The 57,671-nt window shown below is 65.3% G+C and carries 45 protein-coding genes; 18 read left to right on the top strand and 27 right to left on the bottom strand.

Features of this window, described 5'->3' with window-relative positions:
* Positions 1 to 23: 23 nt before the first annotated feature.
* The 6 genes from ACQR1E_RS22955 to ACQR1E_RS22930 form a co-directional block, all read right to left on the bottom strand.
* Positions 24 to 1,268 (bottom strand): acyl-CoA dehydrogenase, encoded by a 1,245-nt coding sequence (locus ACQR1E_RS22955; RefSeq protein ID WP_315825935.1) that lies wholly within the window; start codon positions 1,266 to 1,268, stop codon positions 24 to 26.
* 156 nt (positions 1,269 to 1,424) lie between these two features.
* Positions 1,425 to 2,552: an acyl-CoA dehydrogenase family protein gene (locus ACQR1E_RS22950; protein WP_315825934.1), complete on the bottom strand. Its 1,128-nt coding sequence runs from the start codon at positions 2,550 to 2,552 to the stop codon at positions 1,425 to 1,427.
* A gap of 135 nt (positions 2,553 to 2,687) precedes the next feature.
* Entirely contained in the window at positions 2,688 to 4,556 is a 1,869-nt protein-coding gene (locus ACQR1E_RS22945) for an AMP-binding protein (RefSeq protein WP_434897612.1), read from the bottom strand.
* Between the two features lie 41 nt (positions 4,557 to 4,597).
* Entirely contained in the window at positions 4,598 to 5,404 is an 807-nt protein-coding gene (locus tag ACQR1E_RS22940; RefSeq protein WP_316159348.1) for an enoyl-CoA hydratase/isomerase family protein, read from the bottom strand.
* 154 nt (positions 5,405 to 5,558) lie between these two features.
* Complete coding sequence (locus tag ACQR1E_RS22935) at positions 5,559 to 6,317, bottom strand: SDR family NAD(P)-dependent oxidoreductase (protein WP_315825931.1); 759 nt, start codon at positions 6,315 to 6,317, stop codon at positions 5,559 to 5,561.
* An 82-nt stretch (positions 6,318 to 6,399) separates the two neighbouring features.
* Positions 6,400 to 7,059, bottom strand: a complete 660-nt coding sequence (locus tag ACQR1E_RS22930) for a TetR family transcriptional regulator (RefSeq protein ID WP_315825930.1) — start codon at positions 7,057 to 7,059, stop codon at positions 6,400 to 6,402.
* A gap of 138 nt (positions 7,060 to 7,197) precedes the next feature.
* Between ACQR1E_RS22930 and ACQR1E_RS22925 the strand changes: the two genes are divergently transcribed.
* From ACQR1E_RS22925 to ACQR1E_RS22910, 4 genes are all read left to right on the top strand, one after another.
* Positions 7,198 to 8,370, top strand: a complete 1,173-nt coding sequence (locus ACQR1E_RS22925; RefSeq protein ID WP_434897611.1) for an acetyl-CoA C-acetyltransferase — start codon at positions 7,198 to 7,200, stop codon at positions 8,368 to 8,370.
* Between the two features lie 131 nt (positions 8,371 to 8,501).
* Positions 8,502 to 10,040 carry an acyl-CoA synthetase gene (locus tag ACQR1E_RS22920; protein WP_434897610.1) on the top strand — a complete coding sequence of 513 codons (1,539 nt, stop codon included), beginning with the start codon at positions 8,502 to 8,504 and terminating at the stop codon, positions 10,038 to 10,040.
* A 252-nt stretch (positions 10,041 to 10,292) separates the two neighbouring features.
* On the top strand, positions 10,293 to 11,363 hold the full coding sequence (locus ACQR1E_RS22915; RefSeq protein WP_315714359.1) for an alpha/beta fold hydrolase: 1,071 nt from the start codon (positions 10,293 to 10,295) through the stop codon (positions 11,361 to 11,363).
* 96 nt (positions 11,364 to 11,459) lie between these two features.
* Entirely contained in the window at positions 11,460 to 11,846 is a 387-nt protein-coding gene (locus tag ACQR1E_RS22910) for a hypothetical protein (RefSeq protein ID WP_315713731.1), read from the top strand.
* A 73-nt stretch (positions 11,847 to 11,919) separates the two neighbouring features.
* Here ACQR1E_RS22910 and ACQR1E_RS22905 read toward each other — a convergent pair whose 3' ends face one another.
* Entirely contained in the window at positions 11,920 to 12,642 is a 723-nt protein-coding gene (locus tag ACQR1E_RS22905) for a hypothetical protein (RefSeq protein WP_315713730.1), read from the bottom strand.
* A gap of 202 nt (positions 12,643 to 12,844) precedes the next feature.
* Between ACQR1E_RS22905 and mbfA the strand changes: the two genes are divergently transcribed.
* The 3 genes from mbfA to ACQR1E_RS22890 all read left to right on the top strand — a co-directional run bounded on the left by mbfA (position 12,845) and on the right by ACQR1E_RS22890 (position 15,973).
* Positions 12,845 to 13,816 (top strand): iron exporter MbfA, encoded by a 972-nt coding sequence (gene mbfA / locus ACQR1E_RS22900; protein ID WP_315713729.1) that lies wholly within the window; start codon positions 12,845 to 12,847, stop codon positions 13,814 to 13,816.
* 78 nt (positions 13,817 to 13,894) lie between these two features.
* Positions 13,895 to 14,425, top strand: coding sequence for a cytochrome b (locus ACQR1E_RS22895; protein WP_315825927.1), 531 nt, complete (start codon positions 13,895 to 13,897; stop codon positions 14,423 to 14,425).
* Between the two features lie 78 nt (positions 14,426 to 14,503).
* The gene (locus tag ACQR1E_RS22890) at positions 14,504 to 15,973 is read left to right on the top strand and encodes an amidase (RefSeq protein WP_315713728.1); all 1,470 of its coding nucleotides are present in this window, start codon (positions 14,504 to 14,506) and stop codon (positions 15,971 to 15,973) included.
* Positions 15,974 to 16,161: 188 nt separating this feature from the next.
* Here ACQR1E_RS22890 and ACQR1E_RS22885 read toward each other — a convergent pair whose 3' ends face one another.
* Both ACQR1E_RS22885 and ACQR1E_RS22880 read right to left on the bottom strand, forming a co-directional pair.
* Positions 16,162 to 17,250 (bottom strand): Zn-dependent alcohol dehydrogenase, encoded by a 1,089-nt coding sequence (locus ACQR1E_RS22885; protein ID WP_315713727.1) that lies wholly within the window; start codon positions 17,248 to 17,250, stop codon positions 16,162 to 16,164.
* Positions 17,251 to 17,291: 41 nt separating this feature from the next.
* A complete protein-coding gene (locus ACQR1E_RS22880) occupies positions 17,292 to 19,076 on the bottom strand; it encodes an acyl-CoA dehydrogenase family protein (protein WP_315713726.1) in 1,785 nt (594 codons plus the stop codon).
* 110 nt (positions 19,077 to 19,186) lie between these two features.
* Here ACQR1E_RS22880 and ACQR1E_RS22875 point away from each other — a divergent pair, with 110 nt between their 5' ends.
* Both ACQR1E_RS22875 and ACQR1E_RS22870 read left to right on the top strand, forming a co-directional pair.
* Complete coding sequence (locus tag ACQR1E_RS22875) at positions 19,187 to 20,206, top strand: glutathione S-transferase family protein (RefSeq protein WP_315825924.1); 1,020 nt, start codon at positions 19,187 to 19,189, stop codon at positions 20,204 to 20,206.
* 95 nt (positions 20,207 to 20,301) lie between these two features.
* The gene (locus ACQR1E_RS22870; protein ID WP_315713724.1) at positions 20,302 to 21,003 is read left to right on the top strand and encodes an SDR family NAD(P)-dependent oxidoreductase; all 702 of its coding nucleotides are present in this window, start codon (positions 20,302 to 20,304) and stop codon (positions 21,001 to 21,003) included.
* A 251-nt stretch (positions 21,004 to 21,254) separates the two neighbouring features.
* On the opposite strand, the gene ACQR1E_RS22865 is transcribed toward ACQR1E_RS22870, so the two are convergent.
* Positions 21,255 to 21,875, bottom strand: a complete 621-nt coding sequence (locus ACQR1E_RS22865) for a GNAT family N-acetyltransferase (RefSeq protein WP_315713723.1) — start codon at positions 21,873 to 21,875, stop codon at positions 21,255 to 21,257.
* Positions 21,876 to 21,952: 77 nt separating this feature from the next.
* The gene (locus tag ACQR1E_RS22860; RefSeq protein ID WP_315713722.1) at positions 21,953 to 22,156 is read right to left on the bottom strand and encodes a DUF1127 domain-containing protein; all 204 of its coding nucleotides are present in this window, start codon (positions 22,154 to 22,156) and stop codon (positions 21,953 to 21,955) included.
* Positions 22,157 to 22,270: 114 nt separating this feature from the next.
* Here ACQR1E_RS22860 and ACQR1E_RS22855 point away from each other — a divergent pair, with 114 nt between their 5' ends.
* The 3 genes from ACQR1E_RS22855 (at position 22,271) to ACQR1E_RS22845 (ending at position 25,214) form a co-directional block, all read left to right on the top strand.
* A complete protein-coding gene (locus ACQR1E_RS22855; protein ID WP_315713721.1) occupies positions 22,271 to 23,191 on the top strand; it encodes a transcriptional regulator GcvA in 921 nt (306 codons plus the stop codon).
* 120 nt (positions 23,192 to 23,311) lie between these two features.
* Positions 23,312 to 24,622 (top strand): MFS transporter, encoded by a 1,311-nt coding sequence (locus ACQR1E_RS22850; RefSeq protein WP_315713720.1) that lies wholly within the window; start codon positions 23,312 to 23,314, stop codon positions 24,620 to 24,622.
* 109 nt (positions 24,623 to 24,731) lie between these two features.
* On the top strand, positions 24,732 to 25,214 hold the full coding sequence (locus ACQR1E_RS22845; RefSeq protein ID WP_315713719.1) for a CinA family protein: 483 nt from the start codon (positions 24,732 to 24,734) through the stop codon (positions 25,212 to 25,214).
* Between the two features lie 214 nt (positions 25,215 to 25,428).
* Here ACQR1E_RS22845 and ACQR1E_RS22840 read toward each other — a convergent pair whose 3' ends face one another.
* From ACQR1E_RS22840 to ACQR1E_RS22795, 10 genes are all read right to left on the bottom strand, one after another.
* Entirely contained in the window at positions 25,429 to 26,769 is a 1,341-nt protein-coding gene (locus tag ACQR1E_RS22840; RefSeq protein WP_315713718.1) for an HlyD family type I secretion periplasmic adaptor subunit, read from the bottom strand.
* On the bottom strand, positions 26,766 to 28,508 hold the full coding sequence (locus ACQR1E_RS22835) for a type I secretion system permease/ATPase (RefSeq protein ID WP_315713717.1): 1,743 nt from the start codon (positions 28,506 to 28,508) through the stop codon (positions 26,766 to 26,768). The genes ACQR1E_RS22840 and ACQR1E_RS22835 overlap by 4 nt, the downstream gene beginning before the upstream one ends.
* A 194-nt stretch (positions 28,509 to 28,702) precedes the next feature.
* Positions 28,703 to 28,972 carry a GlsB/YeaQ/YmgE family stress response membrane protein gene (locus tag ACQR1E_RS22830; protein WP_315713716.1) on the bottom strand — a complete coding sequence of 90 codons (270 nt, stop codon included), beginning with the start codon at positions 28,970 to 28,972 and terminating at the stop codon, positions 28,703 to 28,705.
* 124 nt (positions 28,973 to 29,096) lie between these two features.
* Positions 29,097 to 30,080 (bottom strand): ABC transporter ATP-binding protein, encoded by a 984-nt coding sequence (locus ACQR1E_RS22825; RefSeq protein WP_315713715.1) that lies wholly within the window; start codon positions 30,078 to 30,080, stop codon positions 29,097 to 29,099.
* 254 nt (positions 30,081 to 30,334) lie between these two features.
* Positions 30,335 to 31,747, bottom strand: a complete 1,413-nt coding sequence (locus tag ACQR1E_RS22820; protein ID WP_315713714.1) for an amidase — start codon at positions 31,745 to 31,747, stop codon at positions 30,335 to 30,337.
* The gene (locus ACQR1E_RS22815; protein ID WP_009026147.1) at positions 31,744 to 31,941 is read right to left on the bottom strand and encodes a hypothetical protein; all 198 of its coding nucleotides are present in this window, start codon (positions 31,939 to 31,941) and stop codon (positions 31,744 to 31,746) included. Before ACQR1E_RS22815 ends, ACQR1E_RS22820 begins: the two co-directional genes overlap by 4 nt.
* 28 nt (positions 31,942 to 31,969) lie before the next feature.
* On the bottom strand, positions 31,970 to 33,019 hold the full coding sequence (locus tag ACQR1E_RS22810; RefSeq protein WP_315713713.1) for an ABC transporter ATP-binding protein: 1,050 nt from the start codon (positions 33,017 to 33,019) through the stop codon (positions 31,970 to 31,972).
* Positions 33,020 to 33,024: 5 nt separating this feature from the next.
* Positions 33,025 to 33,927, bottom strand: a complete 903-nt coding sequence (locus ACQR1E_RS22805; RefSeq protein WP_315713712.1) for an ABC transporter permease — start codon at positions 33,925 to 33,927, stop codon at positions 33,025 to 33,027.
* A gap of 2 nt (positions 33,928 to 33,929) precedes the next feature.
* Positions 33,930 to 34,883 carry an ABC transporter permease gene (locus tag ACQR1E_RS22800; protein WP_315713711.1) on the bottom strand — a complete coding sequence of 318 codons (954 nt, stop codon included), beginning with the start codon at positions 34,881 to 34,883 and terminating at the stop codon, positions 33,930 to 33,932.
* Between the two features lie 230 nt (positions 34,884 to 35,113).
* Positions 35,114 to 36,760, bottom strand: coding sequence for an ABC transporter substrate-binding protein (locus tag ACQR1E_RS22795; RefSeq protein WP_409977920.1), 1,647 nt, complete (start codon positions 36,758 to 36,760; stop codon positions 35,114 to 35,116).
* Between the two features lie 218 nt (positions 36,761 to 36,978).
* On the opposite strand from ACQR1E_RS22795, the gene ACQR1E_RS22790 reads away from it, so the two are divergent.
* A complete protein-coding gene (locus ACQR1E_RS22790; protein ID WP_315713710.1) occupies positions 36,979 to 38,574 on the top strand; it encodes an ABC transporter substrate-binding protein in 1,596 nt (531 codons plus the stop codon).
* Positions 38,575 to 38,659: 85 nt separating this feature from the next.
* Here the strand turns inward: ACQR1E_RS22790 and ACQR1E_RS22785 are convergent, their stop codons facing one another.
* From ACQR1E_RS22785 to ACQR1E_RS22775, 3 genes are all read right to left on the bottom strand, one after another.
* Positions 38,660 to 39,691, bottom strand: a complete 1,032-nt coding sequence (locus tag ACQR1E_RS22785; RefSeq protein ID WP_315713709.1) for a hypothetical protein — start codon at positions 39,689 to 39,691, stop codon at positions 38,660 to 38,662.
* A gap of 519 nt (positions 39,692 to 40,210) precedes the next feature.
* Positions 40,211 to 42,445: a CHASE2 domain-containing protein gene (locus ACQR1E_RS22780; RefSeq protein ID WP_434897609.1), complete on the bottom strand. Its 2,235-nt coding sequence runs from the start codon at positions 42,443 to 42,445 to the stop codon at positions 40,211 to 40,213.
* 108 nt (positions 42,446 to 42,553) lie between these two features.
* Entirely contained in the window at positions 42,554 to 48,850 is a 6,297-nt protein-coding gene (locus ACQR1E_RS22775) for an Npun_F0296 family exosortase-dependent surface protein (RefSeq protein ID WP_434897608.1), read from the bottom strand.
* 606 nt (positions 48,851 to 49,456) lie between these two features.
* Here ACQR1E_RS22775 and ACQR1E_RS22770 point away from each other — a divergent pair.
* The 3 genes from ACQR1E_RS22770 (at position 49,457) to ACQR1E_RS22760 (ending at position 52,687) form a co-directional block, all read left to right on the top strand.
* On the top strand, positions 49,457 to 50,218 hold the full coding sequence (locus ACQR1E_RS22770) for a transglutaminase-like cysteine peptidase (protein WP_315825911.1): 762 nt from the start codon (positions 49,457 to 49,459) through the stop codon (positions 50,216 to 50,218).
* A gap of 196 nt (positions 50,219 to 50,414) precedes the next feature.
* Positions 50,415 to 51,164 (top strand): ABC transporter ATP-binding protein, encoded by a 750-nt coding sequence (locus tag ACQR1E_RS22765; RefSeq protein ID WP_434897607.1) that lies wholly within the window; start codon positions 50,415 to 50,417, stop codon positions 51,162 to 51,164.
* Complete coding sequence (locus tag ACQR1E_RS22760; protein WP_434897606.1) at positions 51,161 to 52,687, top strand: permease; 1,527 nt, start codon at positions 51,161 to 51,163, stop codon at positions 52,685 to 52,687. The genes ACQR1E_RS22765 and ACQR1E_RS22760 overlap by 4 nt, the downstream gene beginning before the upstream one ends.
* Positions 52,688 to 52,692: 5 nt before the next feature.
* Here the strand turns inward: ACQR1E_RS22760 and ACQR1E_RS22755 are convergent, their stop codons facing one another.
* Positions 52,693 to 53,598, bottom strand: coding sequence for an alpha/beta fold hydrolase (locus tag ACQR1E_RS22755; protein ID WP_434897605.1), 906 nt, complete (start codon positions 53,596 to 53,598; stop codon positions 52,693 to 52,695).
* 110 nt (positions 53,599 to 53,708) lie between these two features.
* Here ACQR1E_RS22755 and ACQR1E_RS22750 point away from each other — a divergent pair, with 110 nt between their 5' ends.
* Positions 53,709 to 54,527, top strand: a complete 819-nt coding sequence (locus tag ACQR1E_RS22750; protein WP_434897604.1) for an MBL fold metallo-hydrolase — start codon at positions 53,709 to 53,711, stop codon at positions 54,525 to 54,527.
* On the opposite strand, the gene ACQR1E_RS22745 is transcribed toward ACQR1E_RS22750, so the two are convergent.
* On the bottom strand, positions 54,524 to 54,976 hold the full coding sequence (locus ACQR1E_RS22745) for a cupin domain-containing protein (protein ID WP_315754973.1): 453 nt from the start codon (positions 54,974 to 54,976) through the stop codon (positions 54,524 to 54,526). The two genes, ACQR1E_RS22750 and ACQR1E_RS22745, sit on opposite strands and share 4 nt — an antisense overlap.
* A 327-nt stretch (positions 54,977 to 55,303) precedes the next feature.
* Here ACQR1E_RS22745 and ACQR1E_RS22740 point away from each other — a divergent pair, with 327 nt between their 5' ends.
* Entirely contained in the window at positions 55,304 to 55,768 is a 465-nt protein-coding gene (locus ACQR1E_RS22740) for a DUF4399 domain-containing protein (RefSeq protein WP_315713700.1), read from the top strand.
* Positions 55,769 to 55,855: 87 nt separating this feature from the next.
* Here ACQR1E_RS22740 and ACQR1E_RS22735 read toward each other — a convergent pair whose 3' ends face one another.
* A complete protein-coding gene (locus tag ACQR1E_RS22735) occupies positions 55,856 to 57,112 on the bottom strand; it encodes an aminopeptidase (RefSeq protein ID WP_316201516.1) in 1,257 nt (418 codons plus the stop codon).
* Positions 57,113 to 57,671: the final 559 nt, after the last annotated feature.

The raw sequence follows: 57,671 nt of genomic DNA, 5'->3' as shown, positions 1-57,671 counted from the left end.
AACCCGCCCTACGACTGCACTTGTTAGCTTCGTCCCTTGGTCGGAACCTGGTTGAACGGCAGGTCCTTGTCGACGCGGATGTCGCCAGGAAGACCCAGCACGCGCTCCGCGATGATGTTGCGCATGATCTCGTCGGTGCCGCCTTCGACGCGGGTGCCGGGCGCGCGCAGCAGCATCGCCTGGAATTTTCCGGCGAGCTCGGCCTCGGGACCGCTGAGCACGCCGGCGGCGCCCTGCAGGTCGAGCGCGTAGGTCGCGACGTCCTGGATCATCGGTCCTGCGACCAGTTTACCGATCGAGTTCTCAGGTCCCGGCCGCTCGCCCTTCGACAGCGCCGAGATGGCGCGGATGCTGGTGTATTTCAGCCCGCTCGCCTTCACCGCCCAACTCGCGAGCTTCGAGCGCACGTTGCGGTCCTCGATCGCGGGACGATCGTCCAGCATCAGGTTGGAGCAGAAGTCGAACAGCTCCGGGAAGCCGGTGGCGACGCCGGCGCCGATCGACATGCGTTCGTTCATCAAGGTGGTGAGCGCGACGTTCCAGCCGTCATTGACCGCGCCGAGACGCTGCGAGTCCGGGATCACGACGTCAGTGAAATAGACCTCGTTGAAATCCGAGTGCCCGCTCGCCTGCTTGATCGGCCGGACCTCGACACCCGGGCTCTTCATGTCCAGGAAGAACATGGTGAGGCCCTTGTGCTTCGGCACCGTCGGATCGGTACGCGTCAGCAGGATGCCGTAGTCGGAATAATGCGCGCCCGAGGTCCAGATCTTCTGGCCGTTGATCACCCAGTCGTCGCCGCGCTTCTCGGCGCGGGTGCGCAGGCCGGCGACGTCGGAGCCACCGGCCGGCTCGGAGAACAGCTGGCACCACACCTTCTCGCCCGAGGCCAGCGGCGGCAGATACTCTCTCTTATGCTGCTCGGAGGCATAGGCCATCATCGTCGGGCCGCACATGCCGTGGCCGATGATGAACATGCCGGACAGCTTGCCGTAGGGCCCCTCCTCCTGCTGCCAGATCACGCGCTCGATGGGTGAGGACCCGCGACCGCCATATTCCTTTGGCCAGTGCAAGCAGGCCCAGCCGGCCTCGGCCTTCTTCTTCTGCCAGGCCTTGGCGACGTCGAGAATGCTGGCGTTCTTCAGCGCGGTGCGGCCAAGCGAGGACGCGCGCAGTTCGTCCTCGTACTGCTTCGGCGCATTGGCGGCGATCCACGCGCGCGCCTCGGCGCGAAACGCGGCCTCCTGCGGAGTGTCATCGAAGTTCATGAGAATTCCTTTCAGATCGTCATTCCGGACGACCCGCAACGCGGGTCGATCCGGAATCCAGAGGTGAGTCATCTCGAGATTCCGGGTTCGCTCACTCCGCGCAAAATGGCATGGTCATTTTGTCGCGCGCGAGCGCCCCGGAATGACGGGCTTGGGTCACGCCGCATTGCGCTTGCGCATGCGGTCGATCAGTTGGTCTTCCCAGTAAGAGAGGCTGCCGAGGCCGAGCGCGAGCGCGTTGGCGCGTCGGTAGTACATGTGACAGTCGAACTCCCAGGTGAAGCCCATGCCGCCATGGACCTGGATGTTGTTCTTGGCGCAGTGTTGAAAGGCTTGCGTCGCGCTGATGCGCGCTGAGGCCGCGGCCTCCGGCAATTCCGGCGCATTAGTCGAGAGCGCCCAGGCGCCATAATAGGAGTTGGAGCGCGCCAAGGTCGCCGAGACGTACATGTCGGCCAGCATGTGCTTGACCGCCTGGAACGAGCCGATCGGACGGCCAAAGGCGATCCGGTCGAGCGCGTAGTCGCGGCCCATCTCCAGCGCGCGGTCGGAGCCGCCAACCTGCTCGAACGCCGTCAGCACCGCGGCGCGATCGAGCACCTGGGTGATGATGCTCCAACCCTCGCCGGCGGCGCCGAGCGGCTCCGCCTTGCAGTTCTTGAAGGTGAGCTCGGCCTGGCCGCGCGTCGGATCGAGATTGGTCAGCGCCTTGGCTTCGACGCCGCCCGCCTTGGGGTCGACCAGGAACAGCGAGATGTCGCCGTCGCGGCCGGTCGAGCCGGTACGCGCGGCAACGATGATGAGATCGGCGATGGCGCCGTCGGCGACCGGCTTCTTGGTGCCGTTGAGCACGCCGTTGGCGGCCTCACACTTGATCGCTTTGGGCGACGGATTGCCGGTGCCCTCGAACAACGCCAAGGTGCCGATCGCCTCGCCATTGGCGATCTTCGGCAGCCAGGCCTGCTTCTGCGCATCGCTGCCGGCCAGCATCAGGGCCTCCGCGGCAAGATACACGGTCGACGAGAACGGCACCGGCGCCAGCGCGCGGCCGACCTCTTCGGCGATCACGCAGAGCTCGAGATGACCGGCGCCCGCGCCGCCGTACTCCTCAGGAATGGCGACGCCGAGGAAGCCCATCTCGGCGAAGCCTTTCCACAGCGCTCGGTCATACGGCTCCTTGCCATCGAGCACGACGCGCACCGCCTTGGGCGGACACTTCTCGGCGAGGAATTTCCGCGCCTGGTCCCGCAACTGCTTCTGGTCGTCGGAGAAATCGAAGTTCATGGCCTCACCTGCTTCCTGATCGTCATTCCGGGGCGATGCGCAGCATCGAACCCGGAATCTCGATCTGATTTATCTCTGGATTCCGGGTTCACTCGCTTCGCGAGTGCCCCGGAATGACGGTTTCAAAATGCGTCGTCACAGCACGATCACGTCGCTGTCGGGCTCGGCCGCGTAGAGCCGCTCGACCAGCGCGGCACGGCGTTCGAGACCGGCGCGCTGGTTGATGTAGCCCTTGTCGGTCAGCTCATGGCCGTCGATCGAGGGCGGCTCGACCATCAGCATGGCGCGGCCGATGCGCCGGCTGGTCGCGCCCTCGCACTCTTTATTATGGGCTTCGAGACCACGGCGGACGCGGTCGATGACGGCCGGATGCTTCACCACGTCCTCGAACGTCGCGTTGGGATCGCCGACCAACTGGCGGCAGGCGTGCAGATTGGGCCAGGCCAGGAGACCGACATATTCGCGGTCCTGCCCGGTCACCAGTGCATCGTGGATCGCCGGCGTTGCGGCTGCGATCGCATCGGTGCGAAGCGAGCCGACATGGACGAAGGTGCCTGTCGTGAGCTTGAAATCCTCGACCACGCGGCCGGCGAAGATGATGCCTTGCGCCGGGTCATTGGGATCGACGAACACGCCGGCATCGCCGATGCAGTAGAACCCTTCCTCGTCGAACGCCTTCTTCGTCAGCTCGGGCTGGCCGAAATAGCCGGGCATCACGTTGATGCCGCGCAGGCGCAGCTCGTATTTGTCGCCGGTCGGCACCATCTTCAGCTCGACGCCGGGGAACGGCAGGCCGATGAGCCCGACCCGCTCCGTGTTCCAATAGGTGCCGGTCGAGGTCGGCGCGGTCTCGGTCGAGCCCCATCCGGTGTAGAACACGATGCGCTCGCCGGTGGTCTTGACCGCCAGCGCCTGCATGCGCTCGTACAGATCGTCCGGCAGCCGCGCGCCGCCATAGGCCATGATGCCCAGATCCTTGAAGAAGGAGCGACACAGCGCATCATCCTTCTCCATCGCCGCCGCCAGCGCCGCATAGCCGGCGGGCACATTGGCGTAATAGGTCGGCGACACCTCGCGCAGGTTCCGGATGGTCTCGTCGAACATGCCGGGCATCGGCCGGCCGTCGTCGATGTAGAGCGTGCCGCCCTCGATCAAGAGCGGATTGAACAGCGCATTGCCGCCCATGGTGTGATTCCATGGCATCCAGTCGAGCACCGTCGAGATCGGCGCATCAGGCCCGCGCGGCCGCGTCTGCATCATCATCGCCGCATTGGCGCACATCATGCGCTGGGTGTTGATGACCGCCTTGGGCATGCCGGTCGAGCCGGAGGTGAACAGGAGCTTGCCGACCGTGTCCGGTGTGATCTGCGCAATCGACGCGTCGACCGCGCCGGTGACCGGCGTCGCGGCGAGATCAGCGAAGCTGATGCTCGCAATGCCCTCGCACGGACGCGCGACATGAACGACGGTGACGCCGTCGAGATCGAGCGCCTTGAGCGCCTTCTCGAAGGTCGGGCCGTCCTGCACCATGACCACGCCCGGCTTCACGAGGCCGAACAGATATTTGAGCTTGAGATGATCGTGGCTCATCAGGGAATAGGCCGGCGACACCGGAGCGGCCGGCGAACGGGCCTGCATCGCGGCCATGGTGATGAGCGCATGCTCGATCGAATTGCCGGAGAGGATCGCGACGGGGCGGCCGTCCAGCTTCAAATCGAGCAGGCCCTGCGTCAGCCCATCGACGGTGCGCTTGGCCTCGGCATAGGACAGCTTGCGCCATTGCCGCTCGGCTCCGCTGCGTTGCGCGAGCCAGGTCCGCGTCGGCGCCTCCTTGGCCCAGCGGGCGAGCGGCGCCGCCAAATACGGCTCATAGGCCTGCAGCGGAATGCGCGATTTGATGACGATGACGCCGTCACCGCGTCTCTCGATATCGATGTCGCGCGCCAGCCAGTTGACCTTGCGGAATGCCGGCTTCTCCAACACCTTCGCTGCCGTCCCGTCCATTTTGCGTCTCCCGAAATATCGTCCTTTGCGGATCTTGATATCTAGCGGTTGGTATAGACCGGCTTGCGCTTCTCGAGGAAGGCTTGAATGCCCTCCTTGAAATCCTCCGAGCGGCTGCACAGCACCTGGTTGCGATCTTCCATCGCGATGACGGCTTCGATCGACGGCGCATCGACGCTCATGTTGAGACATTCCTTTGAGAGTCGAAGTCCGACCGGCGAGGCCGTCATCATCGCATCGACGAAGGGCGCAGCCGCGCCCTCGAGCATATCGTCCTCGACGATTTCCGACACCAGCCCGACCATGAGCGCGCGCTCGGCTCCGATGAAGCGGCCGGTGAGGATCAGCTCCGATGCGACGGAGACGCCGACGAGGCGCGGCAGGAAATAGCTGGTGCCGATGTCGCAGCCCCCTAAGCCAAGCTTGATGAAGGCACAGTTCATCCGCGCCGAGCGGCTGGCGATGCGGATATCGGCCGCGAGCGCCAACGCAAAGCCGCCGCCGGCGGCTGCGCCCTGCACCAGCGCAATGATCGGCTGCGGGCAACGCCGCATCAACATCACGATGTCGGCGATGCGGCGCTGCGAGTCCAGCGACTCGGTCACGCTGGGCGGCTCATTGACGCCGCCGCGCCGCTGCATCGCGGCCTTCAGATCGAGCCCCGCGCAGAAGTTCTTGCCGGCACCCTTGAGCACGACGACTCGCGTGGTGCGATTGCGCTGCAGGCTTTCGAAATAAGCGTTGAGCGCGTCGATCAGCGCCGGGTCGAGCGCGTTCAGGCTCTCGGGGCGATTGAGCGTCACCCGGTCGACGCCATTGTCGTGTTCGATCAGCAGCGGTTGGGACATGGCGCGCGCTCCACCCTCAGTGTCATCCCGGCGAACGCCGGGATCCATAGCCACCGGCTTGATTGGTAAGAGTGCGGCGTCTGCCAGTCTGCCTATCACAGACGCCGCGGAGTATGGGTCCCCGCGTTCGCGGGGACGACGGCGGAGGTTGCCGTCAGCGCGGGGCCATGCGGATGGCGCCGTCGAGGCGGATGGTTTCGCCGTTCAGCATCGGGTTCTCGACGATGTGGACGGCGAGGTTACCGTACTCGGAGGCGTCGCCGAGCCGGGCCGGATGCGGCACCTGGGCGCCCAGGCTCTTGCGCGCTTCTTCGTTCAGTCCCATCAGCAGCGGTGTCAGGAACAGGCCGGGCGCGATGGTGTTGACGCGGATTTTCTGGCTGGCGAGATCGCGCGCAGCGGGCAGGGTCAGGCCGACGACGCCGCCCTTCGAGGCCGAATAGGCGATCTGGCCGATCTGGCCTTCATAGGCCGCGACGCTGGCGGTGTTGATGATGACGCCACGCTCCTCGCCGACCGGCTCGGCGGTGACGAGGCGCTCAGCAAACAGCCGCAGCACGTTGAAGGTGCCAATCAGGTTGACGTTGATGATGCGCGCGAACTTGGCGAGCGGATAGACGCCGTCCTTGCCGACGATGCGCTGCGAGCCGCCGATGCCGGCGCAGTTCACCAGCACGCGGGCGATGCCGTGGGCCGCCTCGGCCTTGGCGAGGCCGGCCTTGACCTGATCCTCATTGGTGACGTCGGCATGCAGCGCGACGCCCTTGATCTCGGCGGCGATCTTCTCGGCGTTTTCCAGGCTCTGATCGAGCACGGCCACCTTGGCCCCCTTGGCCGCCATGGCGCGCGCCGTAGCTGCGCCGAGACCCGAGCCACCGCCGGTGATGAGAACGGCAACGTTGTTCAACTGCATGTCAGGTTTCCTCCCTAGACGTTTTTGCTTGCGAATAGCGAATACGGAGTAGCGAATAGAGGCTTCCCCCATTCGCGACTCCCTATTCGCCACTCGCCCGTTTCAATATTCCACCGCAGATCAGCGCCTCCATATGGGCGATGTACTGACGGCAGACATCATCAGTGACCGGGCCGACGCCGATCGCGCGCGACATCGCGTGGCGGCCGAAGAACAGGTGATCGCAGGCGCCGATCAGGCTGGTGTAGAACAGCACCGGATCGACGGCGCGAAACTCGCCCCTGGCGACGCCCTCCTCGATGAGCCGGCGATGGAAATCGAGCAGCGGCGCCACGAAGAACTTCGACACTTCGTCGGCCGCCTCCGCGCTGCTCTCATGCAGCAGATAATGGATCAGCCGGTTCATGTAGGGAAACCGGTGATAGGCGCGGATGATGCCGCTGATGTGCAGCTTCAGCTTCGCCGTCGGCGGCAGCGGCTGCGCCAGGAGATATTCGAGATTGGCCACCTCGGTCGCCGCGTCGCGGGCGAGCAGCGCCAGCAGCAGGCCGTCCTTGTTGCCGAAATGATATTTCACCAGCGCTGCATTAGAGCCGGACTTCTGCGCGATGTCGCTGAGCGAGATTTCGATCGAGGACCTCGCGATCATCAGCTCGCTGGCGGCGTCCAGCAGCTTCTCCGCCGTCGCATTCCGCCCCGCGGGAAGTTTCTCTGGCACGCTGTTGTGAAGCTGAGGTCCCAAGACATGTCTCGCGCTTGATCGAGGCAGATAAGCCGAAGCCGGAGTTGATCTCAAGAGTTAATTGATCGATTGACTAACGCTCGATCGGGCATTTAAATCGCCGCCAATCACGAACACCAAGTCTAGGGAGGATACGTCATGGCGGAAGCCTACATCGTCGCGGCCGCACGCACGGCCGGCGGCCGCAAGGGAGGACGGCTGGCCGGCTGGCATCCGGCCGACCTCGCGGCGAAGGTGCTGGACGCGCTGGTCGATCGCTCCGGCGCCGCGCCGGACCAGGTCGAGGACGTGATCATGGGCTGCGTGATGCAGACCGGCGAGCAATCGAACAACATCGCGCGCAATGCGGTGATGGCCTCGAAGCTGCCGGAGAGCGTGCCCGGCACCTCGATCGACCGGCAGTGCGGCTCGTCGCAGCAGGCGCTGCATTTCGCCGCGCAGGCAGTGATGTCGGGCGCGATGGATGTCGTGATCGCCGCCGGCGTGGAGTCGATGACCCGGGTGCCGATGGGTCTCTCCTCCACGCTTCCGGCGAAGAACGGCTTCGGGCACTACAAGAGCCCTGGCATCGAGAGCCGCTATCCGAACATCCAGTTCAGCCAGTTCACCGGCGCGGAAATGATGGCGGAGAAGTACGGTCTCTCCAAGGATGAACTCGACGAATATGCCTATAACAGCCATCAGCGCGCGATTGCCGCCACGCAGGCAGGCCACTTCAAGGACGAGATCATCCCGCTCGAGATCACCCGTGCCGACGGCTCGACCGACACCCACCACATCGACGAGGGCATACGCTTCGACGTCAGCCTCGACGGCATCAAGAGCGTCAAGCTGATCGCCGAGAACGGCAAGCTGACGGCGGCCACGGCCAGCCAGATCTGCGACGGCGCGTCCGGCGTCATGGTCGTCAACGAGCGCGGCCTGAAGTCGCTCGGCGTCAAGCCGCTGGCCCGCGTCCATCACATGACCATGATGGGCGGCGACCCCGTCATCATGCTGGAGGCGCCGCTCCCGGCGACGCAGCGCGCGCTGCAGAAGGCCGGCATGTCGATCGACGAGATCAATCTCTATGAGGTCAACGAGGCGTTCGCTTCCGTGCCGACCGCCTGGCTGAAGACCATCGGCGCCGATCCGAACCGCCTCAACGTCAATGGCGGCGCGATCGCGCTCGGCCATCCGCTCGGCGGCTCCGGCACCAAGCTGATGACCACGCTGCTGCATGCGCTGAAGGCCCGCAACAAGCGCTATGGGTTGCAGACGATGTGCGAAGGCGGCGGCATGGCCAACGTGACGATCGTGGAAAGGCTGTAGGAGGCGAATAACGAATGGCGAGTGGCGAATAGGGAGAGCGATCCGCTCCGCTCGCCCAGACGCTCCGCTATTCGCCATTCCCTATTCGCTACTCGCCATTCGTTACTCGCGCCTCCCCGCCGGAGTCTTTCATGACCCACCCCTCCATTCACGCCCGCAGCCATCCCGACAAGATCGCCTATCAGATGGCCGGCACCGGCAAGGCCATCACCTATCGTGAGCTCGACGAGCTCTCGAACCAGGGCGCTCATCTATTCCGTGCGCTGGGGCTCAAGGCCGGCGACCATATCGCCTTCCTGATGGAGAATCGGCTGGCTTTCATGGAAATCGCCTGGGCGGCGCAGCGCTCCGGCCTGTACTACACCGCGATCAGCCGCTATCTCACCAAGGACGAGATCGCCTACATCATCAGGGATTGCGGCGCCAAGGTCTTCATTACCTCGCCGAAATGCGCCGAGCAGGTGCGCGATCTCGTGAGCGCCACGGACGGCCCGCTGTTCTTCATGGTCGACGAGCCCGAGCCCGGTTTCCGCTCCTGGGACAAGGAGGCCGGCGCCCAGCCCAAGACGCCGATTGCCGACCAGGTCGCCGGCTACGACATGCTGTATTCGTCGGGCACCACCGGACGGCCGAAGGGCATCAAGAAGGATTTCGAAGGCAATCCGATCGATCAGCCGAACCAGTTCCTGCGCGTGCTGTGCGCCGACATGTGCGGCATGAACGCCGAGAGCACCTATCTGTCGCCGGCGCCGCTCTATCATGCAGCTCCCTTGCGCTTCAACATGATGGTCTCAGTGCTCGGCGGCACCTCGATCATCATGGAGCATTTCGACGCCGAAGACTTCCTGAAGCTGGTCGAAAAGTACAAGGTCACGCAGTCGCAGCTTGTGCCGACCATGTTCGTGCGCATGCTGAAACTGCCGGAGGACGTGCGCAAGCGCTACGACGTGTCGACCCTGAAGGGCGCGATCCATGCCGCTGCGCCCTGCCCGGTCGACGTCAAGGCCAGGATGATCGAGTGGTGGGGTCCGATCCTGATCGAGTATTATGCCGGCTCCGAAGGCAACGGCGTCACCGTCTGCACCTCGAAGCAGTGGCTGGAGCATCGTGGCAGCGTCGGATGCGCCGTTGTCGGCAAGATCAAGATCCTCGGCGAGAATGACGAGGAGCTGCCGACCGGCGAGATCGGCACGGTGTATTTCGCCGACGCGCCGGTGTTCTCCTATCACAACGATCCGGAGAAGACGAAGCGGGCCTACAACGACAAGGGCTGGTCGACGCTCGGCGACGTCGGCTATCTCGACGCCGACGGCTTCCTCTATCTGACCGACCGCAAGTCCTACATGATCATCTCCGGCGGCGTGAACATCTACCCGCAGGAGACCGAGGACGTCCTCATCACGCATCCCGACGTCGCCGATGTCGCCGTGTTCGGGGTGCCGAACGAGGAGATGGGCGAGGAGGTCAAGGCGGTGGTGCAGCCGCACGACATGGCGCGCGCCGGCAAGGCGTTCGAGGAGCAATTGATCCTGTTCTGCCGCCAGCATCTGTCGCCGATCAAGTGCCCACGCTCGATCGATTTCGAGCCGGAGCTTCCGCGTACGCCGACCGGCAAGCTGGTCAAGCGCCACCTGCGCGAACGCTACTGGCCGAAGAAGGGCGCGGCCTAGCTCCAATAACGGTAGCTGTCGTCCCGGCCTTGCGCCGGGACCCATAGCCACCGCAGCCGATGATGCGAAGGGTATAAGCTCCAGCTTGGCGCCACATGAGCGCCTGTGGTTATGGATCCCGGCTCGCGCTCGCTTCGCTCGCTTGGCCGGGACGACGCGAGGAGAGTGCACGCCATGTCCCAGTCCTTTCCCCCGCTTCCCCTCCCACCCACGATCCGGTCCCGCTTCGTCGACGGCATCAACGGCCTGCGCATGCACGTGCTCGAAGCTGGCTTCGAGACGCCCGGCCGTCCCTGTGTGCTGCTGCTACACGGCTTTCCCGAGCTGGCCTATAGCTGGCGCAAGGTGATGCCGGCGCTGGCCGCCGCCGGCTACCACGTGCTGGCGCCGGACCAGCGCGGCTATGGCCGCACCACAGGGTGGAGCGCCGACTATGACGGTGATCTCGCGCCGTTTCGCTTCACCAATCTGGTGCGCGATGCGCTCGGCGTGGTCTATGCATTCGGCCATCGCCATGTCGCGTCTGTCGTCGGCCACGACTTCGGCAGCCCCGTCGCGGCGTGGTGCGCGGTGATCCGCCCCGATGTCTTTCGATCGGTCGTGATGATGAGCGCACCGTTCCCGGGGCCACCCGCAGCACCGTTCGACATCGCCAGCCATCCCCTCGCGGCGCAGGAGGATCCCGTGCATCGCGAACTGGCTGCGCTGCCGCGTCCGCGCAAGCACTATCAATGGTACTACGCGACGCGGCAGGCCAATGCGGACATGCATCATCCCCCGCAGGGGCTGCATGAATTCCTGCGCGCCTATTACCATCACAAGAGCGCAGACTGGGCGGCCAACGCCCCTTCTCCTCTGCAGGCCTGGGACGCGGCCGAACTCGCCAAGCTACCGACCTACTACGTCATGGACCTCGACAAGACGATGGCCGAGACCGTCGCCGAGGAGATGCCGGATGCGGCGGCGATCGCGGCGAATCGCTGGCTGCCGGACCATGAGCTCGCGGTCTATACCGCCGAATATGAACGAAACGGCTTCCAGGGCGGGCTGCAATGGTACCGCTGCGGCACGTCTGGTCTATTCGACGCTGAATTGCAGACCTGGTCGGATCTCACGATCGACGTTCCGTCCGCATTCATCTCCGGCCTGCAAGACTGGGGCATCTACCAACGGCCCGGTGTGTTCGAAGCGATGCAGTCCCGAGTGTGCACCAACATGATCCTGTGCGAGCTGATCGATCGCGCCGGACATTGGGTGCAGCAGGAGCAACATGAACGAGTCAATGAGCTCCTGTTCACGTTCCTGAACAAATCGACAGCCTGATTTCAGTCGTCGTTGCGACCTAATCAGGCGAATCGAGGAACGAACATTCGGGGTTGACGTTTTTGCATCCGGGCAATGCGCATCAGGAGAAGATTTATGGATAAGAAGATCGCAGGCTTGTTGGGCGCGGTCGCCGCTGTCGGCGCGCTCGGCACGGCGCAGGCGTCAGCGGCTCCGGCCCCGAGCGACGTGCTGAAGGCCAACTCCTACGCCGACCTGCTCGAGCCGATCCCGAATGCGGCCAAGGTGCTGCAGGCGCTCGACGAGCAGGCGCCGCCGGAGGCCGAACCGAAGGTGCAGCTGGCGCAGTGGTACCATCACCACCACCATCATCACCACCATCACCATGGCTACTGGCGCGGCTATGGCTACGGTCCTGGCTATGGGTACGGCTACGGCCCCCGGGTCTATGTGGTGCCGCGCCGGTACTACCATCACCACCACCATCATCACCATCACCACTGGTACTACGATCGCTACTGATCGTTGAGAGGTGAAAGCTCGGGGGGCGCCGGCCGTGAGGTCGGCGCTCTTTCGTTTGAGGAAGACGGAAGCGTCAGGACTTGCGCGCCTTATCCTTCGCCGCGCGATGCAGGTGGCGGTAGGTGCCGTCGAACACCGTGTCGGTGCTCGACACCCATTCGGTCTCCTTGGCGAGCACCGGACGGCTGGCGTGGATGCGGCGCGACTGCAACTCGCGCTCGGCCGCCTCGTCCGGAGTCATGGGCTCGACCGTGAAGTTTGCCTCCTCCGGAATCACGATCACCTGAGCGAACGGCTCGCCCGGACGGAAGATATGCGTCCGCCCTTCCGCGGGCGCCTTGAACACGCAGAAGAACAGCATCGGCCAGAAATTGCGCACCAACGCCGGCACCGCGATCGGGCAGGTATCGCTGCGGTCGGTATAGAAGCGCGGATGCGGCTCGGTCCGGATCGCGAAGCCGTTGGGCACCTTGAGATCGAGCAGGATCTGGTAGGTGTAGAAGGCATCGCCAAAATTGCGGAACGGCGGCCATTGCAGGCTCGGGCTCGGCGGCTCGCCCCAGTCGCCGGACAGCTCCAGCTTGCCGTCGCGCGTGGTGACGTGCAGCTCGAAGTCGTACGGATAAAATAGCTCGATGCCATATTGCGCACCTTCCGAGAATGGTACGCAATGCCAGACCTGCTCATGCGAGCCATTCGCTCGTGGCTGGCGTTCGCCTGCCCAGCCCGGGATATCCATCCGGGTGCGGCGCGGCGCCAACCCTGGATCGTTGAGCCGATATTTGACGCTATCCATGAGAACTCCTTAGGTGGCTGAGCGGAACGCGAACGACGGACTATCCTCGCAGTTCCATGACTGGAGCTTGAATGCGCTGTCACCAAAGGGTTTCGCGACCAATCAGCGGCCGGAGTTTGACCGCGGTGCGGCAAATCCATATAGACTTTAGAAACGTTCTAAACACTCGAATGTTGAGAGCGAGAGATCCGGGGACCTTGGAATGAAGAACTTCGCCGACCTCACCGAGCGCGAGATCCTGGCAATCGCGATCTCGGCCGAAGAGGAAGACGGCCGTATCTATATGAGCTTCGCGGAGGATCTGGCGGAACGTTATCCGGATTCAGCGAAGCTGTTCGAGCAGATGGCCGAGGAGGAGAAGGGCCACCGCCACATGCTGCTCGAACTCTATGAGGAGCGCTTCGGCAAGAACCTGCCGCCGATCCGGCGCGAGAACGTCAAGGGCTTCATGCAGCGCCGGCCGATCTGGCTGACCAAGAACCTGTCGCTCGACGCCATCCGCCGCGAGGTCGGCACGATGGAGTTCGAGGCCGAGCGCTTCTACGCCAAGGCGGCCGAGCAGGCCAAGGACGTCGGCGTGCGCCGGCTGCTCGGCGATCTCGCCGAGGCCGAGAAGGGCCACGAGAAGGTCGCGGCGAAACTGACCGACAAGATCCTCAGTCCGGACGTCCGGCACAAGGAGGACGAGACGCGGCGGCGCGTGTTCGTGCTGCAATATGTCCAGCCCGGTCTCGCCGGCCTGATGGACGGCTCGGTCTCGACGCTGGCGCCGCTGTTCGCCGCCGCCTTCGCCACGCATCAGAATTTCCAGACTTTCCTGGTCGGTCTGGCCGCTTCGATCGGCGCCGGCATCAGCATGGGCTTCGCCGAGGCGCTGTCCGACGACGGCTCGCTGACGGGCCGCGGCTCGCCGTGGCTGCGCGGCGCCGTCTGCGGCGCGATGACGACGCTCGGCGGACTGGGGCACACGATGCCCTATCTCGTCCCGGACTCCTGGACCAACGCGTTCTGGATCGCGACCGCGATCGCGAGCCTCGTCGTGTTCTTCGAGCTGTGGGCGATCGCCTATATCCGCGCGCGCTACATGGACACGCCGTTCCTGCAGGCGGTGTTCCAGATCGTGCTCGGCGGCATCATCGTGCTCGGCGTCGGAATTCTCATAGGAGCGGCCTAGCATCCGCACCCCCGCGTCTTGCGAAACGCTCAGCCGCGAGGCTGATGGCGCCGGACCGATCACAACGGAAAACTCGTCATGACGCCACGCCTGCAATACGGCACGCCCGCGAAGATCCTGCACTGGCTGGTGGTGGCGCTGCTCGCCATCCAGTATCCGATCGGCTGGCTGATGCCGGACCTGCATGCCAATACCCCCCCCGGCGCGCCGATGATCCTGCACATTTCATTCGGCCTCACCATTCTGGCATTGATCGCCGTGCGCTTCGTCTGGCGGCTCACCCATCCGGTCGCACCGGAGAGCTCGCTGCCGCCCTGGCAGCGGCTGAGCTCGGAGATCGTGCACTGGATGCTCTACGTGATGGTGCTGGCGAGCACCATCACCGGCTGGCTGTTCGCCTCCTTCCGCGGTTGGAGCGTGTCGTTCTTCTACCTGCTTCCGTTGCCGATGCTGGCCGCGCGCAACCCGGCCGGCAACCGCGCCATCGACGGGCTGCACCAGGCCTCCGAATGGCTGCTGCTGATCCTGATCGTCGTTCACGTCGCCGCCGCACTCGCGCACGTCTTCATCTATCGCGACCGCGTCATGCAGCGGATGCTGCCGGGCTAGAATCCGCAATTTTGGTCAAGCGATCGCCATCCGCATCGGTTAGGACTCCCGGCAAACATCGCACCGGGAGGATCGACCTTGGCCGCACCGCAATGGACGTTCGCTACCGCCGTCGACACGGCGAAGGCGTTGGCAGATCGTGAGATCTCGTCGGTCGAGCTGACCAAGCTCGCCATCGACCGCATCGAACGTCATGACCCCGAGATCAACGCCGTCTGCGTGCGCGATTTCGAGCGCGCGCTCGCTGCCGCCGACGCCGCCGACGCCGCGCTGGCGCGCGGCGAACGGCGGCCCCTGCTCGGCCTTCCGCTCACGGTGAAGGAATCTTACAACGTCGCCGGCCTGCCGACGACCTGGGGTTTTCCGCAGCACAGGGATTTCATCGCGGCCGAGGATGCGCTGACGGTGACTCGCGTGAAGGACGCCGGTGGCATCGTGCTCGGCAAGACCAACGTGCCGCTCGGGCTCGGCGACTGGCAGAGCTACAACGACATCTACGGCACCACCAACAATCCCTACGATCTCGGCCGCACGCCGGGCGGTTCGTCAGGCGGATCGGCCGCCGCCCTGGCGGCCGGCTACGGCTCGCTGTCGCTCGGCTCCGATATCGGCGGCTCGCTCCGGGTGCCGGCGTTTCATTGCGGCGTCACCGCGCACAAGCCGAGCTACGGCCTGGTGGCCTCGCGCGGCCACACGCCGCCGCCGTTTCAGCCGCTGCCGGGCGAGGCCGACCTCGCCGTCGTCGGCCCGATGGCGCGCTCGGCCGCCGATCTGTCGCTGCTGCTCGATGTGATCGCAGGCCCCGACCCGCTCGAGGCCGGCAAGGCATATCGCCTCGACCTGCCGCCGCCGCGCCACGGTCGCCTGCCGGATTTCCGCGTGCTGGTGGTCGCGAGCGATCCGCTGCTGCCGACCGACAGCGCCGTGCGCGGCGCGATCGAGCGGCTGACGGCCGACCTCGCACGGGCCGGCGTGAGCGTCACGACGGACAGCCCGCTGCTGCCGGACTTCGCCGCAGCGAGCCGGCTCTACATGCGCATGCTGCTCGGCTTCATCGGCGCCACCATGCCGGCGGAGGTCCACGCCGGCGCCAGTCACGCGGCCGCGCAATTGCCGAAGGAGGCAGCGAGCCTCGCGGCCGAGCGGCTGCGCGGCATCGCGCTCAGCCATCGCGACTGGGTGCAGGCCGGCGGGGCGCGGGCGCGGCTGCGCGCGCAATGGCGAACGCTGTTCGAGCAGTTCGATGCCGTGATCTGCCCGATCATGCCAACGCCGGCCTATCCGCACGACCATTCGCCCGACCAAGAGCAGCGCCGCATCAGCATCGACGGCGTCGAGCATTGCTACACCGATCAGCTCGCCTGGCCGGGCATCGCCACCTTGCCCGGACTGCCCGCCACCGCGATTCCGCTTGGACTCGCCGACGGCCTGCCGGTCGGGGTGCAGATCGTCGGCCCGTTCCTCGAGGACCGCACGCCGCTCAAGCTCGCCGACCTGATCGAGCGCGAATTCGGCGGCTTCGTCCCGCCGCCGCGGTTCACGAACTAGTTCGCGATCGGGCTTATTCAACAACGCCTCGCCAAATTCCGCCGTCGTCCTACATCGTCATGGCCGGGCTTGACCCGGCCATCCATCTTGCAGAGAGGCTGGATGCCCGGGTCAGGCCCGGGCATGACGGGTAACTAATAGGCAGACCCGCCGAACCTCATCACCTGCCTCACACCCGACCACCCACCTCACGCATCGAACATGATCACGCTGCGCAGCGTCTTGCCTGCCTTCATGTTGGCAAAGCCCTCGTTGATCTCCGACAGCTTCAGCTTGGCGGAGATCCAGTCCTCCAGATGCAGCTTGCCGCGCAGATAGAACTCGACGAGGCGGGGCATGTCGACGCGAAAGTGGTTCGAGCCCATCGACGAGCCCTGGATGCGGCGCTCGCGCAGGAAGTCGAAGCCGTGCAGCTCGATCTTCTGGCCGAACGGGATCATGCCGACGATGGTCGCGGTGCCGCCCGGCGCCAGCATCGCGAACGCCTGCTCGGCGGTCTCCTTGCGCCCGAGCACCTCGAAGGCGTGGTGCACGCCGCCCTTGGTGAGCTCGCGCACCTGGGCCACGACGTCGCCCTCAGTGGGATTGATGATGTCAGTCGCGCCCAGTTTCGTCGCAAGCTGCAGCTTGGCCGGATTGGTGTCGATGGCGATGATGCGGCCCGCGCCCGCGATCTCGGCGCCGTTGATCGCAGCCATGCCGACGCCGCCGCAGCCGATCACGGCCACCGTCTCGCCGGCCTGCACCCGCGCCGTGTTGACGACGGCGCCATAGCCGGTGATGACGCCGCAGCCGATCAGCGCCGCGAGATCGAGCGGCATGTCCGGGCGGATCTTCACGATCGCGTTCTCGTGCACCAGCATCTGCTCGGCGAAGGACGAGAGGTTGAGGAACTGGTGCAGCTTCTCGCTTCGGCCCCATGACAGCCGGTTGGAGGCGCCGGGCGGCATCTTCACCGTCGTGTCGGTGCACAACACCGGGCGCCCCGTGGTGCAGTTGTCGCAGGTGCCGCAGAACACGGACAAGCACGTGACGACGTGATCGCCTGGCTTCACATAGGTCACGTCGGCGCCGACCTGCTCGACGATCCCAGCCGATTCATGGCCGAGCACGGCGGGCAGCGGATGCGGATACAGGCCTTCGATGAAGTGCAGGTCGGAATGGCAGAGACCGGCAACCGCCGTGCGGATCAGCACTTCCCGCGGCCCCGGCTTGGGCACGCTGATGTCCTCGATCACCAGCGGCTTGTTGACCTCCATCAGCACGGCGGCTTTCATTGGCGTTCTCCCGATCTTGTTTGTTGTTGGTCGCGGCAAGCCTACGCCGCTGACAGCAGTTCGCCAACCTCCTCCATGTCAGCGGTACGTTCGCCGAGCAGCAGTGTCGCGATGGCATCATCCATCCTATTTTCCGCGAGCCGGAACGGATCGGACGGCGTCAGCCGGTGCGCGACGATGAGCTTTGCCAGCAACAGCCTGCGCGCGTCGCCGCGCATCGCGTGGATGCGCGCGCTTTCCCAAGTCGTCGAGACGGCGCTCGCCACGTGATACAGCAGGCTGGTGGCGCGGCGCGCTTCGGACTCATTGTCGGCGCGTCCCGCGACCTCGCGCGCAAAGCCCACGGCACGATCCACCAGTCGATGCAGCTGATCGCGCCAGGCCTGCGGCACGGCGGCGCTGTCGTCGAGCCGCGCATGCAGGTCGGCTGCCAGCGCGGCCTCCGCACCGTGCCGGCCCACGGCGCGCTTCAGCGCATCGAGCGCGACGATGTTGCCGGTGCCTTCCCAGATCGAGCCGAGATGGGCGTCGCGCAGCAGCCGCGCGGTGACGAACTCCTCGACATAGCCGATCCCGCCGCGCATCTCCAACGCATCGCCGCAGACCTTGCGCGCGTCGCGCGTGGCGCGGAATTTCAATGTCGGCGTCAGAATGCGCAGCAGCGCCGCGGCATCCTGGCTGCCGGCCTCGGCACGGTCGAGCGCGTCGGCGGTGAGGAAGCTCAGCGACAGCGCCTGCTCGGTCGCGAGCAGGATCTTCAGCAGTTGCCGCCGCCCGAGCGGCAGGTCGACGATGCGTTTTCCGAACACCACGCGGTTGCGCGCGACCGTAATCGCGTCGTGCCAGGCCCGCCGCATCAGCGCCGTCGACTTGACGCCGTTGGAGAGACGCGACGAGTTGACCATCTCGGCCATCTGCACGAAGCCGCGATCGAGCCTCCCGACCGCATAGGCGACGGCGCCCTCCAGCTTGATCTCGCCCGAGGCCATCGAGCGCGTTCCGAGCTTGTCCTTCAGGCGCACGATCCGATAGTGGTTCTGGCTGCCGTCATCGAGGAAGCGCGGCATCAGGAACAGGCCGACGCCGCGCGTTCCAGCTTCGGCACCTTGCGGCCGCGCCAGCAGCATCACGACCTTCGCATCGGCATTGGAGCAGAACCATTTCTCGCCATGCAGGCGCCAATGGTCGCCCTCCGGGACGGCGACCGTCGTCAACGTGCCGACATCGGAGCCGCCCTCCTTCTCGGTCATGAACTGGCCGCCCTGGGTCAGCTTTCTCATGTCGGTCTGCGTCAGGCCATCGAGGTACTTGGCCTTGAGCCCGTCGCTACCGAAGCTCGCCAGCAGCTTGGCGCATCCGTCGGTGACGTTGATCGGACAGCCCAGCCCGAACTCCGCCTGGTTGAACAGGAAGGTGAAGGCGTGCTTGGCCGTGACCGGATACTTGGTCGGCCAGCCGAGAATGCCCTTGCGGATCGACATCGCGTGAATGCCGAACTCGCCAAAGGCGGCGCGCTCGAGCTCGCGATAGGCCGGATGGTACTCGACCCACTGCACGTCGCGGCCGAAGCGGTCGCGCTGGTGCAGCACAGGGCCATGGCGGTCAGCCAAGCGGGCGCATTCGTCGAGATAGGAGCCGGCGAGCTCGCCGAGACGGTCGAGATGCGGCACGAGGTGCCGAAACAGCGCTTCGGGCAGATGGATGCGCAGGAGATCGGCGAGCGCGGGGTCGGCGCGATAGAAGTTCAGCCCGGTGGTATCGGGCGCCAGCAGCTCCGGCCTTGCGCCGCCGGTCATCACGTCATCGCGCCTCAGGAACTGATGCATGATCGTTAAGCCCTCGTTCGTTTCCGCAAGTCTCTGATGGACTCTTCGACAGGTTGCGCCTGATCGGATACACAACAGGCAGCGGCGTGCGCCGAACCGGGAGCAGATCCATGACCAATCAGCCGACGGAGGTTTATCGCATCTTCGGGGCGGAGATGTCGCCCTATTCGGTCAAGGTGCGATCGTATCTGCGTTACAAGGGCATCCCGCATCACTGGATATTGCGCAATGCGGAAAGCGAGGCGGAGTTCGCGCGGCACGCCAAGCTGCCGATCATTCCGCTGGTGGTCGCCCCCGACGAGGTGCCGATGCAGGACTCGACGCCGATCATCGACGCACTGGAGCTCGACTTTCCGCAACCCACGATTCATCCCGGCGACGCGCTGACGAGCTTCATCTCGGCCTTGATCGAGGAGTTCGGCGACGAGTGGGGCAACAAGTGGATGTTCCATTATCGCTGGGCGCGCGATCTCGACCAGCGCGCCTCGGCCGGACGCATCGCCCGCATCCGCGCCCCCAGGGCAGACGAGGCCGAGTTGGGCGAGCTGGCCGAGAAGATCCGCGCGCGCATGGTCGAGCGGCTGTGGTATGTCGGCTCCAACGAGATCAACGCGCCGCAGATCGAGCAGGGCTTTGCCGAAATGCTCGACCTGCTCGAACGGCATCTCTCGGTCAGGCCATATCTGTTCGGCCACCGTCCGGCCTACGGCGATTTCGGACTGTGGGGCCAGCTCTACGAGCTGTGGACCGATCCGACTGCCGGCGCCCTGATCGAAGGCCGCGCGCCGCATGTGCTGGCCTGGATCCACCGCATGCTATGGCCGCGCGCCGAAGGCGAGTTCGAGCTGTGGCCGGAACTATCACTGACCTTGATGCCGATCCTGACCCGCCAGGTCGGCGCGCTGTTCATGCCATGGACGCTCGCCAACGAGCAGGCACTGGCCGAGAACCGCAGCGTCTTTCGCGTCCAGTTCGGCGACTTCACATGGATGCAGAAGCCGCAGAAGTATCACGCACGCTCGCTGGCGATGCTCCGCGGCAAATACGCCTTCCTGCACGATCGCAGCCGGCTCGATGTCGTGCTTGAGGAGATCGGCTGCCTCGCCGGATTGCAGCCGCGTCCCACCTGAGGACGCGCGGCAAAAATGTGGGGACGAGCCGTAGGAAGTCGGCCGCCGGTGCACTAGCTTGATGTCTGCGGACGCTTTGGCCCAAGGACATGCCCATGGACATCCCTGCCTACAAGATCGCCCTCATCGTCGGTGCCGGCGAGGGGCTCTCGGCCTCGTTGGCGAGGCTGTTCGCGCGCGAGAAGATCCGCGTGGCGCTTGCCGCCCGCAAGATCGAGAAGCTCGGCGCGCTCTGCAACGAAACCGGCGCCCGCGCCTACCCCTGCGATGCGACCAATCCGGAGGAAGTCGAGCGGCTGTTCGGCATCGTCGAGCGCGAGATCGGCGCGCCTGATCTCGTGGTCTACAATGCCAGCGCGCGGGCGCGCGGAGCGCTCACCGATCTCGTGCCGGCCGACGTGCAGCAGTCGATTGCCGTCAGCGCCTTCGGCGGCTTCCTGGTGGCGCAGCAGGCGGCACAGCGCATGCTGCCGAACAAGCACGGCGCCATCCTGTTCACCGGCGCCTCCGCCAGCGTGAAGGGCTACGCCCAGTCGGCGCCGTTCGCGATGGGCAAGTTCGCGCTGCGCGGCCTCGCCCAGAGCATGGCGCGCGAACTGTCGCCGCAGGGCATCCACGTCGCGCATTTCGTCATCGACGGCGCGATCAAGAGCGCAGAGCGTCAGGAAGCCGCGGAGCGCCCGAATTCGATGCTCGATCCGGATGCCATCGCCGCAAGTTATTGGAGCGTGCTGCAGCAGCCACGTAGTGCCTGGAGCTGGGAGATGGAGCTGCGGCCGTGGGTGGAGACGTTTTGAGAAGTTGATGTTCCGTATGACGTGGGCAAAGACGCACCACGATCACCGTCATTGCGAGCGAAGCGAAGAATCCAGGGCGGAGCAAGGACTCTGGATTGCTTGGCTTGCGCTCGCAATGACGCGGATCGGTGGTCGCCTCATAGCAACTGTGATCGCCCGGCTCGACCGGGCGATCCAGTACACGCAACTGATGGCTGGTGACACGGTGAGGCCGCGGCGTACGGGATGTCCCGCCTTCGCAGGGAATGACGTCATTTGATCTCGGACGTGGCGACTTGCGGCGCGCGACCGACCACGCGCAAATCTGGCCCCACTGAATGAGCCACCACTCCGCCCAGACCCTTCTCGAACCGCACCAGGGTCCAATCGTCCGCATGCGGCTTGATCGTGAAACCGGCCTTGCGGGCCACTGCAATCATCACGTCGTTGGTACGCAGCGCATCGCCGGACAGGATCACGCCACCCAACGCGAGCGCGCGTCCTTCCAGATTCGCGATGAGCGCCGGACCGATGCCGTGGCCTTGCCAGCGGTCATGGACCGACAGGCCAAACTCGACACGACCGACGCCGCGATCGAATGCGTAGCGCGCCTCGGCCACGATGGCTTCGACACCTTCATGGTCCATCGTCGCGATCAGGCTGTAGCGGTCGTTGCGGCCGAGCGCGACAAAATCCTCGAGCACCGCCTTTGGCAGCTCGTTGAGTGCGCCGAGGAAACGCTTGTGGCGCGAGCGTTGGCTCAAGGACCGGACATAGCTCTGCAGCGCCTCGGCGTCGTCAGATGTGACGAAGCGCAGGCGCACCTCCTCGCCACGCCGCGTGTGAATGATGTTGGAGCCGGCAGCGAGATCGGCAATGGCGGGCGTCGGCATGCGCGGCTCCAACCGGGAAGCTTGCCGGCGCCCTCCTTTGCGGTGCGGCACCGGCGCGGCGGGATGAGTAAGGGGGATCAACCCCGCCAGAACGGCTTGTCGATCTCGGCGGCGATATCGCTGCGGGACAGACCGAGGTCGTGCAGGTCGCGCTCCGACCATTGCGCCAGCTCGTGCCGCGTGCGGTAGCGGAAGCGCCAGGCGGCGAGCAGCTCCACGACGCCGGACCAGAACCCCGGGCCATGATGTTTCGTCATTGACGAGGAGACGTAGATGGACATGAAGGCCTCCTGAAAATTCCTTGAGGCTGCAATATCGAGCGCTTGCACTTCACCCACAAACGACATTTACTACCGTTTCGGATGAAATAACGTCATGAACCGGGGAGGCCGTGAATGGCCCGACTGCCGTCGCTGAATGGATTGCGGGCGTTCGAGGCTGCGGCGCGGCATCTGAGCTTCACCCGCGCGGCCTCCGAGCTGAACGTGACGCAGACCGCAATCAGCCATCAGATCAAGCGCTTGGAGGACGAGCTCGGGCTGCGCCTTTTCGTCCGCCAGAACCGTAGCCTGGCGCTGACGCCGCAGGCCCGCGACTATCTCCCGCTGGTGCGCGCCGCGTTCGACGATCTCCGGCTGGCAACGGAACGGCTGGTCCGCAAGGACAACGCCAAGGTGCTGACGGTCTCCACCATCGCCTCGCTGGCCGCCAAATGGCTGCTGCCGCGGCTGACGGCCTTTCAGGAGGCCCATCCCGGCATCGACGTGCGAATCACGACGTCGACCGGCCTGGTCGATTTTCGCAAGGACGACGTCGACGCCGCGATCCGCTATGGCCGTGGCCATTGGCCGGGCGTGCGGGCGGAGTGGCTGATGGCCGACGAGCTGTTTCCGGTGTGCAGTCCGGCGCTGCTGCAGGGCGACAAGCCACTACGCTGTCCGGAGGACCTCGCACATCACACGCTGCTGCAGGTCAGCGGCGGCTATGACGACGACTGGCGGCTATGGCTGACCGCGGCGGGTCTGCCGGTGGAGATGTCGAGGCAGGGTCGGCTGAGCTTCGACCTGTCGCTGATGACCGTTCAGGCCGCGATCGACGGGCTCGGCGTCGCGATCGGGCGTACGGCCTACGTCCAGGACGACATCGCCAAGGGCCGGCTGGTGGTGCCGTTCAAGATGACGCTGCCGAGCGATGCCGGGTTCTATCTGGTGACGCCGGAGGGCCGGACCGATCCGCCGAAGCTGAAGGCGTTCCGGCAATGGCTGAAGGGTGCAATGCAGCAGAAGTCGGCCGCCGCCAATTCTGTTCAGGCCTAGGGCGCCTTGAGCGCAAAGCTATTGGCCGCCAGGGCTTGGCGTGGCAGATTGTCGCACCTTTCCCCTCGGCCGGCGTAGAAATCCTCCGCACGAGCCTCTCGACGGTAGGAGTTTCCCCGCGTGTCCTCAACGTCAATCCCGCAGCCGGCTACGATCCATTCGCGCATCGGCGCGATCCTGCGCGCCACCAGCGGCAATTTCCTCGAGCAGTTCGACTTCTTCCTGTTCGGCTTCTACGCCCCGATCATCGCCAAGGCGTTCTTCCCATCGGAGAACGAGACTGCATCTCTGCTCAATGCCTATGGCGTGTTCTGGCTCGGCGCCCTGATGCGACCGGTCGGCGCCATCGTGCTCGGCGCCTATGTCGACAAGATCGGCCGGCGCCAGGGCCTGATCGTGACGCTCGGCATCATGGCGATCGGCACGATCGTCATCGCATTCTGCCCGACCTATGCGACGATCGGCATCGCGGCCCCGATCATCGTGCTGCTCGGCCGGCTGTTGCAGGGCTTCTCGGCCGGTGTCGAGCTCGGCGGCGTGTCGGTCTATCTGTCCGAGATCTCCACGCCCGGCAATCGCGGCCTCTACACCTCGTTCCAGTCGTCCAGCCAGCAGGTCGCGATCTTCGTCGCGTCGGTCATCGGCTACGTGCTCAACCAGGCCATGCCGGCGGACATGGTGGCCGCCTGGGGCTGGCGCATTCCCTTCTTCATCGGCTGCCTGATCATTCCGCTGATCTTCTTCCTGCGCCGCACGCTGGAGGAGACGCCGGCCTTCCTCGCGATGAAGAAGCACCCGACCGCGCGCGAAGTATTCGCCTCGGCGCTGGAGAACTGGCGCATCGTGATCCTCGGCATGATGATCGCGGTCCTGACCACGACGATGTTCTACTTCATCACCGTCTACGGTCCCGGTTTCGGCAAGGAACTGAAGCTGTCGGCGGCGGATTCACTGCTCGTCACTTTGCTGGTCGCCGTGACCAACTTCTTATGGAATCCGGTCGGCGGCGCGGTGTCGGATCGGATCGGACGCAAGCCGGTGCTGGTGACCATCGCGGCTCTGGCGTTGCTGACCGCCTATCCCGCCTTGCACTGGCTCGCGGCGGCGCCGAGCTTCGGCAAGCTGCTCGCGGTCGAAATGCTGTTCTCGTTCTATTTCGGCGTCTACAGCGGCACCATGCTGGGCTGCCTGGTCGAGATCGTGCCTGCGCATGTCCGCACCACCTGCTTCTCGATCGCCTTTGCGCTGGCGGCTGGGCTGTTCGGCACCGCGACGCCGGCGGTCTCGACCTGGCTCATCAACAAGACCGGCGACAAGGCCTCGCCCGGCTACTGGCTGATGTGCGCCGCCGTGCTCGGTATCATCGCAGCGATGACCGTCTATCGCGGCGGCCGCCAGGCCGTCGCGGCGCGCGAGCCGATCATTGCGTGATCGCTGCGAGGGGCAGCGCCTTCCTTGGCGCGCGCTTTCGGCGCATGATGGTGGGGAATGAACAGCAGCCGGCAGCGGCGGGTGTCGACGCTGCCGAAGGATGAACGCCATGCAGCACCTCATCGCTGTCGCCGAGAAGGTCGCGGCGCGGCTGATCGCCAAAAAGCAGACCATTGCCGTTGCGGAATCCTCCGCCGGCGGCCTGATCGCGGCGGCGCTGCTCGCGGTGCCCGGCGCATCCGCCTATTTCCTCGGCGGCGCCGTGGTCTATACGCGCGACGCCCGCCGCGTGCTGATGGACATTCCGGACGAGGCGATGAAGGGCATCCGCTCGGCGTCGGAGCCTTATGCGGAGCTGCTGGCGCGGCAGATCAGGACGCGCTTTGCGACTGATTGGGGAGTGTCGGAGACCGGTGCCGCGGGTCCTGCCGGCAATCGCTACGGCGACGCGGCGGGACATGCGTGCTTCGCGGTTGCGGGGCCCGCGACCGCAGTCGTCACTCTGGAGAGCGGCCACAGCGACCGTTTTGCCAACATGCAGCTGTTCGCGAAGAGCGCGCTGGAGCTGTTACTCAAGAAACTCGACGAATAAACCGCTGTCGTCCCGGGCAAGCCCGATGACGCGCAGCGTCGGCGGGCGCCGACCCAGGACCCATACTCCCCAGCAGAAATGGGGCGCGACGCGAGACGTCACGAGCATCTCGCGCCACGACTGCTCCCTGTGGTTATGGATCCCCGCGTTCGCGGGGATGACAGCGAGATTGGAGCGCTGCCCGCCGTCTCTGCAGGGACGGCAGCCGGGCCCCTCACTTCTCCCGGAACGCACGCATCAGCTGGTCGTGCAGCGGCTTCATCAGGTAGGAAATGACAGTGCGGTCGCCGGTCTGCACGAATGCCTCGACCGGCATGCCCGGAATCAGCTTGACGTCGCCGAGCCTTGCGATCTCCTCGGGCGGCATCGAGACGCGGATGGTGTAATAGCTCTGGCCGGTGCGCTGGTCGGTGGTGACGTCGGGCGAGACGCGGCTGACGACGCCGTTCAGCTCCGGCGTGGTGCGCTGGTTGAAGGCGGACAGCCGCAGCAACGTCTTCTGGCCGACCTGCAGCTTGTCGATGTCCTGCGGATTGACCTTGGCCTCGACCTGGAGATCGTCGCTCTGCGGCACGATCAGCATGATGGTGTCGCCGGCGGTGATGACGCCGCCGACGGTATGGACGCTCGACTGCAGCACCATGCCGTCCTGCGGCGCGCGGATGTCGACGCGGCGAAGCTGGTCCTCGGCGGTGACCTTGCGCTCGACGAACTCGCCGATCTTGTCGGTGGTCTCGCGCAGATCCTTGGACACCTCGCTGACCATGTCCTTGTCGACCTGGATGATCTGCAGCTCGGTCTCGCTGATCTTGCCCTTGGCCTGGGCACGCGCGGCGATGAATTGCGCGCGCTCGCCGTTGAGGCGGGCAGCGTCGCGCTCCAAGGTGGTCAGGCGCGACAGCTGCACCAGATGCTGCTCATAGAGCTGGCGCACGCCGTCGAGCTCCTTCTGGACCAGCGCGATCTCCTGGTCCTTGGCGCTGACCTGCGCGGAGAGTCCCTCGATCTCCTCGTTCAGCTGGGTGACGCGCTCGCGCAGCTGCGCCTTCTGACCAATGCGGCCGTTGACGCGGACCTCGAACAGCTTGGTCTCGCTCGCCGTCAGGCTCTTGACCTCGGGATCGCTCATGCGCTGCAGCAACTGCGGCGGAAACAGGATCTTGGCCCAGCCGCGCTGCTCGGCCTCCAGCCGGGCGGCGCGCGCCTGCAGCGCATCGAGATTCTTGGTGACGATGGCGAGACTTGCCTTGGTCACGGTGTCGTCGAGCCGCACCACGATGTCGCCGGACTTGACGACGTCGCCGTCGCGCGCCCGAAGCTCGCCGACCACGCCGCCGGTCGGATGCTGCACCTTCTTGACGTTGGATTCGACCACGATCTGGCCGGGCGCGATCAACGCGCCGGAAATCTGCTGCGTCGCGGCCCAGCCGCCAAGCCCGCCGGCGACCGCAACGACGACGCCCATGCCGATCAGCAGGTGGCGGCGGATCGACTCGCGCACGCTCTCCGTCTTGCGGCCGCCAGGAAGTGGACCGGCAACGACCTGACTGCTCATGGCTTTGCCACTCCGGCTTCCGAGACGATCTTGATCGGCGACGGCGCACGCGGCTGCAGCACCTGCGCCAGCACCGTCTCCTTCGGACCGAACGCCTGGGCGCGGCCGTCCTTCATGACCAGCACCTGGTCGACCGCCTCGATGCCGATCGGCCGGTGCGCGACGACGACCACGATCGCGCCGCGCGCCCGCGCTGAGCGCACCGCGCGTGACAGCGCCTCGTCGCCTTCGGTGTCGAGATTGGAGTTGGGCTCGTCGAGCACGATCAGGAACGGATTGCCATAGAGCGCGCGCGCCAGCGCCACGCGCTGCGCCTGGCCTGCCGACAGCGCGGCCCCCTGCTCGCCGATCTCTGTGTCATAGCCGTCGCGCATCTTGATGATCATGTCGTGCACGCCGGCTTCCTTGGCGGCGGCGATGATGCCGTCGGCGGAGGCCTGCGGATCGAAACGGCAGATGTTCTGCGCGACGGAGCCTGCGAACAATTCGACATCTTGCGGCAGATAGCCGATGTGACGGCCGAGCTCGTCCGTCGACCATTGGTCGAGCGCCGCACCATCGAGCCGGACATGGCCGCGCACCGGACGCCAGACACCGACCAGCGCCCGCACCAGCGACGACTTGCCCGACGCGCTCGGACCGATGATGCCGAGGCCGTTGCCGGCCGACAACGCGAAGCTCACGTCCTGCACGATCGCCTTCTGGTCCCCCGGCGCGACGATCGAGATGGCCTCGACCGAGAGCTTGCCGACCGGCGGCTGCAGCAGGGTCGGCGCCGGTCGCTGCGGCATCGTCTGCAACAGATGGCTGAGACGGCGCCAGCTCTGGCGCGCGGCAACGAAGCTCTTCCAATGTGCGATCGCGAGATCGACGGGCGCCAGCGCCCGCGCGCTCAGGATCGAGCCGGCGATGATGATGCCCGCGGTCGCCTCCTGATGGATCACGAGATAGGCGCCGACCGCGAGCACCGCGGACTGCAGCATCATGCGCAGCACCTTGGCGATGGCGCCGAGGCCGCCGGCGACGTCGCTGGCGCGCTGGTTGCCGGCGAGATATTTTTCGTTGGTCTCGCTCCAGCGCGACAGCATGCGCCCGGTCATGCCCATCGCGACCAGGACCTCGGCGTTGCGGCGACTTGAGGTGGCGAGATCGTTGCGGCGGGCGGCGAGCCCCATCGCCTCCTTGGCCGGCGTGCGGGTGAGGAATTCGGTGATCAGCGTCAGGGCGACGAGGATGATGGCGCCGGCCAGCGCGGTAACGCCGAGCATCACGTGAAAAGCGAAGCAGATCGCCAGATACAGCGGTAGCCACGGCAGATCGAAGAACGCGCCCGGCCCCTGGCTGCCGAGGAAGCTCCTGATGTTATCGAGGTCGCGCAGCGGCTGCAGGCCCTCGTTGCGGCCGCCGGCGGACAGCGGCAGCCGCACCACGGTGTCGAACACCCGCGCGTTCAGGCTCTCGTCCAGCGCGGTGCCGATCCGCCCGAGAATGCGGCTGCGGATCATGTCGAGCGCGCCCTGGGCGGCGTAAAGCCCCGCGGCGATGATGATCAGGCCGATCAGGGTCGGCACGGACCGGCTCGGCAGCACCCGGTCGTAGACCTCGAGCATGAAGATCGAGCCGGTGAGATACAGCAGGTTGATGATGCAGCTCATCACCCCAACGCCGATCAAGGCGCTGCGGCAACCGCGCAAGGCATCGCTGAGCTCGGATTGCCTCACGTGAGGTGCAGCCGCCATCACCACCATCTCTTCAATTGATCAAATGAGCTACGTGGCCGCCGACCAAAAGCACAAACTGGCGGCAAACAAGGCGAAATATACTGATTCCCGCGGTGAGCGTCCAACGATGCTCACTTTAGCGTAAATTAGCTATGTGCTGGGGTATGTCGCGTGGCGCGGTGCAAACGTTCAGCCACGCCGGATCGCAAGTCCTAGAGCCGCCCGCCGGTCCGCACCAGCCGCACCACCAGCAGGAGAATGATGGCGCCGAGCGCGGAATAGACGATTTCCGACACGAGGCCGGTGCCGATCCGGACGCCAAGCCGCGGGAAGATCAGGCTTGCGACCAAGGCGCCGAGCACGCCGATCACGATGTCGCCGACCAGCCCGAAGCCGGTGCCGCGGACGATCTTGCCGGCCAGCCAGCCTGCAACCAGGCCAACGAACAGAATGACCAGGATACCTTCGTTCGATACGTGCATGGCGTGTCCTCATCCAGCGCGGACGATCGGTCCCACGCGTGGCAGCACCTTAGCGAGGCCGTTGCGACGCTTCGACACGCGATGGACGGTTTCGGCCGGTGAGGAGCGCGTTTCGGGCGAACCGTTACGTTGCCGCCACACTTGCCGGCGCCTCGGCCAGGACGCAGCGCGCCAGCCGCTGTGGTCCGAGCGCAATGTTCGGCGGCATCGCCTCCGAGCAGCGCGGCTGCGCCAGGCCGCAGCGTGGTGCGAACGAGCAGCTCTGCGGCGCCCGGTCGAGCGAGGGTGGCGTGCCCGGAATGGTCTGCAGCCGCTCGCCGCGCCTGGCACCATGGATCGTCGAAGCCAGCAGGCCGCGCGCATAGGGGTGCACGGGTTGGCGCACGATTTCGCGCAAGCTGCCCTGCTCCACGATCTCTCCGGCATACATCACGGCGAGGCGGTCGCAGATCTCGATCGCGACGCCGATGTCGTGGGTGACGAAGATGACGGACATGCCGAACTCGCGCTGCAGTTCGCGCAGCAGCAGCAGGATCTGGATCTGGACGGTGGCGTCGAGTGCGGTGGTCGGCTCGTCGGCCAGCAGCACTTTCGGCCGGCACGCCAGCGCCAGCGCGATCATCGCGCGCTGGCGCATGCCGCCGGACATCTCGTGCGGATAGGACTCCAGGCGACGCTTGGCCGAGGGAATCCTGACGACGTCGAGCATCTCCAGCGCCCGCGCCTGCGCTTCCGCAAAACTCTTGCCCTCGTGCCGCATCACGGTCTCGGCGATCTGCCGGCCGATGGTGTAGACCGGATCGAGCGCAAGCCCCGGCTCCTGGAAGATCATCGACACGGAGCGGCCGCGAAACTGCGACAGCTCCTCGCCGTTCATCGCCAGCACGTCGCGGCCCAGCACCTTGACACTGCCGGAGATCTGCGTCCGCTTATTCGGCAACAGCCGCATCAGCGCCCGCATGGTCACGCTTTTGCCCGAGCCGGACTCGCCGAGCAGGCCGAGCACCTCGCCATCGCCGAGCGACAGGCTGACATCGTTCACCGCATGCACGGTGCGCTCGCCGGTGAAGCGGATGGTGAGATTGTCGATCTCGACGAGGTTGGTCATGGGGAGGCTATCTCACCTTGCCGTCAGGAATGCCGTGGCCAATTGCGAAGTGAGCTGCGCCCCTCCCCTGGAGGGGGAGGGTCGGCTCGCATGAAGCGCAGCGGAATGCGAGACGGGGTGGGGTGACAGCCCCTCCATGGACTCGCTTCCAAGGGGAGAGACCGTCACCCCACCCCGATTGCGCATGAGATGCGCAATCGACCCTCCCCCTCCAGGGGAGGGTGAGACCATCGAGCGGGATACACAGGTCTCCCTCATGGCAGCGTCGGCACCCTGGCGTGGAAATCAGTCGCGCGCTGGAAGGCGGCGCCGATGGTCAGAATCGTAGCCTCATCGAAGGAGCGGCCGATCAATTGCATGCCGACAGGAAGCCCCGTCGACGTGAAGCCGGTCGGGATCGCCAGCGACGGCAGGCCGAGATAGTTCACCGGGCGGGTGAAGCGGGTGATGCGCTGGATCACGGCTTCCGCGCCCGGCGCGCCGCCGACATCGCTCTCGGCGATCGAGGGCGTCACCAGCGGCGACACCGGCGCGATCACGGCATCGACGCCAGAGGTTGCCGCGACATGCGCCGCCAGCGCCGCACCGCGCCAACGCAGCGCTTCCAGATAGGCGACGCCGGAGACGGCCAGAGCGTTCTGCAGCCGCATCAGCACCTGCGGGCCATAGTCCTGCGGACGCTCGATCATCCAGCGCTTGTGGAAGGCGGCCGCCTCGACCGCTAGCACGAGCTGGCAGGCTGCGGTGAGCTGGCGCTGATCCGGCAGCTCGACCTGAACCACATCGGCGCCCTCGGTCTTCAGCACCGCGATCGTCGCATCGAGACAGCGCGCCACCTCAGGATCGAGGTCGTCGACATAGAACGCCTTGGGCACGCCGATCCTGAGACCCTTGATCGAGGCCTGGGTGGCGGCGACATAGTCCGGCACGGGCGCCGCGCTGGCGGTGGGATCCTCGGGATCGGGACCAGCCATCAGCCCAAGGATCAGCGCACAATCCTCCGCGGTCTGCGCCAGCGGCCCGACCGTGTCGAGCGACTGCGACAGCGGCATCGCACCGGCGCGGCTGACGCGGCCCCAGGTCACCTTCAGGCCGGTGACGCCGCAGAAATTCGCGGGCATGCGGATCGAGCCGCCGGTATCGGAGCCGAGTGCCGCGAAGGTCAGGCGCGCGCCGACCGCCGAGCCGGAGCCGGACGACGAGCCACCGGTGACGTAGCCGAGCTTCCAGGGATTGTGCACCGGACCGTAATGCGCGTTGTGTCCCGTCGGGCCATAGGCGAATTCGGCCATCTGCAGGGTGCCGAGCCGGATCGAACCGGCATCCTTCAGCCGCTGCAGCGCGGTCGAGGTCGTCGTTGCGACGAAGTCGCGCCGAATCAGCGAGCCGCAGGTCGAGATGTGGCCGGCCTCGTAATACATGTCCTTGTGCGCAAGCGGAACGCCGTGCAGCGGGCCCTTGGGGCCGTCCTTGGCGAGCGCTGCATCGGCTTCGGCGGCGGCCTTCAGCGCCGGCTCGGATTCGATCGCCATGAAGGCGTTCAGCTTCGGCTGCCACTGCGCGATGCGATGCAGGCAGGAGCGCGTCACCTCGACCGAAGAGAGCTTCCTGTCCGCAATCGCCTTCGCGACGTCGGTCAGGGTCATCAAGGCAGGTTCGGTGCTCATCGGCCCACCTTCAGCGTCTGCGCCAGGACGTAGCTCGCCGGCTCCAGGTCGAATGGGAGTGTACCGGCAACCGCGGCGAAGTTGTCGAAGGCCGGTCCGATCGAGTCGGCGATGCGGGTGGCAACCTCCTTGTCGACCGGCAGGCCGGAGGCCTCCGCGATGGCACTGACTTGCTGGGGCGTGGGTCTGGTCATTCCGCTTCTCACTGCTGGTGTCTGCCCGTCAGGCGGCCGGCGCCCGGCTGTGTCCCGAGCCTGGGATCGCCATGTGGCAGGCGGCCTGATGGCCCATTGTATCCAGCTCCGTCAATCTTGGCGCGACATTCGCGCATGGCGCCTCGGCAAATGGACAGCGGGTGTGGAAGCGGCAGCCGGCGGGCGGATCGATCGGGTTGGGTGGATCCCCAGACAGCGGCGGCTCCTCCGTGCGCCTGTCGGGATCGGAGGACGGCATCGCCGCCAGCAGCGCCCGTGTATAGGGATGCGCCGGCCTGGCCCAGACCTGCTCGACCGGACCGAGCTCGACGACCTCGCCGAGATACATCACCAGCACGCGGTCGGAAATGTAGTTGATGACGTTGAGGTCGTGGCTGATGAACAGATAGGTCAGGCCGAACTCGCGCTTCAGGTCCATCAGCAGGTTCAGCACCTGCGCCTCGACCGACTTGTCGAGCGCCGACACCGCCTCGTCGAGGATCACCAGTCGCGGCGACAAAGCGAGTGCACGGGCGATGTTGACGCGCTGGCGCTGGCCGCCGGAGATCTCGTGCGGATAACGGTTGGCGAAGGTCTCGGGCCTCAGGCCGACCTTGCCGAGCAGCTCGCGCGCCAGCGCACGCGCCGCAGTGTCGGTCATGCCGTGCACCTTCGGCCCGAATGCAATCGACTCCTCGATCGTCAGCCGCGGATTGAGCGAGGCATAGGAGTCCTGGAACACCATCTGCATGCCGCGCCTGAGCTCGCGCAACGACATCTCGTGGCCGACCTGCCGGCCGTCGAAGATGATCTCGCCGGCATCGCGGTCCATCAGATGCATCAGGAGCCGCGCCGTGGTGGACTTGCCGCAGCCGGACTCGCCGACGATGCCGACCGTCTCGCCCTTGCCGATGACGAACGAGACGTCGTCGACGGCGCGCACCGTCTTGCGCGCGCCGAACAGGCCGCCACGGACCGGGAAGTGTTTCGTCAGGCCATCGACCCGCAGCAGCGGCTGCGCCTTGCCGCCGAGGTCCTCGATCGGCTGCAGTCCGGTGACTTCCGATGCTTCATTCATGCCTCTCAGCTCCGGATGTCCATCGCGCTACGCAGGCCGTCGCTGAGCAGGTTGAAGCAGATGGAGACAGCGAAGATCATCACGCCCGGCAGCGCCGCCACCCAGGGATTGACGTAGATCGCCGTACGCAAGGTGTTCAGCATCAAGCCCCATTCCGGCTCCGGCGGCTTGGTGCCGAGACCAAGGAACGAAAGACCGGCCGCGAGGATCATCGACACCGAGATCAGCCCCGTCGCATAGACGAAGATCGGTCCGAGCACGTTGCCAAGCATGTGCGCGCGCATGATCGTGAACGCGTTCGCGCCCGAGGCGCGCGCGGCCTCGACGAAATCGCGATTGCGCACACCCGTGGTGACGCTCTCGGCGACGCGGGTGATCTGCGGCACGAACACGATGGTCAGCGACACGATGGAGTTGGTGATCCCGGCGCCGAGCGCGCCCGAGATCGCGATCGCCAGAAGCACCGAGGGGAAGGCGTAGAACACGTCGATGGTGCGCATGATCGCGGTGTTGACCCAGCCGCCGACATAGCCGGCGACGAGGCCGAGCATCGTGCCGATGCCGAAGGCGAGGATCACGGGCGAGATGCCGATCAGCAGCGACAGCCGGCCGCCATAGATCAGCCGCGCCAGCATGTCGCGTCCCAGCTCGTCGGTGCCGAGCGGATAGTTCGGCGTGCCGATGTGGCGCAGGCGCCGAATCATCGAGCCCTGATAGGGATCCGCGAGATGCAGATAGGGCGCGAGCAGCGCGGAGAGAAAGATCAGCAGCAGAATCGCGACGCAGACCATGCTGAGCTTGTCGCGGACGATCCGGCGACCGACGGTCGCCCAATAGCCGCGTGCGTTCGCGATCGGCGCGGCCTGCAGCGAGGCGTCGTTGAGGGCGCCGGGGGTACTGACGCTCATCGTTAGCCTCGCTTGATGCGCGGATCGATCGCGGCCTGCGCGATGTCGACCACGAGATTGAGGATGACGAAGAACATCGCCAGCACCAGGATCGTGCCCTGCAAGAGCGGCAGGTCGCGCTGGAAGATCGCCGAGTTCAACAGCAGACCCGAGCCGGGCCACGAGAACACAGTCTCGATCAGGATCGAGCCGCCCAGCATGTAGCCGAGCTGCAGGCCCATGACCGCCAGGGCGGTCGGCGCGGCATTCTTCAGCACGTGGCGGAACACCTGGGTTTCGCGCAGGCCCTTCGCGCGCAGCGCCTCGACGAAATCCTGGCTGAGGATGTCGCCGGTCAGCGCACGCACGGTGCGCGTGATGATGCCCATCGGAATCACCGAGGTGGTGATCGCGGGCAGGACCAGGAAGCGGATATGGGCCCAGTCCCACGACCATGCGCCCGAGCCGGACGGACCGGCGCCGACCGCAGGCAGCCAGTTCAGCTCGACCGAGAAGATGATGACGAGCACCATGCCGAGCCAGTAGTGCGGCAGCGATACGCCGGCGATCGCAATGGACGTCGCCACCTTGTCGATCCAGCTGTCGCGGAAATAGCCGGCGACGAGGCCGAAGAACAGGCCGAGCGAGAAACCGATGATGGCGGCGGCGATCGCCAGCGTCACGGTGTTGGACACGGCGCGCAGCACCTCGGCGAGCACGGGACGGCCGGTGGCGATCGAGCTGCCGAGATCGCCATTGACGGCGCGCCACAACCACAGCCCGAACTGCACCGGCAGCGGCTTGTCGAAGCCATAGGCCACGCGCAGCTGCTGTGCCAGCTCCTGCGACGCGTCGGCCGGCAGCACCGCAACGAGCGGATCACCCGGCGTGATGTGAACGAGCATGAAGCAGACGAGCGCGACGCCGATGATGATCGGGATCGCATAGACCATCCGCCTGGCAGCATAAGAGAGCACGAGTCACCTTCATAAGCCTCTCCTCATCGGCGGAGAGTCGCGAGATACAAGCGGCACCAAGAAAGCTCCCCTCCCCCTTGCGGGGAGGGGTGGGGGGTGGGGGTCCACACAAAAACTGCCGCCGGAGTACCCCCCTCCCCACCCCTCCCCCACAAGGGGGGAGGGAGCGCAGCGGGGCAAGCGGCGAGATCAGCCTGCGAACGTGGACAAATACTCCACCACGCGAACGGCTACTCCACCGAGATCGGCGAGAAGTCGATGAACCAGCTCTTCGGCTGCACCACGCCCTTCACCTTCGGGCTCATCGCGCGCGGGCCGACGTCGTGCGCCACGTAGAGGAACGCCGCGTCATCGACCGACGCCGCATGCAGCTCCGCCAGCGCCTTGTCGCGCTCGGCCGGATCGAAAGTCTGGCGCGCCTTCTTCACCAGCTCATCGAACTTCGGGTTGTTGATGAAACCCCAGTTGTTGGAGACCGGCGGCGCCATCGAGGACTGCAGGAAGCGCACCAGCGCAAAGAAGGGGTCCATCGCCGCGTAGGTGACGTTGGTGGCGTTGGCGCCGTTGGCGGACGGATCCTTGGCGCCGCGACGCCAGTTGGTGAACAGCGTGTTCCACTCGATGACGTCGAGCTTGACGTCGAAATAGCACTCGGCCAGTGCCTGCTGCAGATATTCGTTCATCGGCAGCGGCTGCATCTGGCCCGAGCCCGACGCCGACGTCTGCGTCTTGACCTCGAGCTTCTTGTTCGGGCCGTAGCCGGCCTCCTGCATCAGCTTCTGCGCGGCCGCCTTGTCGTACTTGATCTCGAAGGTGACGTTGCCGCGCCAGGGATGGCCCTTCTCGAAGGTTCCGGTCGCCGGCACCATCAGTCCGGCAAGCAGGCCGTCGCGCAGGCCCTCGCGATCGATGCAGAGGTTGGCAGCCTTGCGAACGCGGATGTCGTTCCACGGCGAGCCTTCGACGCGCGAGAACTGCCAGGGCCAGACATGCGGCTGCTCGTTGGCGTAGAGCTTGAAGCCGCGCTGCTTGATCTCCGGCAGCGCATCCGGCGCCGGCGCCTCGACCCAGTCGACCTGTCCGGACAGCAGCGCCGCGGTGCGCGCGTTCGCCTCGGGCATCGGCAGCAGGATCATCTTGTCGGCCTTGGGCACACGCGCCTTGTCCCAATAGGCATCGTTCTTGACCAGCTCCAGCCGCTCGCGCGGCGTGAACTTCGCCATCTTCCACGGACCGGTGCCCGAGGCATCCTTGGCGAAGGCGGCCCAGGCGGCTTGCGACTTCGCCTTGTCGTCGGCGCCGGTCGCGGACTCATAGAGTTTCTGCCACTTCGTCGGGCTCGCCATGAACAGATTGGTGAGGTTGATCGGCAGGAAGCTGTCCGGCTCCTTCGTCGTCAGTTCGACGGTGAGATCGTCGATCTTGCGCGCCGATGCCAGCGTCGGCATGCGCGAGGCGGTGACGCCGACCTGGCTCGGATCGAACTGCGGCGCGTCCTGCTTCAGCACCTTCTCGACGTTCCACACCACGGCGTCGGCATTGAACGGCGCGCCGTCATGGAAGGTGACGCCGGGACGCAGCTTGAACGTCCACTTGGTCTTGTCGGCATCGTCGACCTTCCACTCGGTGGCGAGGCCGGGAATGACGACGCTCGGCTTGTCCGCCGACGACAGGTCCCACATCGTCAGCGCGTCGTACATCGTGAGGCCGGTGAAGCGGTTGCCCTCGAAGCCCTGATCGGGCTGGCCGAGCGTGCGCGGAATGTCTGCGGCAGTCATGCCGATGCGCAATACGGTTTCCGCGCCCGCCTGCGCCGGCAGCACGAGGATGGCAGCGCTGGTCATCATGGCGGCCGCAACGGCCACGCGCGTCGTCATTGAGGTCGCAATACGCAAAAGCACGATCAAGGTCTCCGATCCGCTGGCTAAATTCTGGGCAGCATTATGCAACGCCTATGCCAGCGGTGCTCCCGATCTCGTGCCTGCGACGCGAGGTCACAACCGTTTGTGCTCGAACGATCCGGTCAGAGGCTTGGCACCCCGATTGCAGGTCTTGCGCGTCGAATTTGATCCGGTTTCAACGGAGCTTCATCTTCATGCGTATCCGATTCTCATTACTCGCCACTGCGCTCGCGCTCAGTCTTTCCGCGGTCGCGGCGCGGGCCGAAACGGTTCTGCGCTACGGCATCTCGATGGCGGACATTCCGCTGACGACGGGCCAGCCCGATCGCGGCGCCGGCGCCTATCAGTTTACCGGCTACACGATCTATGATCCGCTGGTGGCCTGGGACATGAGCATCGCCGACAGACCGGGCAAGCTCATTCCCGGCCTCGCCACCGAATGGAAGATCGACGAGGCCGACAAGACCAAATGGCGCTTCACCCTGCGCAAGGGGGTCAAGTTCCACGATGGCAGCGACTTCAATGCCGATGCGGTGATCTGGAATCTGGACAAGGTGCTCAACGATAAGGCACCGCAGTTCGACAAGCGGCAGAGCGCGCAGGTCAAAACACGCCTTCCCTCAGTCGCGAGCTACGCCAAGATCGACGACTCCACGATCGAGATCACCACCAAGACGGTCGACTCCTTCTTCCCCTATCAGATGCTGTGGTTCCTGATTTCGAGCCCGGCGCAGTACGAGAAGCTCGGCAAGGATTGGGACAAGTTCGCCAGTCAGCCCTCCGGCACGGGACCATTCAAGCTGACCAGACTGGTGCCGCGCGAGCTCGCGGAGCTCACCAAGAATTCCGAATATTGGAACAAGGACCGGCTGCCGAAGACGGACAAGCTCGTGCTCGTGCCGATGCCGGAAGCGCTGACCCGCACCAACGCGCTGCTCGCCGGCCAGGTCGATCTGATCGAGACGCCGGCGCCGGACGCCGTGCCGCAGCTCAAGGCGGCCGGCATGAAGCTCGTCGACAACGTCACACCGCATGTCTGGAACTATCATCTCAGCGTGCTGCCGGGCTCGCCCTGGACCGACATCCGCCTGCGCAAGGCGCTCAATCTCGCGATCAATCGCGACGAAGTGGTCGGGCTGATGAACGGCCTCGCCAAGCCCGCCAAGGGCCAGGTCGACCCGTCGAGCCCGTGGTTCGGCAAGCCGAGCTTCGAGCTGAAATACGATCTCGCCACCGCCAAGAAGCTGGTCGAGGAAGCCGGCTATTCGCCAGCCAAGCCGCTGAAGACGACCTTCATCATCGCGCAGGGCGGCACCGGCCAGATGCTGTCGCTGCCGATGAACGAATATCTGCAGCAGAGCTTCAAGGAGATCGGCATCGACATCGACTTCAAGGTCGTCGAGTTGGAGACGCTGTACACGCATTGGCGCAAGGGCGCCGCCGACGAGATGAACGCCGGCATCACCGCCAACAACATCGCCTATGTCACATCGGACCCGCTCTACGCGATCGTCCGCTTCTTCGCCTCCGACCAGATCGCGCCCGTTGGCGTCAACTGGGGCGGCTACAAGAATCCCAAGGTCGATGCGCTGATTGCTGAAGCCAAGCAGACGTTCGATCCGGCCAAGCAGGACGAGTTGATCGCGCAGGCGCATGCGGCTGTGGTCGACGATGCGGTGCTGGTCTGGGTCGTGCACGACACCAACCCGCACGCGCTATCGCCGAAGGTCAAGAAGTTCGTGCAGGCGCAACACTGGTTCCAGGACCTGACGACGATCGGGGCGGAATAACTGACCGGGCCGGCTGCCGTCGCGCTCGCAAAGAAAGAAGCCCGGCGTTTTGCCGGGCTTCCTCCTCAGCACGATAGCCAGTATTTCATTTCCCGAAGGCGCCCGAGTCAAACTTGTAGGAGGCCTGGAGAAAGCCGCCGTACCGCTCGTAGCTGAAGGTCGTGGGCGACCCCGGGACTCCAGGAAATTGGGTGGTCCCACTGGTCGTCCGGGCGTACCAATAGCGGCCACCGACGCCGACGCTGAAATTTCTCGTCACGTCGTATGACACAATGCCCTCGAGCTGGTAGCCCCAGCCATTTCCAGATTGCGGAAGCGGATTGATGTCGGGCCGCAGCCAGTGATTGTCGAATCCGCTCAGCCGGACATAGGGCAGAACGGCGCCATCGAGGGTGACGTTCCAGTTCTGGCCGAGCTTGAAGACGCCGTTCAACCCCACGCGGAGCGAATCCCAGTTCTCGGTCTTGCTGAGCACCAGCACGCCCCCCGCAACAGGATCGAGACCACAGATAAACGGATTGGTCGCGACCTGGGTACATCCGTATGCGTTCACGGTTTCGTAGAAATGATTGTAGCCGACGAAGCCGCCGACCTTGAACGCCGGCCCCCTCCAGAAATTGTAGCCGGCGTCGATCGTGCCGTACCAAAGCCTGCCGCTGTTCACGCTGCTGTCCGTATTCGAGTACGGAATGACGGCCGGCGGGAAGTCTTCGTCGTTGAGCCTGCCGCTGAAGATGTTGCCACCGCCCGCAAAGCCCTTGGCGAAGAAACCCAAACTGTGATCGGCCCTGGCGAACCCCTCGCCGGCATGGCTGTTGAGATTCTTGTAGGTCAGCAGAGAATTGGTTTGGCCAGCGACGAAAGGATCGCCCAACGTGTAGCGGGTGCGGCCCGAACTGTAGAAATAGCGGGCGCCGACCTCGAACTCCCACAACGAGACCGGCGGAGGCGGCGCCTTGACCGGGAGATCCGCGGCCGACACCGCGCCGGCCCCGAGCACACAAGCCACAGCAGCAATGAGGTTGCCCGCAACTGGTAGAGTGAAACGCTTGATCGCACCCCGTGCCGGCCTGCCCTGCGTCAAACCGGCCGCACTCCCGTCCTCAGAAGACTGCATCGATGCCCCCCATCTGCAGCACTTTCTATCTTGAGTAGAAACATGCTACAAGCACGCGCAGTTTCGTGCAATCGACGTCACATGACACAAGTTGCTTCTTATCCCGCTGTTGCAACCTCGCAACAAACGCGATGCGCTCGACGCCTGCTCGATTGCGCTATCCTTGTACCCGTCCCGCAGACTGGAGCGCGCTATCGTTCGGTCAAGCTCGTCATCATGTCGCTCGCATTCATCGGCAAGCTCGCGGCGGTGGACGCCCAGACATCATCCAATGGGCCTGGAACCCCCTTCATCCCATCGTCATCGAAGCACGATGCGGGCAAGCTGCCGCGTGCCAAGCGAAGCCTCCCGCCACGGCACTCCACCCGCCCCGTCCCCGGCACGGAAGAGCGCAGCAAGCGTTGCCCGCCCTATTCGGCTTATGTGGTCTGCAAATGATGAGCATACTCATCGCGCGGGCACCGGACCTGGCCAACGAGGCCGCCGCGACATGATGCGAACTCGGGAACGGAGCACCGGCTACTTCGTCAGCAGTGCGTACGCCCCGTTCCAATCCTCGGGCGGCGGATTGACCTGGTAGTTGCGGATGCGTGCGTCATAGAGATCATAAAGCTTGGCCAAGTCTTGTCCCTGGTCGCTCTTGCGGCCGCGCTCGATCGCGGCCAGCGCCCCTTCCCAATCGCGGCTGCGATAGCTCGCCAGCATCTCGATGGTGAGGTTGCGGAGCAACTGGAAGCGCTCGGAATAAATCACGTCCTCGCGGCCGGCGATGGCGTAGATCACCTCCGGCTCGGTCTTACCCTTGACCATGATGAAGTCGAGCTCGAGAATCGCGAGCTTGTCCTTGACCGCCATCGCCGTTGCCGAGCCGACGATGATCGGAAAGCCGTATTCCTTGGTCTGGCCTTCGAGGCGCGAGGCGAGGTTGACGCTGTCGCCCAGCACCGAATAGTTCTTCTTGAGCTCCGAGCCCATGTTGCCGACGACGCCAATGCCGGTATTGAGGCCGATGCCAACGTTGAGCGGGATGTAGACATGGCCGCCATGGGCGGCCTCCTGCTCGCGCTGCCGGTTGACCTCGTCGATCTTGTCCAGCATGTCGAGTGCCGCCGTGCAGGCGTTGAGGTGATGCTCCCGGTCGTCGAGCGGCGCATTCCAGAATGCCATGATGGCATCGCCCATGTACTTGTCGACATAGCCCTTGCGCGCGATGATCGCGTCGGTCAACGGCGTCAGGAAGCGGTTCATCAGTGTCGTCAAGCCCTGCGGATCGTGCTTATAGCTTTCCGAGATCGAGGTGAAGCCGCGCACGTCCGAGAACATGATGGTCATCTCGCGCTCCTCGCCGCCGAGCACGAGTTTTTCCGGCGATTGCGCGAGCTGCTCCACCAGCACCGGCGACATGTATTGGGCGAACCAGCCGCGAATCTCCTTGCGCTGCTGCTGCTCGCGAATGAAGCTGGCGAAGATCAGCGTCAGATAGATCGCCGTGGTCGACAGCATCGGATAGGTGAAGTCGATCAAGAACCGGTGCTGCGTATAGGCGTACCAGGAGAGGCCAATCAGAACGCTTGCGAACAGGGCGCCGACGAGTACCAGCGTGACGGCACCGAGCCGCGGCGCGAACACGATCACGAGCAGACCGAAGATCACGGCACCGAAGAACTCGGCCGAAAGCCCCCAGAACGGCGGGGACAGGATCGAGTTCGTGAGGACGGATTCGAGAACCTGCGCATGCACCTCGACGCCCGGCATGGCCGGATCGACCGGCGTCGTCTTGATGTCGTTCAGGCCGATCGCGGACGGTCCGATCAGGACCAGCTTCCTTGCGATCTTCTCCCGCGGCACGCGCCCTTCGAGCACGTCGATGGCCGACACGTAGATCGACGGATCGGAGCGGGCATAGTGCACCCAGATCCTGCCTTTGCGATCCGTCGGAATCTCGAAACCGCCGATGCGAAGGCTCTTGATGCCGCCGATATCGGCCTTGATCACCAGGGTGTCAGCGCCGCTCACCACTCGAAGCATCTCGAAGCTGAGCGCCAGCATCGTGATGTCCTGCGCCTGCAGAATCATCGGCACACGACGGATGATGCCGTCGCGCTCCGGCGGGATCGTGAACAGCCCACGTCCGGACGCGGCATGCTCGATCACCGAAACGTTGCGCAACAGTCCCGGGTAGCTCTCCATGAAGCCATCGGCTTCGGGCCCGATTGTCGCAACGCCCGTGACCGGCAAGGTCTTGTCGAGATCGGCGCGGACCTCGTTGCTGGCCGTCTCACCGAGCACGATCCGCGACCGTCGCAGAGCATCGGCGAGCACCTGATCGTTCGAGGGCAGCGCCTTCAGCTTCTCGCGCGTTGCCTCGTCGAGATTGGGAAAGGTCTCGGCCGCAATCGCCGGGTTCAACCGGTCCGGCTCGGCAAACACGACGTCGAACGCAATGACGAGGGCACCGAGGCGTGTGAGCTTTTCGATGATCTCAGCGATCCGCGTCCGTGGCCACGGCCACTGACCGAGCTTGGGATCGGCGACGCTCTTCTCGTCGATATCGACGATCGTGACCGGACGCACCGTCTTCACCCGCGGGCTGAACGCCTGGAAGTTGTCGAATGTCCGCAGGCGCAGCTCCTGCATCGGCGCGGGATCGGCAGCGCGCAGCGCCGCGAAGGCGACCAGCAGCACCAGGCACATCAGGCGCGCATAGCCGAACTTGCGTGCGAACCATCGAGGAACTGCTTTCAATCGCTTCATGCAGCATCCGATATCACGCCGAGGCGGGCGATCCGAGGCGTCTGATCGTCTCCAACGAGCGCTCGGCTTGGCGACGCCGGCGCCTGCATCGCAGACGGACGTGCGGGCTCAGACGAGGTGGAAACCGTCGTGATGCGCCTTGAATTGATCCAACGTCACGCCCTTGAGCGTGAGCGTATCATGCACCGCATCGGTGATGACGGTGTCGTGGCCGCCATTGACGGACTGCGCCGACGCCACGAGCGCATCGACGCTGGCGAACAGCGAATGATCGAGCTCGACGATGTCCTTGTTGAGATCGAAATCGCCGATCGTGGCGCTGCCGAAATGCGGGTTGAAGACGAAGGTGTCGTTGCCGTCTTTGCCGAAGATCGTCACGCCGCCGCCGACATTGACGAAATTGTCGTTCTGGTCCGTGCCGTTGATCGTCGATGCGCCGTTGCCGGCCAACGTGACGGTCAGCGCCTTGGTCGCCGTTCCGCCGTGACCGTCGCTGACCTGCGCCTGATAGGTCACGGTCAGCGTGTCACCGGGATTGAGAAAATCCAGGTTCACGTCGGCCGGATGATATGTCCAGTGCAGCACCTCGGAGCCGCCATCGGATATCGCGCTGTCGAAGGTGATCGCGTGGGCGTCGGCCAGCGCCTGGACATGGGCATTCGAGGGCAGGCTCGGCAAGCCATTGTATTTGATTACGCCGTTCTGGACCACCGAAGCGGTCAGCGTGTCGCCGACATCCCTGTCGAGCACCGTCAAGGTGCCGGACATGCCGCTCGCCAATTTCACCGGCTGATCGGCAATGAAGCCGGCCGAAACATTGTCGAGTTCGAACGCATTCTGGCTGCTGGCGAGCACCACCTTGTTGAACGGCGACAGGCCGAGGAACTCGACATAGCCGTTGGAAGCCAGCGACGCCTGCCCGCCATTGGCGAGCAGCGGCGCGACGTCGCTGCCTGTGTAGGACGCCACCAGCTTGTTGCCGTTGTAGAAGGAGATGCTGTTGTAGCTGTCGACCGAGCCCCAATACAGCCCGAAGCTGTTCTTGACGCTGTCGAAGGTGATGGTCTCCTGCGCGTGGTTGCCGATGCTGAGATAGTTGGTCTTGTCGGCGCCGTCGGCCATGTAGGGCGCCGCCGACACCGGGGAGGAGCCGTGCACGATTCCCGCATTGCCGCTAGCCGTGAAGGTTGCGTGCAGCGCCTCGCTGTAGAAGCTGCCGTGACCGCGCCCGTTGTCGGAGATCGAGCCCTCCGACACGCGATCGAAGGTCTCGGTCGGCATGCCCTCGGCATTGGTCTTGGCGGTGCTCGCCAGCACGGTCGCCCGCTCGGCCAGGACGACGGTCTGCACGGTCGGATCGGTCTCGCCGGCGATGACGGGCGCGTCCGCGGCGCCATTGACCGTGATGGTCACGGGCGCGTTCTGAACGCCGCCGTGGCCGTCGGCGATCTCGATTGTGTAGGTCAGCGTCACGTGCTGGCCGGCTCCGAGATAGTCGAACGCCTTGTCGTTGGCAGCGAAGCTCCAGGCCTGCGATCCCGCACCGTTGCCGGACTCGGTGAGCGCACCGAGTGACAGCCAGCTCTTGAGCACGGACATGTCCGACGGCAAGCCGCCGTCGTTGCCCGAGGTCGCGACGTCGCCGATCACCTTCAGGACATGCGTGTCGGTGACATCCGCGTCCGTGAAGGTGATGGTGCCGCTCGCGGTGTCGAGCAGATCCGAGCCGGACTTGGCCGCACGCTCGGCGACCTCGGCCGCCAGCGCATCGCTCGTCACGACTGGCAGATCGTTGGTGCCAGTGATGGTGATGACAATGTCCGAGGCCACCATACGGCCCTGGTGATCATCGACCTGAACCTTGGTGGTCACCGTAACGGTCTGGCCGGCGCCGAGAAAATCCAGCTTCCCGTCAGCAATGGCATAGGTCCAGTCGATCTTGCCATTGTTGGCGTTGCCGCCCTGGCTGAGCTGTAGGGCGTGTTCGAGCGCAGCGATCTGATCCGAGTTCAGCTGGTTCGACAGATCGGTCTGCTGGTCAGACGCAGTCCAGGTCACGCTTTGCGTACCGATCGATGCGGTCGGCCGATCGGTCAGGTCGACATCGGCGAAATGAATGCTTCCGCTGGCTCTCTGCGGATCGGACGCCCCCGTCTGCGCTGCCGCTTCCGTGATCGCACCCGGCCGGCCGGCATCTGTGATCACCGGCGCAGTGTCATCAGCAATCAGGGTGATCAGAGTGCCACCATTCGCGTCTTTGCTACCGGCGAAATGCAAGTCGCTGAAATCGCCGACAAGTGTCAGGGCGATGCTGTGCCCTTGGCCGTCGACGACGGTAAGCACGCCCGTGTCCGCATCGTAAGACGCCGTCGTGGCCTCCGTCCATTTGATCGTCTGTAGATCGATCTTGTCGCCTACTCCGAGGCCGGCGAGTTTGGCGGAGAAGCTGGCGTCGTCGATGACGATCTCGCTGCTTCCCTTGCTGCTGAAGTCGATCGTCTGTTCGATATGGCCGTCGATCTTCAGGATGGCGTCGGCATCGACCTTGATCTGGCCGGAGCCTTGGACATCGCCAGTGATCTCGAACGTACCGCCCGTGATCTCGATCGTGCCGTCGTTGTAGATCGTTCCACTGAGGCCGCTCGTGCCGCTCGCCGTGATCGTGCCATGGACATGCAGCTCACCATCGCCGCTCACCTTGGTGTCGGCGAGATCGAGGTAAGCGCCGAGATCGACGGTGAAGACGTGGAGATTCTCGACGTCTACCCCGCTCAGCGTCACGTGACCGGCGATCTCCAGCGTGCCCGCGATCTGGATCTTCAAGGTGCCGCCCGTGAGCGTCGTGCTCCCGTCGAGCACCAACGTCGAGGGGACCGGCATCTCACCATCCTCATCGATGATGATCTGACCGTCCGTGTTATCGATGGTGACATTGTCGAACGTGGTCGCCGCCGCAGTCTCGACATGCACGATGCCGTGGTTGACGAGATCGCCGCCGGTGATCGTGCTGCTCTCGATCACTAGCACCGCGCCGTCGTCCACCTGGACTGTGCCGGAATTGTCGACGGTGACACCGGCCAGGGTCGCGGTCTCGTCTGCAGCGACCTCGAGCGTCGAGCCGTCGCCGATCGTGATGCCGACGTCGGTCAACGACGCGCCGCCCTGAACGGTCAGGATCGCCGTCATTTCCGCAAGCGGACCGGTCTCGCCGATCAGCAGTTCTCCGCCAGCGACGGCGCTGCCGTCGATCGTGCTGTCGCCGTCGACGGAGATCGTCCCATGGCTGGTGATAGCGCCGCCGGCGATGCTCGTGCCGCTCAGAGAGAGAGCACCAGCCAGCGCAATGGTGATCGCGGCGGCGTTCGCATTGGTGATCGTCTCGTCCTCGAACGCATTGCCGCTGCCGGACACGGCGATCGTGTCGAAATTGTCGAGCGTCCCGCCGATCAGCGCGGCGTGGCCGATCAGGGCCACCGCTCCGCCGGACTCGTTGATCAGCGTGCCGCCGCTGACGCGCGCCTGTGACAGGGTCAGCGTTCCGGCGTCTTCGACCGTGATCGTACCATCGGTATTGTCGATGCTGGTGTCGTTGGCGAGCGCGAGAGCGCCACCCGCCTTGATGTCGATCAGGCCGACGTTCGTGACGATCTCGTTCGAGATGGCATTTCCGGCGCCAGACACATCGACCGCGCCGAAATTGGTCAGCTGGCCATTGCTGATGTCGGCTCCGCCTTTCAGGACGAGCAGACCGTTGGCTTGCGGCGGCGTTTGCCCGTCGTTCTCCAGCGTGCCAAAATTCTGAACGATCGGCATTCCCTGGATCAGAATGGTGCCGCCATCGATGCTGCCACCCTCCAGGGTCAGCGTCGCGCCCAGGTCGACCTGGATGAGGCCGGAGCTGTCCTCATCGGCGTTGGTGACGTCGCCTTGCACGGTCAGCGTACCGCCGGACAGCTCGATCGTTCCGGTGTTGAAGATGCCGGCGTTCGCCCCGAACACGCCGCCACCAGCCAGCAGCACGGTGCCGGCATTGTGAAACTCGCTTTGCTCGAGGATCTGCACCGAGCCGCCGACGGTGATCGTCGCACCCGAGAAGTTGTAGATGAGCGAGTCGGCCTTGGCCGTCAGCGCGCCGCTGATCGTCAGCGTGCCGCTATTGTCGAGCTCCGGAACGGCGCCGCCGCCGAAATCATTCAGCGTGACCGATTTGGCATAGGCGTAGGCGTCGTCATCGATCGTCACCGGAAAGGCCGGCGTCAGGCCGTGCAGCTGATCGGTGATGATGATGACGTCATCATCGGCGGTCGGAGCCAGACCGGTTGCCCAGTTCGCGCCGTCGCTCCACAGATGAACCTGCCCCCCGCTGCTCTCGCCAGGCTGCGTCGTGGCGATCCAGACCACCGCCGGATCGTCGGTGCCGGTGATCGTCACCGTGACCGTCTGCGTCGATGTCGCGCCTTGCGAGTCCGTCACGGTCACGGTGTAGGTGAGCGTCACCTTCTGACCCGCGGGAATGAAATCCGCGACATAGACCGGCAGGTTGGCGAAGCTCCAATTGATCTTGCCGGTGCCGCTTCCGGTGCTGTCGGAGGCCAGAGACGCAGTCAGGGCCTGTTCGAACAGCGCGAACGGGGCCGGCGGAATGCTGCCGCCGCCCTCCAAAACCGCGCTGGTCAGCTTCGCCGAGACGGTATGGCTGTCCGTGAGATCAACGTCCTTGAAGGTCAGCGTGCCCGAGGTCGGATCGTCCGATGTCAGCGGACCGCCGGGCACGCTGGTGCCGCCCTCGAACGCGATGGTCTGGACGCTCGCAACGATCTCGGGCTTGTCGTTGGTCCCCGTCACGGTGATCGTGATCGGGATGAGAGCGAATTCGTTGGACGGCGCAAAGTTGTTGTCGACGCGGACGATGTAAGTCAGCGTCAGCGTTTCACCTGCCGCCAAAAAATCGAAATACTTGTCGGGAACGCTGTAGGTCAGCGTCGTCGTGCCGAAATTCTTGTTGTTCGGATCGGGCGTGACCGTGATCTTCACCGCGGTCGCCAGGACGTCCTGCAATTGTAGGGCATTCAACGAGGCCGTGACGTCGGCCTGCTGCGCGCTCTTATAGGCGTAGGAACTGAAACTGACGGACACCGTCGGCCGGTCGATGCCATTGACGTCGACGAAATTGACGCGACTGAGCACGGCGTCGAGATCGGCGCCGTTCCCAGTCTGACCGGCGCGCTCCATAATTCCGAAAGCCGTCGTCAGCCGGCCGCCGGTATCGAGAATCCTGACTTCCGGCGGACCCGGGATGTGCGACAGCTGCTCGCCGGTCTGGCCAGTCCCGGTCGTCGCGCCGGTGTCGTCGACCACGCGGATGATCGGCGTCGCGCTGGTGCCATTGGGCAAGGTCAGCGGCGTCAGCGTCTGCGGCACCCCGATGTCGGTGAAATGGGTCGTCGACTTCGGATTGCTGTTGTCGGTGAACTTCAGCGTGAAGACGTCATTGATGAGCTTCTGGATGTCCGGCGTGAGCGGGACAGCGCTCTGATTCACGATTCCGTTGCTGATCTGGATCTGCTGTCCGGCCTGATTCACCACAGCGATCGGCTGCAGCGTCGTCTTGTCGAACAGAACGTAGGAGCCGGTGTGGCCATCGGGCTCGACCAGCACCTGGAACTTGGCATCGGGCAGACTGCCCTGCCCCGGCACCGTGAAGTCGATCTCGACCAGCACGGCCGTGCCGCGAATGCCCATGGTCGCCACGGGCGTGTCGACCTTCATGTCGCCATGCTTGGCGGTCTCGCCGGCCACGAACGAGATCGTGCCGGCGACGAGGCTGATCAGCGAGGAATTGTTCGACCCGTTGGGGTCGTACACCATTTCATTCAGCACCATCCGCGCATTCGACGACAGGCCGAACACGGTGCCGTCGATGAAGGTGATGCCGAGCGTCGAATCCGAGCCGGACTGGACGACGTCGCCCTTCTCGACGTTGTCGCCGTTGTGAAGGAGGATCGAAACGCCGTTGCGGATGACCGTCGCGGTGCCCTGCAGCTTGGTCACATGGCCGATGACCTTGCTCACGCTCGCGGCCGCCCCGGCCTGGCTGACCTGCACCGCGCCGGAGAGCGCGTTGACGAGGTCGCCGGTCAGATGCGCGCCGTCCGGCGAGGCCAGCGGCGCGCGTTTCTCGCCCTTGAAATAGTCCGGCAGCACCATCTCGCGTCCGTCGGACGACAGGATCAGGTCGAGACCAGACCGCTTGAAATCGGCATTGAACAGAAAATGCGCGTCCGGAACGACGATCGCGTCGGTCGGCGCATGGGCATGCGGCGTCTCCAGCCGCACGTGACCGTGCGAAGAGGCGCCCCGGCCTTCGGAGAAAAGCGCGGCGTCAAAATTGCCAGCGTAATTCAAGGGGCCACCGACTATGGTTAATGAATACATAAGAATGAGTGTTCAAGGCGTGCATATCACTGGCAAGTGTCTGGCGGAACCACCTTCAGCTTGTGCTTCAGGTGGCCAAAAACGGCGGCTTCCGCGGGATCGCTACGATGTTGTCGAGTTTCTGCCCTCTTTAAAGCTGACCCCGGCCGAGACCTGCCAAGTCAAAATTCACGTCGCTTCAGAAAATCAAAGTAATTCCAAGTATTCATAGGCCATCCAATACCTTTGCCGACATCAACATCCGCACCGGCTTACCCCTGACAACGGATTTCAAGTGGAGGACTGCGGGTGGGAGAACAAGAATCGACGAATTGCATCAATTTGGCAGGAGCTGCGGATGGGTTCGAAGCACAACTTCACCGCGAACCCTCCAGACCTTCGCGACCATCGTTCAGCTTTCGCTAGGATTTGTCGCATCGGAGCAACACAACGTTCAGCGTAAATCCTGCGATTTGGTCGCCGGATTGCCGGTTTTAAGCAGAGGCCAAGCCTTCGCACCCATGCTGACCCCCAACAAGCATCCGGTTCCGTCAGGCGCTGCGTCGTGCCGGCCGAGATCCGGGCACGGGGCGTCACATGAATTTTCTCGCGCTGATGCGCGCATCGCTGGCGGTCGCGGCCGCCAGCGCCGCCATATGGATCGGCAGCCCAGCGGGCGCCGGTCCTGTCGCGCAGCCATTGGGGTTCGCAACCGCCATCGAGGATACGGCCGAGCCATTCGGCCTGCCGCGGGTCGGCCTGGAAGCAGGCCCGTTGCGCGACAAATGGTTGGCGCTCGCGCGCAAGCTCGAAGACGAGCGCGTGCAGCTTGCGCTGTGCGATGGCGACCGCGAGCGCTGCGTCTCCCCTGCCGCCCTCAGCCTGCTGGCGATCATCGATCAGGGCCGTCTCCGGGCGGGACGGGCAAGGCTCGGCGAGATCAATCGGGCGGTCAACCTGGCCATCCGGCCGGCCAGTGATCTCGCTCAATACGGCCAGGTGGACGTGTGGGCCTCCCCTCTCGCTACCTTCGAACGCCGTGCCGGCGATTGTGAGGACTACGCGATCGCCAAGCTCGTCGCGCTTCGGATGGCCGGCGTTGCCATCGACGATCTGCGGATCGTGATCCTGCACGATGTCGTCCGGGACGAGGATCACGCCGTCGCGGCGGCGCGCCTCGACGGGCATTGGCTGATGCTCGACAATCAGCGCATGGCGATGATCCAGGACAGCGATGCGCGGCAGGTGCGGCCGTTGTTCGTGATCGACGAGACCGGCATCTCCCGGTATCAGGCTTTGCCCCTGATGGCGGAGGTCCGGGCGCTGTCGCCTGAGGGGACGGCTTCCGTGAACTATTGACGATCGCGCATCGTTGCCGCGTGCCCACAACTTGAGACGTGGCCGGGAGTTCACGGGACGAGGACGGCAGGAATGCGGCCAGTGCGCCGACGGAACCGGCCGGCACCGAAGGACACGATGCGGCGGCTCGTTCACCGCGCCGCAACGAGTTGCATCCACATTGCAGACGCGAACCGAACGAGGCGATAGTGCCGTCATGACCCCAGGCAGCCCCGCCCTCGCCGTGCGAGGACTGACGAAATGTTTCGAGCGGCCGGCGGTCGATGCGCTCGACCTCGTGGTGCGCTCGGGTGAATTCTATGCACTGGTCGGCCCGAACGGCGCCGGCAAGACGACGACGCTGCGCATGGTCGCGGGCCTGCTGCGGCCGGATGCCGGGCGGATCGAGATCTTCGGCATCGATGCACTGCGCGACCCGATCGCCGCCAAGCAGGTGATGGCCTGGGTCTCCGACGAGCCCATGATCTACGACAAGCTCACGCCGCTCGAATATCTCGAGTTCGTCGCCGGACTGTGGGGCATCGATCCGGCGACCTCGAGTAACGCGGCAACCGAACTTCTGGTCTCGCTCGGGCTGGAGCCGCATCGGCACGAGCGCTGCGAAGGCTTTTCCAAGGGCATGCGCCAGAAGGTCGCGCTCGCCGGCGCGCTGATCCACGACCCGCGGCTGATCATCCTGGACGAGCCGCTAACGGGCCTGGACGCGGTGTCGGCGCGGCACGTCAAGGGCCTGCTCGCCGAGCGCGTCCGCCGCGGCGGCACGGTGATCATGACCACGCACATTCTCGAAGTCGCCGAGCGCATGGCCGACCGGATCGGCGTGATCGCCGCCGGGCGCGTCGTCGCCGAAGGCACTCTGGCCGAGCTGCGCCAGCAGAACGGTCGCACCGACACCAGCCTGGAGGAGTTGTTCATCGCACTGGTCAACGTCGAGTCCGCGGCATGACGCGGGCGGCGACGCTCGCCTGGTTCGCCCGTCACGAGCTCCGGCTCGCCTGGCGGGAATGGCTCGGCATGATCACGGCCGGCAGGCGCCGCCGCACGCGGGCCGCCATCATCGGTCTCGTGCTGTTCGGCGCCCTCATGCATCTGCCGGCCTGGGTCGTGGTCGGTCGCTACGCCGATCTCGAGCTGCCGCTCGACAAGACCGCGCTGATCGTCATCACCGCGACCATCATGCTGTCCTGGGCGCTGATGCTGTCGCAGGCGATCGAATCCGTCACACGCGTGTTCTACGCCCGCGCCGACCTCGATCTCATCATGTCGTCGCCGGTGCGGCTGGCCGAGATCTTCTCCGTCCGGATCGCGGCGATCGCGCTCTCCGTGACCAGCATGGCGCTGCTGCTCGCGACCCCCTTCGTCGACGTGCTGCTGATCGAGGGTGGCACGCGCTGGCTCGCGGCGTTCGTCGTGGTCGCGGCCGTCGGCCTGTCGGCGGCCGCGGTCGCCATTGCCATCACGATCGTCCTGTTCCGCCTCATTGGTCCGGCGCGAACGCGGCTGGTCGCCCAGATCCTGGCGGCCGTGATCGGCGCCGGCTTCGTCATCGTGCTGCAGATCGCGGCGATCGTCTCCTACGGCACGCTGTCGCGCTTCGCCATCCTCACCTCGGATGCCGCGGCCGCCATCGCGCCCGATCCCGACAGTCTTGTTTGGCTGCCGGCTCGAGCGGCGCTCGGCGACGGCCAGGCGCTGCTGATTCTGCTGGCAGCCGGACTGTTGTTGCTCGGCGTCGTCATGATGGTGTTCTCGCCGCGCTTCGCCGACACCGCGATCAGCGCCGCGGCCCAGGGCATCTCCAGCCGCGCCGGCGCACGCGTCAGGTCGTTTCGGGGCGGCTCGCGGCAGCAGGCGCTGCGGCGCAAGGAGTTCATGCTGCTGCGGCGCGATCCCTGGCTGATCTCGCAGACGCTGATGCAATTGCTCTATCTGGTGCCTCCGGCGCTGCTGCTGTGGCGCAGCTACTCCGACAGCTCGCAGGCGGTGTTCCTGATCACGCCGGTCGTCGTGATGGCGGCGGGCCAGCTCGCGGGCGGCCTCGCCTGGCTCACCCTCTCCGGCGAGGACGCGCCCGAGCTGGTGGCGACGGCGCCGCTGCCGGCGACGCACATCGTGCGCGCCAAGGTCGAGGTCGTGCTGATCACGATCGGGATGATCTTCGCTCCGCTCGTGCTTGCGCTCGGTTGGGTCGCACCGGCGCAGGCGGTGGTCACGGCCGTTGCCGTGCTGGTCGCGACCGTCTCCTCGACGGCCATCCAGCTCTGGTTCCGGATCCAGGCGCGTCGCAGCCAGTTTCGCCGCCGCCAGACCTCGTCGCGGCTGGCGACCTTTGCCGAGGCGTTCTCCTCGATCGGCTGGGCGGCGACCGCGGCGCTGGCGCTCGCGCTGCCCGAGGCCGCCATCGTCTGCGGCCTGACGACCGCGGGCCTGTTGCTCGCGGCCTGGAAGCTGAGCCCGGCGCGGACCTGAAGCGTTCAGCGCAGCAGCTCCGTCACGGCGGCGGCGAACGCCGCCGGCTCTTCCTGCGGCAAATTGTGGCCGGCCCGCGCGATCACGCGATGGCCGATCCGGTTGCTGAACTTCGCAGCATGCGCCTGGCCGTCCGTTGCCGGGATCACGCCGTCGGCGTCGCCATCGAGCGTGATCGTAGGCACGGTGATGACGGGCAGGGTCGCCAATCGCCTCTCCAGCTCCTGATAGCGCGGATCCCCATCGGCCAGCCCGTAGCGATGCCGATAGCTGTGGATCACGACATCGACGTGATCGGGATTGTCGAACGCTTCCGCCGCGCGCGCGAAGGTCGCATCGTCGAAGCGCCAGTGCGGCGACCATTGCTGCCACAGCAGCCGTGCGATTTCGGCGCGGTGGGCGGCGAGCCCGGCGCGGCCGCGCTCGGTCTGGAAGTACCATTGGTACCAGAACGCGAACTCGCGCGGCACCGGCGCCGGCTCCAATGCCCGCGCGATGTCCTGGATCAGATAGCCGTTCACGGAGACCAGGCCCGTGCAGCGCTCGGGCCACAGCGCCGCGCCGACGCAGGCGGCCCTGCCACCCCAATCATAGCCGGCGAACACGGCGCGCGGGATCGCCAGCGCATCCATCAGCGCGACCAGATCGGCGCCGACCGCAGCCTGCTGGCCCGAGCGCGGCGTCGATGCGTCGCGGAAACGGGTGGGTCCATAGCCGCGCAGATAGGGCACGATGACGCGGCAGCCCTGCGCGGCGAGGCGCGGCGCGACCTCGACATAGGAGTGGATATCGTAGGGATAGCCGTGCAGCAGGACAACGACGGGGCCATCGGCCGGCCCGCTCTCGACATAGGCAATGCGGAGCACGCCTGCGTCGATCTCCCGCAACGGCCGCAACATCCGATCCGTCATGCCATCTCTCCACGTCGTCGCGCCGCGCTCTCGAGCCGGGCGTTGCGCCGAGGATAGTTCTGATCCGGATTCCCCGCTACACTCACACGCGCTGTTGAAGGGGAACTGCCATGCTGCGCTCGCTGGTCTCGCTGCTTGCCGTCCTGGTCGCGTTCGCATCGCCGGCTCTGGCGCAATCGGGGCCGCGCACCAGCGAGTGCCTGGCGATGGCCGGCAACCAACCGCGCGCGATGCCGGTCAGCCTGCGCCGGACGGCGTCTGCCGGCAACGAGGTGACGATCACCTATGCCGGCCACTCGACCTACTTCATCGACACGCCGATGGGCATCCGCATCGCGACCGACTACAGCGGCGCCTATCAGGTCGGACGGCTGCCCGACGTGATCACCATGAACCGCGCGCATTCGACGCACTACACGCTGGCCCCCGATCCGCGCATCCCGCATGTGCTGCGCGGCTGGGGCGACGACGGCAAGCCGGCCCAGATCTTCGAGCGAATCGGCGACGTGCTGATCCGCAACATCACCACCGACATCCGCCGCTATTTCGGAGATTCCATCGGCATCGACATGATCAAGGACGGCAACTCGATCTTCATCTTCGAAGTCGCCGGCCTGTGCATCGGCCATCTCGGCCACCTGCACGTCAAGCTCGACGAGACGCATTTCGCCGCGATCGGCCGGCTCGACGTGGTGATGGTGCCGATCGACGGCACCTACACGATGTCGCTCGACGGCATCTCGGAGATCACCAAGCGGCTGCGCGCCTCGGTGGTGCTGCCGATGCACCGCTTCGCGACGCCGCTCGACGAGTTCATGCGCAAGATCGGCCAGCAGTTCGAGATCGACCGCCGCGCCGAGCGCACCTTGAAGATGTCGCGCGAGCTGCTGCCACAGGTCCCGACCGTGATCATCCTCGACGGCGTCTAGGCGCCCGCAAGGCTGGTGCCGCGGCGGCCTTCCGGCGTCAGGAACATGCGCTTGAGCTTGTTGATGACCCGCACCGCGAGGCCGAGCACGTAGGGCTGCGTCTTCAGGCAGAAGGCGAGCTTCTTGACGTGGCCCTCGACATGCCATTTGGCATGCGCGCCGTCGCGGAAGAAGATCACGTCGCCTGGCCCGTAGCGCTTCGCCGGCATGCCCTCGCTCTCCAGCGTGATCGCGCCTTCGAGGATCAGGATGGTCTCGTCGAAATCGTAGTACCAGTTGAACTTGCCCTCGGTGCAATGCCAGACGATGGTCGAGCCCAGCCCGTCGCTGCTGCGCGCGATGGTGCAGGAGGTCGCGGTCGGATTGCCCTCGATGATCCAGGACGGCTCGATCGGAGCGGGCGCCAGGTCGACGGCGAGATTGGCGGTTTCGATCAAGGACGGAGACATCTTGGACCTCAAATGCATGGGACTGAAATGACCGGGCGAACGCCGGCATGAGCCTGCGACCGTAGCCGATTGCACCTAATGGCTGCTTTCCGCGATCGTTAAGATTTGAACAGACCACCGCGGCCAGCCGTCGCATCACAAACACGCAAGCGCTATAAACTTCACGCGAACGCCGCAATTTGTTCGCGGCCTCGCCAAACCTGCTGATCTACTGTTTGCTCGCATTGCAAGATGCGGACAGGCGCCCCTCCGGTCGCCCTGCCCATCCTGCGCCGTGCCGTCACCTTTAAAGATTTTCCGCCTTCGCAGAGATAAGGATTTCCCAGGATGCGCCGACTGAGCCTCGCACTCGCCCTCACGCTGTCCGCCGCCGCCCTTGCAACCAGCAACCTCGTCATGGCGGGCGAAACGCCCGCCCCCGAAAACGCCAAGGCCTACTTCATCAACCTGAAGGACGGCGACACCGTCTCCTCGCCGGTCCTGATCCGCTTCGGCCTGTCCGGCATGGGCGTCGCGCCGTCCGGCACCGAGGCTCCCAACACCGGGCACCACCACCTGCTGATCGACGCGCCCGCGCTCGAGGGCGACGCACTCAACGAGGCGATCCCGGTCGATGCCGGCCACGTGCATTTCGGCAAGGGCCAGACCGAAGCCTCGGTCAATCTCACGCCGGGCAAGCACACCTTGCAGCTCGTGCTCGGCGACTGGAGCCACATCCCCCACAACAAGCCGGTGATGTCGGAGCGGATCACGATCGACGTGCAGGCCACCACCGGCAGCGCCAAGCAGTAGGCAGGTTCGATCGACGACGACACCGCCGCGAGCATCGCTCGCGGCTCGCTTCGGGCCGGTGCACGCGTGGCGCCGGCCCGTCATGCGTCAGGCCCACTCGCCCTTGCGGAACACCGGGACGCGGCGGCCATCTTCATGGAGGCCGTCGATGTCGGTGTCGGCCGCGCCGATCATCCAGTCGATGTGGATCAGGCTCTGGTTGCCGCCCTGGGCGGCGATCTGCTGCGGCGACAGCGACGTGCCGTTGACGAAGCATTTGGAGTAGCACTGGCCGAGCGCGATGTGCGAGGCCGCGTTCTCGTCGAACAGCGTGTTGTAGAACAACAGGCCGCTCTTGGAGATCGGCGAGGAGTGCGGCACCAGCGCGACTTCGCCGAGCCGGCGCGCGCCCTCGTCGGTGTCGAGCACTTTGTTCAGCACCTCTTCGCCCTTCGAAGCCCTCGCCTCGACGATGCGCCCCTCCTCGAATCTGACCTGGATGTTGTCGATCAGCGTGCCCTGATAGGACAGCGGCTTGGAACTGACGACGTGACCCGACACACGGCGGCAATGCGGCGTCGTGAACACTTCCTCGGTCGGAATGTTGGCGTTGCAGGTGATGCCGTTCTTGGCAGTCGAGGCGCCGCCCTCCCATTCATGGCCGTCGGCGAGACCGATCGTCAGGTCCATGCCGGGTCCGGTGTAATGCAGCGCGCTGAAGCGCTGGCCGTTGAGCCACTCGGTGCGCTCGCGCAGCACCGCGTTGTGGCGCTCCCAGGCAGACACGGCATCCTCGCGGTCGACACGCGACGCTGCGAAGATCGCATCCGCGAGCTTCGCCACCGCGACCTCCTCCGGCACGTCCGGGAAAACCAGCTTGGCCCAGGACGGGCTCGGATAGGCGATGATGTTCCAGTTGGTCTCGAAATTGGTGATCTTTTCCAGCGCCGGCTGATAGGCCTTGGAGTTGGCCTTGCTGGCGCGCGCCACCTTGCCCGGATCCTGGCCGGACAGCAGCATCGGATTGTCGCCGACGATGGCGAGCCGCGCGGTGTTCTCCGAGAACGCCTTGGCCATGCCCTGATAGAGCCAGTCGGCGGCGCGATCGAAGCTGTTGTCACGGCCAAAACGGTAGCGCGCCAGCGTCAGCTCCTCGTCGGAGAAGAACGAGGTCACGATCCCGGCGCCGGCCTTGTAGGCGTGCTCGGCGACCTTGCGCACCAGCGGCAGCGCCACCGACGGCGCGGTCAGCAGCAGATCCTGACCCGGCTGCAATTGCAGGCCAACCTTCACCGCCACCTCGGCCAGGCGGTCGAGCTTGACGGGATCGATGGCAGTATCGAAGCTGCTGAAATGTGCGGTCATCAGGGGATCCAGTTCCGTTTCTTTGCGGTGTTGAAGAGATAGGCCAATCGATGGGGCGGTCAATGGCGAAGGGGAGACGGCTCCTGCATCGCCTCTCCGCCCTCGTCGCCGTGCAGGGCATGGCCCGGACAACTGCCGTGAAGGTGTTCGGAGACATAGCCGACACCTCAAAACGGGCCCTATGGATCCGCATCAGTCGCTCTCCAAAGCTAAGCCACGAGCTCGGTGCCCCCCTCCCCTGGAGGGGGAGGGTCGCCTCGCGTTGAGCGAAGCGAAACGTGAGGCGGGGTGGGGTGATCTCTCCACGTGCACAAGCGCTCGCGGAGAGATCACCCCACCCCGCTCGCCCGCTTCGCGTGCGACCGACCCTCCCCCTCCAGGGGAGGGTGGGCACCGAGCCATTGGCGCCGTCGTGATCAACAATTTTGAGGCATATGGGATGTGCATATGGGGATGTGCGTCCGTAGCCTCGCGGCGCCCCGGGCGTCCGAGTGATACAGTGGTCTCACCCTCTTCAAACGAGAGGGTGCAGGGAAGGCCGGACCTCGACTGAGGCCCG

It is taken from the genome of Bradyrhizobium sp. HKCCYLRH1030, assembly GCF_051168395.1.
GTDB lineage: Bacteria > Pseudomonadota > Alphaproteobacteria > Rhizobiales > Xanthobacteraceae > Bradyrhizobium.
Note: the sequence above shows the minus strand (reverse complement) of the source record. Positions and strands in the feature narration are given on the sequence as shown.

Bases quoted from the DNA above. Each gene is read 5' to 3' on its own strand.
- ACQR1E_RS22955 (WP_315825935.1), bottom strand. From the start codon at position 1,268: ATGAACTTCGATGACACTCCGCAGGAGGCCGCGTTTCGCGCCGAGGCG.
- ACQR1E_RS22950 (WP_315825934.1), bottom strand. From the start codon at position 2,552: ATGAACTTCGATTTCTCCGACGACCAGAAGCAGTTGCGGGACCAGGCG.
- ACQR1E_RS22945 (WP_434897612.1), bottom strand. From the start codon at position 4,556: ATGGACGGGACGGCAGCGAAGGTGTTGGAGAAGCCGGCATTCCGCAAG.
- ACQR1E_RS22940 (WP_316159348.1), bottom strand. From the start codon at position 5,404: ATGTCCCAACCGCTGCTGATCGAACACGACAATGGCGTCGACCGGGTG.
- ACQR1E_RS22935 (WP_315825931.1), bottom strand. From the start codon at position 6,317: ATGCAGTTGAACAACGTTGCCGTTCTCATCACCGGCGGTGGCTCGGGT.
- ACQR1E_RS22925 (WP_434897611.1), top strand. From the start codon at position 7,198: ATGGCGGAAGCCTACATCGTCGCGGCCGCACGCACGGCCGGCGGCCGC.
- ACQR1E_RS22920 (WP_434897610.1), top strand. From the start codon at position 8,502: ATGACCCACCCCTCCATTCACGCCCGCAGCCATCCCGACAAGATCGCC.
- ACQR1E_RS22915 (WP_315714359.1), top strand. From the start codon at position 10,293: ATGCACGTGCTCGAAGCTGGCTTCGAGACGCCCGGCCGTCCCTGTGTG.
- ACQR1E_RS22910 (WP_315713731.1), top strand. From the start codon at position 11,460: ATGGATAAGAAGATCGCAGGCTTGTTGGGCGCGGTCGCCGCTGTCGGC.
- ACQR1E_RS22905 (WP_315713730.1), bottom strand. From the start codon at position 12,642: ATGGATAGCGTCAAATATCGGCTCAACGATCCAGGGTTGGCGCCGCGC.
- mbfA (WP_315713729.1), top strand. From the start codon at position 12,845: ATGAAGAACTTCGCCGACCTCACCGAGCGCGAGATCCTGGCAATCGCG.
- ACQR1E_RS22895 (WP_315825927.1), top strand. From the start codon at position 13,895: ATGACGCCACGCCTGCAATACGGCACGCCCGCGAAGATCCTGCACTGG.
- ACQR1E_RS22885 (WP_315713727.1), bottom strand. From the start codon at position 17,250: ATGAAAGCCGCCGTGCTGATGGAGGTCAACAAGCCGCTGGTGATCGAG.
- ACQR1E_RS22880 (WP_315713726.1), bottom strand. From the start codon at position 19,076: ATGCATCAGTTCCTGAGGCGCGATGACGTGATGACCGGCGGCGCAAGG.
- ACQR1E_RS22875 (WP_315825924.1), top strand. From the start codon at position 19,187: ATGACCAATCAGCCGACGGAGGTTTATCGCATCTTCGGGGCGGAGATG.
- ACQR1E_RS22870 (WP_315713724.1), top strand. From the start codon at position 20,302: ATGGACATCCCTGCCTACAAGATCGCCCTCATCGTCGGTGCCGGCGAG.
- ACQR1E_RS22865 (WP_315713723.1), bottom strand. From the start codon at position 21,875: ATGCCGACGCCCGCCATTGCCGATCTCGCTGCCGGCTCCAACATCATT.
- ACQR1E_RS22860 (WP_315713722.1), bottom strand. From the start codon at position 22,156: ATGTCCATCTACGTCTCCTCGTCAATGACGAAACATCATGGCCCGGGG.
- ACQR1E_RS22855 (WP_315713721.1), top strand. From the start codon at position 22,271: ATGGCCCGACTGCCGTCGCTGAATGGATTGCGGGCGTTCGAGGCTGCG.
- ACQR1E_RS22845 (WP_315713719.1), top strand. From the start codon at position 24,732: ATGCAGCACCTCATCGCTGTCGCCGAGAAGGTCGCGGCGCGGCTGATC.
- ACQR1E_RS22840 (WP_315713718.1), bottom strand. From the start codon at position 26,769: ATGAGCAGTCAGGTCGTTGCCGGTCCACTTCCTGGCGGCCGCAAGACG.
- ACQR1E_RS22835 (WP_315713717.1), bottom strand. From the start codon at position 28,508: ATGGCGGCTGCACCTCACGTGAGGCAATCCGAGCTCAGCGATGCCTTG.
- ACQR1E_RS22830 (WP_315713716.1), bottom strand. From the start codon at position 28,972: ATGCACGTATCGAACGAAGGTATCCTGGTCATTCTGTTCGTTGGCCTG.
- ACQR1E_RS22825 (WP_315713715.1), bottom strand. From the start codon at position 30,080: ATGACCAACCTCGTCGAGATCGACAATCTCACCATCCGCTTCACCGGC.
- ACQR1E_RS22820 (WP_315713714.1), bottom strand. From the start codon at position 31,747: ATGAGCACCGAACCTGCCTTGATGACCCTGACCGACGTCGCGAAGGCG.
- ACQR1E_RS22815 (WP_009026147.1), bottom strand. From the start codon at position 31,941: ATGACCAGACCCACGCCCCAGCAAGTCAGTGCCATCGCGGAGGCCTCC.
- ACQR1E_RS22810 (WP_315713713.1), bottom strand. From the start codon at position 33,019: ATGAATGAAGCATCGGAAGTCACCGGACTGCAGCCGATCGAGGACCTC.
- ACQR1E_RS22805 (WP_315713712.1), bottom strand. From the start codon at position 33,927: ATGAGCGTCAGTACCCCCGGCGCCCTCAACGACGCCTCGCTGCAGGCC.
- ACQR1E_RS22795 (WP_409977920.1), bottom strand. From the start codon at position 36,760: ATGACGACGCGCGTGGCCGTTGCGGCCGCCATGATGACCAGCGCTGCC.
- ACQR1E_RS22790 (WP_315713710.1), top strand. From the start codon at position 36,979: ATGCGTATCCGATTCTCATTACTCGCCACTGCGCTCGCGCTCAGTCTT.
- ACQR1E_RS22785 (WP_315713709.1), bottom strand. From the start codon at position 39,691: ATGCAGTCTTCTGAGGACGGGAGTGCGGCCGGTTTGACGCAGGGCAGG.
- ACQR1E_RS22780 (WP_434897609.1), bottom strand. From the start codon at position 42,445: ATGAAGCGATTGAAAGCAGTTCCTCGATGGTTCGCACGCAAGTTCGGC.
- ACQR1E_RS22770 (WP_315825911.1), top strand. From the start codon at position 49,457: ATGAATTTTCTCGCGCTGATGCGCGCATCGCTGGCGGTCGCGGCCGCC.
- ACQR1E_RS22765 (WP_434897607.1), top strand. From the start codon at position 50,415: ATGACCCCAGGCAGCCCCGCCCTCGCCGTGCGAGGACTGACGAAATGT.
- ACQR1E_RS22760 (WP_434897606.1), top strand. From the start codon at position 51,161: ATGACGCGGGCGGCGACGCTCGCCTGGTTCGCCCGTCACGAGCTCCGG.
- ACQR1E_RS22755 (WP_434897605.1), bottom strand. From the start codon at position 53,598: ATGACGGATCGGATGTTGCGGCCGTTGCGGGAGATCGACGCAGGCGTG.
- ACQR1E_RS22750 (WP_434897604.1), top strand. From the start codon at position 53,709: ATGCTGCGCTCGCTGGTCTCGCTGCTTGCCGTCCTGGTCGCGTTCGCA.
- ACQR1E_RS22745 (WP_315754973.1), bottom strand. From the start codon at position 54,976: ATGTCTCCGTCCTTGATCGAAACCGCCAATCTCGCCGTCGACCTGGCG.
- ACQR1E_RS22740 (WP_315713700.1), top strand. From the start codon at position 55,304: ATGCGCCGACTGAGCCTCGCACTCGCCCTCACGCTGTCCGCCGCCGCC.
- ACQR1E_RS22735 (WP_316201516.1), bottom strand. From the start codon at position 57,112: ATGACCGCACATTTCAGCAGCTTCGATACTGCCATCGATCCCGTCAAG.